Origin of the sequence: Phaeobacter gallaeciensis DSM 26640 (genome assembly GCF_000511385.1) — a bacterium.
GTDB classification, from domain to species: Bacteria; Pseudomonadota; Alphaproteobacteria; order Rhodobacterales; family Rhodobacteraceae; genus Phaeobacter; species Phaeobacter gallaeciensis.
The window spans coordinates 1,268,834-1,324,725 of the sequence record NC_023137.1; the positions used below are offsets into that span (position 1 = coordinate 1,268,834).

Here is a 55,892-nt window from a genome sequence, read left to right on the forward strand (position 1 = left end):
GACCCTGCTGCATACAGCAGGCCTGCTGGACACGCCCGATCGCGGCACCGTACGGATTGCGGGTCAGGATCTGACCGGCACGTCAGAGCGGCGGCGCACAGCGGTGCGGCGGCAGGATGTGGGATTTGTCTACCAGTTTCATCATTTGCTGGCAGAATTCACCGCGCTGGAAAACATCGTCCTGCCGCAGCTGGCCAATGGCATCAGCCAGACCAAGGCAGAGGCCCGCGCGCGGGATCTGCTGGCGCGGGTGGGGCTGTCGGAGCGTGCGGGGCATCGCCCTGCGGCCATGTCGGGCGGCGAGCAGCAGCGGGTGGCGTTTTGCCGGGCGCTGGCCAATGGGCCGCGTCTTTTGTTGGCGGATGAGCCGACGGGCAATCTGGATCCGGGCACGGCAGATCAGGTCTTTGCCGCGCTGATGGACCTTGTTGCCGCGACTGGCATGGCGGCCCTGATTGCCACCCATAATCTGGAGCTGGCAGAGCGCATGGACCGGGTGGTCCGGCTTGAGGGTGGGATGCTCCATACCGGGATGTGACGGGCGCCGCTCAGGCGCAGATACCGCGCAGTTCGGCCTCTTTCCACGGCAGGTAGACGTCGCTTTCGCGGCTTTGCGGCAGGTCGGACACTGGCATCGCTCCCTTCAGCATCTGGTGCAGCCGTTCTGTGCGCGCGCCGGTGGGGTCCAGCGCGCGGCAGCAGACATATTCCTCCACGATGGCGCCCTGCTGTTCGTAGCCAAAGTCGATGAAGCGATCATTGCCGGCCAGTTCAAACAGATAAGGGTCGTCGCTGGCGCGATGTTCGGCGGCGGCGCGCAAGGGGTGATACCCGGTCTTGGCGCGTTGCTGCCATTGCCAGACATGGGTGGCCTCATGCGCAAGCAGCATCGCCTCCACCAGATAAAGCCGGTCCGGGTAGGCGGGCATATAGTCGTCGATATACCAGTCCCGTACAAAGAAGATGCGGTTGAACAGCGCAAGGGCAGCCGGCGAGGAGGTGACGATCTCCTCCTTCACCGGGGGCAGAATACGTTCGCGGCAGGTGACACGCGGGCGTGGTTTGCGGCGGAATGTAACCTGGGAGAGCGGCGCGCCCTTGACGATGCGTAGACGGTCCATATCCAGTTCCGACCCGTGAATGCGGCTTAGAAACTGCTGCTCTCCCTCTGACAGCGGGCGCCCGCAGGACAGGAGAGCAAGACAGCCGACAAGGAGGCAGAGACGCGCGAACATGGTCCCACCCTAGAGCAAGTTATGTCAGGGTGGGAACCGGTTTTGCGGAGATCTGCGCGGGTCAGCTGGCAGCCGGGCGCAGGTCCACGAAGGTTTCGTTATAGCAGGCGCCATCCTCAGTGTCCGTGCGGATGTCTGCGGGGATCAGCGCATTCACAGTGAAGCCGGTGGCACTGCTGGCGCGCCATGTGCCCTTGGGGCTGTAGAGCACACCGGGGCGGGTGGCATCGCTGATCTTCAGTCGCAGGGTCACAACGGCCTGATCATTGAACAGCTCCAGCAGTTCACCGTCGCTGAGATTGCGGCTGGCGGCGTCCTCAGGGTGCATCTCAACCAGTTCGGCCCCGTCAGAGGGCGGCTGATCACCGAAGGTCGCATTGGTCCGCTTGGCGGAGGAGGGGGTGATCAGCACGAAGGGCGCGCTGCGCGGCACCGGGTCATAGCGCGGCACACCAAAGCCATAGCGGGCCTCGTAGTCTTCGCTGAACAGCTCAATCTTGCCCGATGCAGTGGCTGGCGCGATGGTGTCACACAGGATCGGCGCGGCCCGCTCAGGGGCGGTGATCTCCAGCGCCCGGTCCAGCGGGATCTCACTGGGGCGGTGGCCCTGGAGCTGGGGGTGATCACCGTCCAGCGCCTGATCCATCAGCTCGGCGTCGCTGGCCTGAAACAGCGGATCCTCATAGCCAAAGCGTGCGGCCAGACGGCGGAAAATCTCGGTATTGGGCAGGCTATCGCCCACCAGCGGGATCACCGGGGCGGCGCGCTGGATGTAGTTCTGGCCGTAGGCGCCATAGATGTCGTCATATTCGAAGTGGCTGGCGGCGGGCAGGATGACGTCAGACATCCGCATAGAATCGGTCATGGCCACATCGCTGCCCGCGATGAAGAGATCTTCCTGACTCAGCGCCTCAATCAGCCGCGCCTGATCGGGGTGAGTGGCGACCGGGTTGTGGTTGTAGATCATCACCGCCTTCACCGGGATGCGCATGTTCCGGTCCAGCAGTTTGCGCGCCACATCAACGATGTTGAAGACGCGTGTATCCGGGTCAATCAGGTGGCTCGCCTGCAGGCGGTCAGGCGTTTTTGGGGCGGCAAGGCCGGGTTTGGCGAGGACACCAGCCCCCAAGCGCCCATGGTGACCGGTCAGCGCCTGAAGCGCCATCGCAGCGCGCAGGCCGGACCCGCCGGAGCGGCCCCGTTCGATACCGTTGCCAAGGGAGGTGGACATGTTGCGCGCCGCTGCGATCCAATCGGCGAGCTGGTGGAACTGCGCCAGCGGGATGCCGCAGACCTCCGCCACCTGATCGGGGGTATAGCTGCGCGCGGCGTCTAGGTATTGCGCGGACCCTGTGGTCCATTGGGCGATAAACTCATGGTCCAGCGCGTCGCGCCGCTCCAGCTCGGCTGCAAGTGCCATGGCCAGCACCACGTCGGTACCGGGCACCGGTTGCAGATGCAGGTCGCAGTGTTCGGCAATCTTGGTGCGCTTGGGGTCGATCACCACCAGCCGCGCGCCCTTGGCCCGTGCCCGTTTCAGCAGCGGTGCCATATGCAGGTTGGAGACGGTGACATTGTTGCCCCAGACCAGTACCAGATCGGACTGCACCACCTGTTGCGGCGGCATGCCGGGGGCGGGACCAAAGAGGCTCTCATAGGCACCACCACGCACCCCGCCACAGAGCGGTCCTCGGTTCAGCCGGGTGGCGCCCATGCGGTAGAAAAACCGCCGGTCCATCGAGCCACCCGCCAGCTCCCCATGGGGGCCAGCGTAGTTGAAAGGCAGCACCGACTGAGGACCATGTGCGGTGATGGCGCGCATGATACCTGCGTGGATCAGATCCAGCGCGGTCTCCCAGCTGATCGGCTCATAGCTGTCGCTGCCGCGTGGGCCAGTGCGGCGCAGGGGCTGGGTCAGGCGGTTGGGGCCATGCACAAATCCGGCAAAACTGCGCACCACCTTGTTGCAGATCACCGCATCGGTCAGCGGGTTGGCGCGCGATCCGCGCACCGCAGTGATCTGATCCTCAGTCACGCTGACGCTCAGGCTACAGGTGTCTGGGCAATCCAGCGGGCAAACGCTGGGGTGCTGGGTGGTTGGGGTATCGGAGGATTTACTGTCGGACGGAGGATTGTCACGCATGGCTGGACTCGCAACTCTGAAAATGTCTGTTGCGCCTAGCCTAGCGGTCCATGTGACCTTGTATAAATGGCCAGATGAGGAGAATTTGATAAGGCCAAGACGTCTAACGCAGATCGACCACGGATTTACCCAAGCGGAACGGCGCGGCAAAGGCCACCATGCAGAGCGCAAGGATCTGCAAGATCAGAATATGCGCATTGGCCTGAAGATACTCCCATTCGCTTTTGAGCTGGCTGATCTGCTCAATCAGCGCATCATAGGCGCGCGCCAGGATCAGAAAATCGCCCGCAATGGTCGGCACCTTGCGGCGCAGGTTCTCAACAGCGGCCTCGGTCGGGGTATCCAGAGCAGTAAAGACGGTGAAGGCAGCGGGATCAAACGCGTCCGCCTTGGCGGCCATCTCCATCATCTCGCTGGTGTTTTCGGCGCGGCCAAAGATCAGCTGTAGACCCTGCAGCGGGGTGACCTGATCGGTGACGGCGATGAACAGGGGCAGTTCGGCATTGCCGGCGGTGGAGGCGGAGAGGAACTCGATCTTCTCGCACAGAACGGCGATATCGCTGTCATAGGCCGGATCGCAGAAGCGCAGGCGAAACCGCGCCGCGTCGCGGTCAAAGGCGGCGGTGGCGGCATAGGCAATGTCGATCTGGCGTTCCAGCCGCCCGGTGTCGGCCTTGTAAATGCCCGCCAGCACAGCGACCAGCGCGCCGATGCCGCCAAGGACCACCCAGCCCAGATCCGCCAGCCGCCAGACGCGGTGTCCGGCGGGATGGCGAAACAGCAGCGCGGTGCCGAGACTGCCGATGCCAAAACACATCAGGATCAGCAGCAGTTGATTGTCGGCAATGGTCATCATGGGTCGGCTCCGGCCTGTTGTACTGGCGCAACCCTAGAAACTGCGGGCGGAGGCGGCAATATGGCTCACAGAGGTGTCACCGGCGCGCCGGTTTGGCTAGGCGGGAGCGTCGGCTCTGTCCAGTGGCTGTCTTTCAGGGGCCAGTGCGCCAGCGGGCCAGTTTGATCGTGTGGCCGTGTCGTCGGCGCTGGGTGTCAGGCGACGACGCCTGTGTCCTGCATGTGTTTTGGAAAGTGACGGTTGCAGTTTATTCCCTGACCGGGTCGCTTGCGGCCCGGTCTGCGCCCGACCTCCCCGTCAAACCGTAGGTTTGCCTCCGGCAATGGGGAGGGCACAGACCTATTGGTGGATGCCTCTGGTGAGAGTATTTTACAATACTAAATGGGATCCAAGATCTTTGAAGTTAAGTGGGCTCGCGACTCTCTTTGGGGATGTTGTCAGAAACTACAAGTCGTGCGAGTAGTTTTGTAAGTTCGTTTTGTAGTTCACGTCGAGTGTTCCAGAATAATGTTCGGTCAACAGAAACATCAAACGGTGTTTTAGTGTTTCTGTGTGCAATCATCACAATTGGTTTTCCGAATGCGTTGGCTAATCCGAGCTCGTAGAAGACGTTTGGATTTCTTCCGTCTAGGTTTGCGACAATAAAATGTGCTCGGCATATCTTTTTAATAATGTGGCGTGTTATAGGGCCGTCGGTAAACTCTTCATCTCCGCGGGACAAGGAGAGCCCTATGTCACTCGCGGCTTCTTGCACTGATTCGTATGTTTTTTGAAATTCGTCATGGAATGGTGTTAGGTAGAAAACGGTGCCTGGCTCAACGGTTATTTCCCTTTCAGAAATGCCCATTTTTTGCAGGAAGTTAGTAGGCTTGATAGGTCGATTGAAGTCGTAAGATGTAATTTCCTGCTTTGTGTCTCTCAAGCTGGCAGCAGAGTCGAGTACTACGCGGTTTGCTTCGTTCCAGCGTTTATCAGAGCTAGTCATCTCATCTACTAGATCATAAATTCGCGATTCTTTACTTGAGCGCAGTGCATCAAGTCGCACCCGGCGCTCAGCATTCAGATACTGAACTTCCTTTATTTTCATGTAATTTGAAAACGCCACCCGGAGAACGAGTACTGCCATTCCGGTAAAGACGACAGCTTGAATAATGGCCTGAATTGCAGAGGTCTCCAGTAGGTATCTGAGGTCGTCGGATATCATCATGCCACCAGTAGTTTGACGCAAAAGAAATAAGAGAAAAGCGAAGGCAAAAAGCTGCAAGCAGCAAACAATTTGCACGAGCCTAGCTCATCATTGAGGAAAGCTTCATGTGACCTTTTGCTGGTAATGTATACCAGGGTTGTTATTAGAATTCCGATTAGAAGTGAGAGGAGTCCGAAGGCGTGATTGTTAATATCTTTGAGCGTGTATGCGACAAGAAAGCTTGCGGACAAAAATACAATCTCGACGGGGACTTCTAGGGCGCGTTCTATGAAGTCTGCCATTTTAAACCTTTTGTCGACTACATTCTTGTAGCCAAAGGCAATTAGAAGAAGGAGTGTCGGTAAAATGATTTCTAAGTATTCCATGTTACAATTCTCTAAACATCCAGCTCCTCCACGAACTTCGCGTTCTCCTGAATATACTGGAAGCGGAGCTCGGGTTTCTTGCCCATCAGGCGCTCGACCAGATCACCTGTCTCGCCGGGTTCGTCTTCGTCGATGGTGACGCGGATCAGCTTGCGGGTGGCGGGGTCCATTGTGGTCTCTTTCAGGTCCTTGGCGTCCATTTCGCCAAGACCCTTGAAGCGGCTCACATCAATCTTGCCCTTGCCGCCCAGACCCTTCTCCAGCCATGTGTCGCGCTCTGCCTCGTCCAGGCAGTAGACGCGTTTTGCGCCTTGGGTCAGGCGGAACAGCGGCGGGCAGGCCAGATACAGGTGGCCGCCGTCGATCAGCGGGCGCATCTGGGTGAAGAAGAAGGTCATCAGCAGCGAGGCGATATGGGCGCCATCGACGTCCGCATCGGTCATGATGATGATCTTGTCATAGCGCAGATCATCAAGGTTGAACTTGGTGCCAAGGCCAACCCCCAGCGCCTCGCAGAGGTCGTTGATTTCGGCGTTTGAGCCGAGCTTGTTGGAGGCCGCACCCAGCACGTTCAGGATCTTGCCCTTCAGCGGCAGCAGCGCCTGATTGACCCGGTTGCGCGCGCCCTTGCCGGAGCCGCCGGCCGAGTCGCCCTCGACGATGAACAGCTCGGTGCCCGCGCGGTTCTTGGCGGTGCAATCCGTGAGCTTGCCGGGCAGGCGCAGTTTCTTGGTGGCAGATTTGCGCTGGGTCTCTTTCTCCTGCTTGCGGCGCAGGCGTTCCTCGGCGCGCAGGATCAGGAAATCGAGGATGGCGCCCGCGGATTTGGTATCTGCCGCCAGCCAGTTGTCGAAATGGTCGCGGACCGAGTTTTCCACCATTTTGGAGGCGGCCTCAGTCGATAGGCGATCCTTGGTCTGGCCGACGAAGGCCGGGTCGGCGATGAAGCAGGAGACCAGCGCGCAGCCGCCGGTCATCAGGTCGTCGCGGGTGATCTGGCCTGCCTTCTTGTTGCCGACCAACTCGCCGTAGGCCTTGATCCCCTTGAGGATCGCAGACCAGAAGCCCGCAACATGGGTGCCGCCCTCCGGCGTCGGGACGGTGTTACAGTAGGACTGGGTGAAGCCGTCGCGGGATGGCGTCCAGTTGATCGCCCATTCGACATAGCCCGGCGCGTTGAATTTCTCGCGGAACTCGACCTTCCCGGCAAAGGGCGCATCGGCGTAGACGGAGGATTTGCCGAGCACCTCCGTCAGATAGTCCTTGAGGCCGCCGGGGAAGTGGAAGGTGGCCTCAGTCGGGGTTTCACCGTCGTCGATTTCCGATTTCCAGCGGATTTCAACGCCAGAGAACAGATAGGCCTTCGAGCGCACGAGGGTGAACAGGCGCTTGGGCTTGAAGCGGTGGGAGCCGAAAATCTGCTCATCCGCGTGGAAGGTGACGAAGGTGCCCCGCTTGTTCGGGGCGGCGCCGATTTTCTCAACCGGGCCCTGGGGCAAGCCACGGGAGAAGCGCTGCTCGAACAGTTCCTTGTTCTTGGCGACCTGGACCACCATGGAATCCGACAGCGCATTCACGACCGAGGAGCCAACCCCGTGCAGACCGCCTGAGGTCTGGTAGGCTTTGCCGGAGAATTTGCCGCCCGCGTGCAGGGTGCAGAGGATCACCTCCAACGCGGATTTGTCCGGGAACTTCGGGTGCGGATCAATCGGGATGCCGCGGCCGTTGTCGGAAATGGTAACGGCGTAGTCGGCGTGCAGCGTCACCTCGATCCGGTTGGCGTGGCCTGCGACCGCCTCGTCCATGGAGTTGTCGAGGATTTCCGCCACCATATGGTGCAGCGCGCGCTCATCGGTGCCGCCGATATACATGCCGGGGCGCTGGCGGACCGGTTCGAGCCCTTCCAGAACCTCAATGGAGGAAGCGTCATAGGTCTCGGCTGCGGGCGTGCTGAGGAGGTCGTCGGCCATGTGGTGGAGCTGCTCTTCCTTGGTGTTGATTGAAGAGCATTATGGCAGGTGTTGGGGCCGGGTGGAAGAGGCACGCAAGGGGCTGTGGATAAGGCGCGCGGGCGTTTGATTGCAGGGCGTGCAGTCATCAAACCATCGAAGCGCGCCTTCGGTCATCCGGGTGCGGCGATATTCTCCGTGCGATGTCGGGGCTTGCGGGTTACACCTCCTCCAGCGGCAGGCAGGAGGAGCGGGCAGTGGCTGAGAAGGGGATTAAGACGCAGGATTGGGCGGCGTTCCGGGCGCAGGCGCAGCGGATGCTGGACGCCGCATTGGATCAGATGCAGCAGGCGGCGGAGCGTCCCTGGCAGCCGGTGCCGGAGGATATTGATGCGCGCTATGCCATCAGGGCCGAGGCGCAGGGGCCGCAGGAGGCAGTGAACCGCATCATCGCGGATGTGCTGCCCTATCATGGCGGCAATATCCACCCCCGGTTCTGGGGCTGGGTGCAGGGTTCAGGACTGGCCTCTGATCTGATCAGTTCGGTTGCTGCTGCGGCGGTCAATGCCAATATGGGCGGGCGCGATCACGGTGCGAATTACATGGAACGCGCGGTTGTGGACTGGACCCGTCGTAAGATGGGTATGCCGGATGGGGCCAGCGGTATCCTGGTCACCGGCACCTCGCAAGCGACGGTGATTGCCTGTCAGGCAGCACGGTTGCGGGTGATGAAGGATCTGCGCAAGACCGGGCAGGGGGCGGTGCGGCTGACGGCCTATGCGGGCGAGGGAGTGCATAATGCGACCCTGAAGGCGGTGGAACTGCTGGGCATCGGCTCAAACAATCTGCGCAAGGTGCCTTTGGTTGACGGCCAGATGGACTGTGCCGCGTTGGTCCGGATGGTGGCAGAGGACAGGGCGGCGGGGGCGCTGCCGTTTCTGGTCGTGGGCACTGCCGGCTCGGTGGATTTGGGGCTTTTTGACGACTTGGATGGGCTGGCGGATGCGGCGGCGGCGCTGGGGCTGTGGCTGCATGTGGATGGGGCGTTTGGCGCCTGGACACGGATTGCGGATGAGCCGTACCGGTCGTTGTCCGATGGGATCGGGCGGGCTGACAGCATCGCGCTGGATTTTCACAAGTGGATGTATGTGGGCTATGACTGTGGCATGGCACTGTAGCGCAATGAGGATGAGCATCGGGCAGCCTTTGCCGCGCGGCCATCCTATCTGGAGGGGGCCGAGCGCGGGCTGGCAGGCGGCGAGCCGTGGTTCTGCGATTACGGCATTGATCTCAGCCGGGGCAATCGGGCGTTGAAGGTCTGGACGGCTCTGGAGACCTATGGCGAGGCGGCATTCAGCGAGGCGATTTCCGGCAATTGTGCGCTGGCCGCAGCGATGGCGGCAGGGGTGGAGGCGCAGCCGCTGATGGCGCTTGGCGCGCCGGTGGTGTCGAATGTCTGCGTGTTTACGGCGCGCAGTGATCTGGCGTCAGAGACGCAATCGCAGGTGAATGCGGAGATTGCCCAGACCCTGCAGGAAAGCGGCGAGGCGGTGTTCTCCACCACACGGATGGACGGTCGTGTGATGCTGCGCGCTGCCATCACCAACCACCGCAGCCGCCCGGCGGATGTGAAAGCCGCCATCGCCGCAGTCGCGCGGGAGGCCGCGCGGGTCTAGGGGCCGAGCCCAGAGACATCACCGAGAGGATCACTGGTTTTTCACTTCCATCGCGGAAGGCAACCGCTACTCTGCGCGGCGGACAAACAGGGAGAGCCACATGGCCTGGATCAAGACCATTCCATTTGACGCAGCAACCGGCAAGCTGAAGACGCTGTATGACCGGGTGACCGGACCCGGCGGTAATGTCGATAACATCATGATGATGCACAGCCTGCGCCCGCAGTCGATGGAAGGGCATATGGCGCTTTATAAGGCGGTGCTGCACCACAGCGGCAACAGCCTGCCAAAATGGTATCTGGAGGTGCTCGGCGTCTGGGTGTCGTCGCTGAATGACTGCGGCTATTGCGTTGAACATCACTTTGCCGGGTTGCAGCGTCTGCTGCGGGACGCGCCACGCGGTGAGGCCATTCGCGCCGCAATTGAGGCGCGAAACCCACAGTTGGCTCCTCTGGAGGCTGCGGAGCGGGCCGGTATGGTCTATGCGCGCAAACTAACTGAGGCGCCGGCTGCCGTGATTGAGGCGGATATCAACGCCCTGCGTGCGGCCGGATTGGATGATGGGCAGATCCTGGAGATCAATCAGGTCACCGCTTATTTTTCCTACGCCAATCGCACCGTGCTGGGGCTTGGTTGTTCGACAAAGGGTGATGTGCTGGGGTTGAGCCCCAACAACAGCGAGAACCCGGAGGATTGGGGTCACAGCTGAGCCTGTCTGGTTTGCTGGCCTAGGTCTGCGTCAGACCGGGCTAGGCCTCAACAGGATCGGCAAGGATCGGCTGCAGCAGTGTAAACAGCGGCGTCAGCACAAGGGCGGCGCTGCAGACTGCGGCCATGGGATCCGGCGGCGGCGCAAGCGCGACATCACGCCAGAGCGTCAGCGATTTGCGCCGGAGCAGATCGGCATGGGGATGGCTCTGCCCATGCGGTGCGGGCACGCGTTTCAACTCTGGTGCCTTGGGCTGAAACCCCTTGAGGGCGAGGATATCCATCAGCGCCGCCATCTCATCGGCAAAGCCACTGTCGCGGGGGTTGGGATGCCCCCCGACCTGCGCCAGCCCGGCGGTGGGATAGCTCCGTGTCAGGGGCAGCCCCGCAACCGCATCCCGCCAGCGACTGAGCGCGGTGCCTTTCAGGCCCATGATGCCGCCCCCGATGCGCAGGCCGCCGGGATCAATGCCAAAGAACACCCCACAACCGGGGATCTGCGGCAGCTGCCACAGCAGATGCAAATGGGTGTGATAAGGGGTCTTGTCCTTGGAAAAGCGCAGATCGCGCTGGAGGCGGAAGAGTTTGCCTCGAATGCCGGGATGACGCGGGTGCAGATAGTCCGCGACCTCTTGCAAAAGCGCCTCAGCCGGGTGGCGCAACTCTGCGTCGTAACGCGCCTTGTGGGACAGGAACCAATCCCGCGTGTTGGTCTCTGCCAGCTCTGCGAGAAAGGCCCGTGCGTCGGGGATCAGCTGGCGTGTGATATCGGACATATGAAGGCTCCTCGCGGTGGGCTGGCTTTGAGATAAGCCTAACACAGGTGCGACAGTGCGCAGACATGCGAAAACCATAATCCCGGAGCGGCTGAGAGCCGGAGGGAGCCGACAACCAGCGGTAAGATCAGGCTTGCCGTTATGTCGGTCGAGGCCTAAGGCTGGGGTATGACACAGAGAATACCCCCGCCCGCCCCCAATACCCTCCTTGGTCACAGCCGTGCGATTGCTGTGCTGGGGCTGCCTTTGATCGGCGGCCATGTGGCGCAGTTTGCCATCGGCCTGACCGATACGGTGATGCTTGGGTGGTACGGGGTTGAGGCGCTGGCGGCGGTGACGCTGGGCTCTACATACTTCTTCACGATCTTTCTGTTGGGGTCCGGTTTTGCCTTTGCCGTGATGCCGATGGTGGCCGCTGCTGCAGGCGCCGGTGAGGAGCGCCAGATCCGCCGGAGCACCCGCATGGCGCTGTGGCTGTCGCTGGCCTATGGGCTTCTGGTGATGCCGCTGTTGTGGTGGTCGGAGCCGATCCTTCTGCTGCTGGGGCAGGAGGCGGAGGTGGCCCGTGGCGCGGCTGATTATCTGCGGATCGCGGGCTGGGCGCTGTTTCCGGCGCTGCTTTATATGGTGTTGAAGAGCTACTTGGCCGCGCTGGAGCGGACGCAGATCGTGCTTTGGGTGTCGGTTCTGGCGGCGGCGCTCAATGCGCTCATCAACTATATGCTGATCTTTGGCCATTGGGGCGCGCCGGAACTGGGGGTGACCGGGGCGGCGCTGGCCTCGCTGGCGACCAATGTCTTTGCCTGTATCTTTGTGCTGTTCTACGCGTTGAAGGCGTTGCCCGAGCATGAGCTGTTGAAGAATTTCCAGCGTCCAGACTGGGAGATGCTGAGCCGGGTGCTGCGCCTGGGCCTGCCGATCGGTCTGACCAACCTCAGCGAAACCAGCCTGTTTGCCGCCTCGGCGATGATGATGGGCTGGCTTGGTACCGTGGCGCTGGGCGCACATGGTATCGCGCTGTCTCTGGGCGGGCTGGCGTTCATGATGCATCTGGGGCTGTCCAATGCGGCGACAATCCGGGCTGGCAATGCCTTCGGTCGTGGCGACCGGGACCATATGGCGCGCGGCGCGCGGGTGGTGATGGCGATGTCGCTGGGGCTGTCGGTGCTGGGGATGATCCTGTTTCTGGCGGTGCCTGAGGCGCTGATTTCGCTATTCCTGTCGCCGGATGATCCGGACCGGGCCGAAATCGTGCTGATCGGCAGCGTACTATTGGCGGCGGCAGCGCTGTTCCAGTTGATGGACGGGATGCAGGTGATCGCGTTGGGGCTGCTGCGCGGGGTGCAGGATACCGGCGTGCCGATGGTGATTGCGGCGCTCAGCTATTGGGCGGTCGGGATCCCGGCCTCTTATCTCCTTGGCTTTACCTTCGACATGGGCGGGCTTGGGGTCTGGCTGGGTCTGGTGTTGGGTCTGACGGCGGCGGGGCTGTTCCTGATGATCCGGTTCTGGCGCCGCTCGATCAAGCTGGTCGGGACGTCGACAGCCACCACTGCGCGATAGCGGTTGTGGCATCTGGCCAGTGTGCCCTGAAAGCCCGATTCTCCTTGGCAGTGGCGGGGCTGTTTCAAGCTGAGTTTCTTGAAGGCACCTTTGTGCCCCATGTGTGCTGAATGCCGAATATGCGCAATCACGCTTGGCTACAGCGCGCCCCGGTGCGGGCACAAAGTCGCCGATATAACCTCCAGCTTTGCCGCATCTGTTTCAGTCTGAAAATTCGGCTCATGCTCGTGCCCTCATGACAGTTTTTGTCATGATCTCAGAATATCACGAGGGCCAACAGATCGAAGGACCATAGATGCTCACTCTGATTACATTTCCGCCCAGTTTCAGCGAACCAAGCCACAGCCCGTTTTGCGCCAAGGCCATGATCCTCTTGCAGATGTCCGGTCAAACCTGGGAGCGTGAAGACCTGGCAAACCCGTCTGCAATGCCACACGGACGGCTGCCTGTCTTGCGGGCAAAGGGCCAACTGATCCCCGATAGCGAGTTCATTCAGGGTTGGCTGACCACGCAGGGTGCGGATTTCTTCCCTGATTGCACGGACGAGCAGAAGGCGATTGGCCATTCCGTTATCAAGATGGTCGAGGAGACTTTACGCAATGCGCTCATTCATGACCGTTGGCTGGATGACCAGAATTGGGCGTATATCGGGCCGCTGTTTTTCGACGACGTGCCGCGCCCAATTCGAAAGCTGATTGCTGGCATCGTTCGCCGATCTGTGAGGGCCGGGCTGAAAAGCAACGGCTTCGCGCGGATGTCTTTGGAACAACGTTTGCAGAAGGTAGAAAATGATCTGAACGCCCTCGGACAGATCAAGGGCGCAAGCCCCTTCATTTTGGGGGATGCTCCGACGGCTGTGGATGCCGCGGTCCTGCCGGTGTTAAGCATGATTGACAGGTTGCCCGTCGAGACCGCGTTAACGCGAGTTGTACGGAGCAAGGATTGGGTGGGGCCATATCTTCAGCGCGGACGCTCCACGCTCTATGACGGTCTTGCTTGATTGCGCAGTTGTTTCCCAACATCTATTCAGAGCGGAGCATCTGCCATTTTGGCTGCCCAGCTGCGGTTCTCCGCACAAGGACGCCGAATTGGTACTGAGACGGGAGGTCAAGGTCGGTTGAGAGGGACCGAGCCGACTTTCGATGCGACCGCACAAACGACCGCTATCAGAAACGAGCTACACTCAATTGTTCAAGCCTGGGTCCGGCACAAGTCCAGAAATTCGGTGACCAAATCCGGCGGCTTTACGGCCCGTGCCACGGCTAGGACGATCTCAAAGTGGCCAATCTCCTGCGCGAGCGGGCGCGTTACGACAGCATCGCCTTCGATTGTCAGATTCCGCCTTGGCTGGAAACCGACAAGGGTAAAACCCAATCCCTTTCCGACATAGGCTTGAACCATTTCGCGCGATTGCGACGTCAGCGGCACCTCAGGCTCAAGCCCGGCCGCGTGCAGCAAGTCGAGATAGCTGGGGCCGGGACCCGCGGGCGATGCGTTAATGTAAGGAATGCCGGACAGGCTTTCGAGGTCCACACTGTCTGCATTTGCCAACGGGTGTGACGCGGGCAACAGAACCAAAGGCGGCACCGTTTTCACAATTTCAACATCGAAGCGCGTGTCACCAAAGCCTTGATTAAAAACAACAAGCGCATCGACGTTTCCTGCATCAAGTGCTGCAACAAGGTTGCTGAAATCATCCTCCACAACTTCGATATCAACACGTGCATAGCTCTCACGGAACGTGAGAACCGCAGGCAGTACGATCTGCTGGGCGATGGCGTAATGGGTTCCGATCCGAATTGTGCCGGTTTCTCCTTTAGCCAACTCGGCGGCACGCCGCTGCAAGGCCTTCGCGCGTGTGAGCAGCACGTCAGCATCAGCCAGGAAATCAGCGCCCGCACTGGTCAGCCGCATGCCCCGTGCGGGAAATCTGTCGAACAATATCAAGCCAGTGACCGCTTCGAGTTTATCAAGCGCCGAAGATATCGCCGCCGCCGAGACGTTCAGATTTCGGGCCGCAGGCGCAATTCCGCCGCAACGGGCCACTTCCGACAGGAAGGTGAGCTGACGAAGGGAAAACTGAAACATCGATAAAATCTACCTTTTGAGGTGATTAATTCAGTTTTTCAGATCATAGGCAATAGTCTATCCCTCTCTCAAATCGTCAGGAGAGACCCAATGGACATCAAACCTTTGACAGGCGGATTAGGGGCAGAGATTTTCGGAGCCGACGTCACAGACGGTGCGCAGTTCGCGGAAATCGAGGCGGCTTTTGCCAAGTACTCCGTCATTGTTCTCAGAGGGCAGGACATTGCCCCAGAAGACCATCTGAACTTCGCGCGCCGCTTTGGTCCGATCAACGTGAACCGCTTTTTCAAACCCGTTGACGGGCATCCGGAAATCGCAACCGTCCTGAAGGAAAAAGACCAGAAGGAAGCGGTCGGGGAAGGCTGGCACACCGATCATTCCTACGATCAGATTCCCGCTCTGGGGTCGATCCTGCACGCCATCGAAATGCCGCCCTACGGCGGAGATACCCTTTTTGTGTCAATGGCCGCCGCGTGTGAGGCGCTGTCGGACAAGATGCGCGTGTTTCTGGATGGGCTGACCGCTGTGCATTCGTCCCGTCATGTCTTTGGCGCGGCGACGCAGGATAGCGAAGCGGCCAAGAGCGGTCGGTTGGCGAATGCCTCAGCCGCGACCCAGGATGCGCGCCATCCTGTCGTGATCACGCATCCGCTGAGCAAGCGCCGAGGGCTGTTCGTGAACCCTGTTTTCACCACACATATTGAAGGGCTGACGCCCGATGAATCCGCCGCCATCCTTGATATGCTCTATGAACATTGCAGGCAGCCCGAATTTCAGGCCCGTGTCCGCTGGCAAGAAGGCGACATTACCATGTGGGACAATCGTGCCACCTGGCACAAGGCAATCAACGACTATCACGGCTTCCGGCGTCTTATGCACCGGATCACCGTGGATGGCGTGGGCTTGTCGGGGTAAAAAATCCGATGTTGGCCGGAACAGAGCGCCTGCGCGCAGCGGCCGTTCATGCCTCTCGCACCACTTGAAGCTTTGGGCTCAGAGCGATCAATACGCTCTGAGCGAAGTGGTCTTTTCTTAACATCCACCCCTTGGAGTGCGCGTCTTTGGCACCCATTTTGCCTGGTAACTGTTCGTTCCGACCTTTGGCGGCAGCTGCGATGGCGTCAGTTGCTGATCGGTGAAAGCAGGTCTGGATTGGTCACCAGATTGCGGACGCCGTGGGCGTGGGTCTCGTCGAAATGATTGTGTTCCAGCCAGGCGCCGACGCTGTGGATATTCACGCGGATCACCTTGGGTCGGACGCTCCAGGTGACCTGAAACGGCGACCCCTTGGTGTTGTAGCCCGGCCCGGTGGTGGAGCCTGCATAGCGCACCGGGGTGCCGGTGTTGCTGGGGATGTTCTGTGCCTGATAGAGGTTGTTACGGACGGTCAGGCGGGTCAGCTCCTCGAAATCGGCGGCGCTGGGATCATTGACCAACACATAGACCTGTGCCTCCACCCGCAGCTGCGGATTGCCGATGGCCTCACTCAGGCAGGCACCAAGAGTCGGGCCGGGGGTCACCTGCGCGGTGGTGTGGACATAGTGCACCTCGATGGTGTCGCCCGGCTGCAGGTCGCCGTGGCCGCCCTCCGCCCCAATCGGGCTGTCCAGTGGAGCCAATTCGGCCTCGGTCAGCGTGCCATCGTACTTGTAGCCACTGCCATAGCCCTGTCCATCACCATTGCCTGCGTAGGTGGTGAAGTCACCACCGCGATGTTCGGCATTCTCGTGAAAGTGGATATTGCAGAGGTTCATTTGCGATGCAGGTGGAGCAGCTGAGAAAGAGCGGAGATTTTGCCCTTCGGCGGCGTCGATATCGCGGGGCGATTGCGGGCCAAAGCCTGCGCCAAAGGTGGACATGGCAAGCGCGGCGCGCTGCCTGTCAATCTCGCCGTCTTTCACGGGCTCCGGCGTATCTGCGGCTATGGCTGCGCCATGTACAAGGGTCAGGGCGGCAACGGTGGTAGCGATCAAACGAAATGACTGCATCATGAATCCTGTTTTGACTGAGGTCACTGGTAACGGTGGCGGCCATATCGGATGGGCGCGAGACCAAGCAGTGGCGAGGTAGTCACGTCACGATCTGCATTGCCGCCTTTAGTTCCTTAACTTGAGTGTGTGATGATAGGATTAATCGACCTAAGGTTGCAAGTTGATGCTCTGCCAGCGGGCTGTGACCAAGGGCGCTTCGTCACAGACGTAAGATACTGTGCAAGATCTCGGATCTGGTGGGACCAGATCAGGAGGCGTCGCTGTCCTTGGTGGATTTCAGCAGCCGGTCAGCCTTCTTGCGCACCAGAACCGAGCGTAAATCATGCATCGCCAGCAGCATCTGGTCGGTGATCTCGTCCAGCTGTGCGTCGCTGGCCTTGCTTTGGGCCCAATGGGCCGTAAGGTTTAGGTGGTCAATGGTGCGGTGGATGTCATCCATATCCCGCGCAGCCAAGGTGCGGCTGCGTTGTTCCATCCAGTCACGGATGGCGCTCAGGTCTTCGGGGCTGAGGTTGCGGTCACCATGTGGTCGGATCTCGCCATTGCGCAGCTTCACCACCGCGATTTGGTCCATGTCCAGCCGCCGCTGCCGGTTTTCGCTGTCGACACGGAACACGAAGGCGCCGTTGTCGCGCACGCGAAAGTAATAGTCTGGCAGGGCGGTGGGCATGTGTGGTCTCCGGTCAGCGCAACGCGGCGCAGAAGGCCTGAATGCGGCGGCAGGCCTCGGTCAGGGTTTCATCCGCAGCGGCGTAGCTGATGCGGAAGTTTGGTGACAACCCAAAGGCCGCGCCATGCACCACCGCGACATCGGCCTCTTCCAAGAGCGCCTTGGCAAAGGCCTCGTCATCGGTGATCGCAACACCCCCGGCTGAGGTCCGCCCGATCAACCCGGCAATCGACGGGTAGACATAGAAGGCGCCATCCGGCACCGGGCAGGCGACACCTTCGATCTGGCTCAGCATTGAGATCACCAGATCACGGCGGCGACGGAAGACGGCGGTGTTGGGGAGGATATAATTCTGGGTGCCGTTCAGGGCCTCAACCGCGGCCCATTGGCTGATGGTGCAGGGGTTGGAGGTGGACTGTGACTGGATCTTGCGCATGGCGTCAATCAGCGGCTTTGGCCCCGCCGCATAGCCGATGCGCCAGCCGGTCATCGCATAGGCCTTGGAGACGCCATTACAGGTGAGTGTGCGATCATACAGCTGCGGCTCAACCTGTGCCGGGGTGCAAAAGGTGAAATCGTCAAACACCAGATGCTCATACATGTCATCGGTCATCACCCAGACATGAGGGTGGCGCAGCAGGACATCCGTGAGCGCCTTCAGCTCGTCTGGCTGGTAGCCGGCCCCTGTGGGATTGGAGGGGGAATTGAAGATGAACCATTTGGTTTTAGGCGTGATCGCCGCTTCCAGCTGGTCTGCGGTGATCTTGAACCCGGTTTCCAGCGAGGATTCGACACAGACCGGAGTGCCACCCGCCAGCCGCACCATATCGGGGTAGGATACCCAGTAGGGGGCGGGGATCACCACCTCGTCACCGGGGTTCAGCGTCGCCATCAGCGCATTATAGAGGATCTGTTTGCCGCCGGTGCCGACTGAAACCTGCGCAGGGGTATAGTCCAACCCATTGTCGCGGGCGAATTTATCGCAGACCGCCTGCTTCAGCTCGGGGATGCCGTCGGGGGCAGTGTATTTAGTCTTGCCTGCCTGAATAGCCCGGATTGCCGCTTCCTTGATATTGTCGGGGGTGTCGAAATCTGGCTCCCCGGCGCTCAACCCGATCACATCGCGGCCCGCAGCGCGCAATTCCCCGGCCAGTGTGGTGATCGCGATGGAGGGGGACGGTTTGACGCGGGCGAGGCTATCGGACAGGAATTGCATGGAAAGACCTCTGTTTGAATGTCGTGTAGAACTGTCATAGGGTGCCGCTAACTGTCGATCAAGCGCGATCAAAGGGCAGGCAAACCGATAGGCCAACAGGAGCGGGCAAATGAGCAACGACGACATGAATTGGTATGGTCCGGAGGCCGCAACCTTTGGTGACCGTGTGGCAGCTGCGCGGGATGCTGCGGGCATGACACAAGCACAGCTGGCGCGCCGACTGGGCATAAAAAAGGCGACGCTGGCAGGCTGGGAGCAGGATCTGTCGGAGCCGCGCGCTAACAAGCTGTCGATGATGGCCGGGCTGTTGAATGTATCCATGCGCTGGCTTCTGACCGGTGAAGGCGAGGGCATGGAAGCCCCGGCTGGGGAACAGGTGCCGCAGGATCTGGCTGCGGTCATGACTGAATTGCGCCAGCTGCGCGAAGAGCTGCGTGGCAATGCTGACCGGGCGGCACGGCTGGAGAAACGTCTGCGTCTGGTGATGGAAGGCAGCGCCCAATGAGTGAGCTGCCTGCCCATCGTTTGAAACGGCTGCAGATGCGCTCCATGCGCCGGGGGATCAAGGAGATGGACATTCTCCTGTCGGCCTATGCCGAACGGAACCTCGCTGAGATGGGCCCGGCTGAGCTGGATCTCTATGATCGGCTGTTGCAGGAAAACGATCAAGATCTCTACCAGTGGGTGACGGGGCAGGTGGCCGCCCCGACGCAGTTCGCTGCGCTGGTTGGCGACATATCGCAAACCCATCAAAAAGAATAAAATTTCAGCTTAACGGATTTTTCGGGAATTTTCCGCATTGTGGCTCGCAGACACCATCGAGTCGGAGATGCGGATGAGTATGGAAATGCCAATCGGCCAGCAGGACACCAAGGGGTTCATGACTGGCTATCTTGAGGCGCTTGCAATGGTTGAGCGTCTTCACCGTCTGCTGCTGGACGTGATTAAGGACGAGTTTGAGCGCGTTGGCGTGCTGGAGATCAATGCGGTCCAGGCACTGTTGCTGTTCAATATCGGCAATAACGAAGTCACGGCAGGCGAACTGAAATCACGCGGCTATTATCAGGGCAGCAACGTCAGCTACAACCTGAAGAAACTGGTCGAAATGGGCTATATGCACCACCAGCGTTGCGAGATTGATCGCCGTTCGGTCCGGGTGCGCCTGACAGAACGCGGTCGCGAGATTCGCGATATCGTTGCGGCCCTGTTCTCGCGCCACGCCGAGGGCCTGGAAGGCAAAGGTGTGATCAGCGGTGAAGGTATCGCGGATATCACGGCCTCGCTGAAACGGGTGGAACGTTACTGGTCTGACCAGATCCGTTACATCTACTAAGTCTTTGTTTTGCAGACTTGAATGGTTTGCACCTTAACGGTCGCAACGCATATCTCGTACCGGCAGAATGCCGTATCTCTGCGATATGCCTGACCCATTTGATTTGCTGCCGGGCAGCTGATCTGACCAAGCCACCCCCGATGCCCACCGCGCAGAATGCCGGATGTGTGATCGGATCTGGGACCAGAAGGCCCGTCAGGCTTGGCATATGTTTCGAGTGATCACAGCGTAGCTGAAACACCACCGGGGCAACCGGCTGGTGCGTTTTGGCGTGGAATGATGTGCGCTTGCTGAGTGTCGGTGATGTGCCGACTGATATCTGGCCCTAGCGGCGCATTTTAGGATCTGAGAGCGCGATGGCAGACATATTCGGATCGTCAGGATCTGCGCAGGTATCCGGCCTGATGAGCTGGCGCGCCTGTGGCCCATCGCAGCCGTGACAGCGCGGTGCCCCATACCACAGGGCAGGTCAAAAGCGCGTTCCGCCCTGTGGTTTCAGTGATCAGCAGCTCTAGGCTGACCAGCAGTCAGGCTTACCAACTGCCACGCCTGCCAACTGCCAAGCTTACCAGCTGCCGGTGTTTTCCATGCTGGTCCAGGGTTCAGCCGGATCCAGCGAGTCGCCGTTTTGCAGCAGCTCGATCGAGATATTGTCGGGAGAGCGGACAAAGGCCATGTGCCCATCGCGCGGGGGGCGATTGATGGTCACACCATTATCCATCAGATGCTGGCAGGTGGCATAGATATCATCAACACCATAGGCCAGATGGCCGAAATGACGGCTGTCGCTGGGCAGCGCATCGTCGCCATCCCAGTTGTAGGTCAGCTCTATCGGAGTGTCTTCCTGGCCTTCCGCAGCCATGAAGATCAGCGAGAAACGGCCCTTTTCGCTATCATAGCGTTTGGTCTCCTTAAGGCCGAGCAATTCGTAAAAGGCCATGGATTTTTCCAGATCTTTGACGCGAACCATGGTGTGAAGATATTTCAGCGGCATCGGTGTCTTCCTCTTGTCAGGACGACTGGCTCAAGCGGCGCGGCGTCCGTGTCGTATATCTCAGACCCCTGACCATAATGCGTCCGCTGGCGGTGACCAGAGCGATTGCGCGGTCTGATTGGCTATTAGGGTTTAAAACTTGGACTGGATGCCGAGGGAGAGAGACAATTCGCGAGACTGGAAGCGGCTGTGATTGCTTTCTTTTTTACCAGCGCGCAGGCGCAATGTCGGGGCAAAGCCTGCATAGTCATATTCCTCAAAGAACAGGTTCACATCGGCATAGAGCGATGTGTCCTCGCGCCCGTCCGGCAGGTAGCGGGCGGGAAAGCCCGCAATAAACTGCGGATAATCAGAGCGCCCCAGGATCAACCCGGTGCTGATTTTGGCAGGCCCCAGTGGTTTGGCAAATTGATATCCCAACCGCAGCGTCGCGGTGCGATTGGAGGTGTTCACATGGCCCGAACGGGTGTCGCGCAGCGCGACGCTCAGGTTGATCTGATCGCCGTTCAGCAGTTTGCGGTTGACCCGCGCGCCAAGGCCGAACACCTCACCATCCTGAGACGGGCCGCGCGCATCCAGTCGCTGCTCTGCCATGCCATCCAGCGTCACGCCGGTGCGCGCCGAGAGCTGCCAGCTGCGCCGGGCGGTCAGTTTCACCAGATCGTAACTCTTTTCGCCGCCATACCAGGCGGTGCCAAAGCTGAGGCCAAGCGCGGCTGAGCCTTGACGCTCCGGCGGGCCAACGGCAAAGGCATGGGTCAGGGAAATCTCGCCATAGGTGGAGCCAAACTCGCTGTTGCGCGGCACTGTGGTACCGGATTGCTGGGCGAGGGTGGCGGCCTTGGCCTTGGCATCTGAGGACAGCGCCACCCGCTGCACATAGGTGCGGGCGCTCAGCGTGGTGAGGCTCGTACTGCTTTGCTGCAGGCGGCGGCTGATCGACATGTCGAGCACACCGACAGTGCCCTCCAATGCAACCGAGCGCGGCCCAAAGCGTCCAAGCGTGGGTACCCCGTCGATCACCTCCAGCGTACTGTCGGCGCCATTGTTGACGTTGTTGGAGGGCTTCAGCTCCCCGCGCAGCTGGAATGACCAGGGGTTGATGCGCCGCAGCACCTTATAGTCGGCAGCGATGCGTTTTTCGCTGATTTCATCGGGGGCATGGACGGCGGTACGGCGGAGCCAGACCTGAGCGAGCGTGGGGCGGGCGTCCTGCACGGCCAGCCGCGCTGCAAGCTGAGCCGCGCGAAATTTACCAGCGTTGTCCGGGGCGAAGCGATAGGCGCGCGCGGCGGAACGCCGCCCCGCGCCGGGCGATTTCAGCTGTGCCTGAGCGGCAGCGCGTAGATACCAGGCAAGATGGTCTTGCCGATCCGCCCGCAAGAGGGCGCGGGTCAGATCCAGCGTCAGTTCCGGCTTGCCGGTGCCAAGGGAGTGCGCAGCCAGCAGGCGACCCTGCTCAAGGCTCAGATACTGTTCGGGTGCTGGCTCTGCCGCAGCGACTGGCGCTGCAGCAAGCAGCGCCAGTGTAAGGGCCGCGGCCAAGGGGCGCCGCATGGGATCACGGAACCGGCTGGTCGCAGACGGCTGAGCTGTCGGCGGTACCACATTGGCCGAGCACGAAAATCCCGTATTCCTCAATACCGTCGATGTCTTCCACATGGTTTTCGGCGAACACCGACCCGGCAACGGAGGTGGCATCGGTCCCGGCAAAAATGCCGCCATAGGTTCCGACATTGGTGCGGGTGCCGTTAACGACCTGCGATGCGGTGCCGGTAAAGGTGCCATTGGCGGTGATATCTGTGGGTGCCAGATCAAGGGTTACCAGCGTCTGCGGCACGGTGCCTGCGCTGGTTGGTTCAATCTGACGGTTGTAGATGGTGCCATTGACGATGTTGTCGCCGAAATCCGCGTTGACGAAAGCATCGCCGGTGACCTCAGCTGTCTGGGCCGGGCGGATATCGCTGGGGGTGCCGGGGGTGACAGGCAGCAGATCGCCGCCGTCCCCTGCGATATTCAGCAGGCCCACATAGGTCCCGGCATAGCTGACCACACCGCCGGAGGCCACGTCACCGGTTGGGGCGGAATAACCGCCGCGACGGCCATAGCTGGTACCGGCAAAGTAGTAGGAGAACTGACCGCCGGTAGCGACTGCAACGGCAAAGGCGCCGTCTTCGATTTCGCGAACATAGGCGGTGACGTGACGGTCAAGCGAGCTGTCCTGCGCGGTATAGGCCTCATAGCCCTGCCGGTCGAGCGCCGGGCGGCGGCGGTAGCTGGCGGAAAATGGGGTGTCATCCAGGCTAAGCCCGGTGATCACCAGCGTGCCGGCCGCGGCGTCATAGGCGACGCTGTCGACATCGGAGGCCAACACTTCGGGTACAATCGGATCGGTGGTGGTGTCCCCATCGGTGCTGTCATCGGTGTCAAAGGGGTTTGTCCCCCCACCACAGGCTGACAGAAGGGTGGCTGCCGCAAGTCCTAGCATTGCCCGCTTCATTTGAACTGACCTCAATATTTCTTTGTTTGCGCCAGTGTCTTGTCATGGTTGCGGAAAGTCAATTGAATTGCCGCGACGGTCGCGTCGTTACAGGGGAGCGTGGCGGTTCGGTGACCTTTTTTCACAGGCGCGCTGGCGGGTACAGGCGGGCTGGGTTCCAGTGATGCGGCGGGGCGTTAAGACGCCGTGATCCGACCTGACAGCCCTTGAGATTAGAGGTGCGAGCAGGCTAGACAGGGGGGACCTTGCGGGGGCCGTCAGCATCCCGCGCGAAGACGATCACGAGGGGGCGGTCACCATGCGCCAGTACCATGAGGCATTGCAGTATATTCTGGACCACGGCGAGGCGAGCAGCGACCGGACCGGCACAGGCACCATATCCTGTTTCGGGATGCAGACCCGCTATCCGCTCGCGGATGGGTTTCCGCTGGTAACCACCAAGAAGCTGCATCTGCGCTCCATCATCCACGAACTCTTGTGGTTCCTGTCCGGCGATACCAATATCGGCTACCTCAAGGACAATGGCGTGTCGATCTGGGACGAATGGGCGGATGAGAATGGCGATCTTGGTCCGGTCTATGGCCATCAGTGGCGGCATTTCCCGCGGCTGGAGCTGGCAGAGGGTACGACCGGGGAGGAGCCGCTCTATCGCGCGGGCACAGTGGATCAAATCGCCAATCTGGTTGATATGATCCGAAACAGCCCGGACAGTCGCCGCCTGATCGTGACGGCTTGGAACCCTGCGGATGTGCCTGATATGGCGCTGCCGCCCTGCCATTCGCTCTGGCAGGTGCGGGTGCAGGGGCGGCGGATGCATCTTCAGCTTTATCAGCGGTCTGCGGATATGTTTCTGGGGGTGCCTTTCAACATCGCCTCTTATGCACTGCTGTTGAAAATGCTGGCGCATGTGACCGGGTATGAGGCGGGGGATTTCATTCACACCATCGGTGACGCGCATATCTATTCCAACCATATGGATCAGGTAGCTTTGCAATTGTCACGGAGACCGCAGCCGCTGCCTGAGTTACGCATCAACCGCGATGTGCCTTCGATTTTTGAGTTTAAATATGAAGATTTCGACGTGCTGAATTACACCCCGGACCCGGGCATCAAGGCCCCGGTCGCGGTTTGAGAAAGGACTGAGATGATCACGCTTATTGTTGCTCGCGACCAGAATGGCGCCATTGGCAAGGACAACACGATCCCCTGGCATGCGCCGGAGGATCTGAAGTCTTTTCAGCGCGAGACGCTGGGCGGGGCATTGATCATGGGGCGCAATACCTGGGATAGCCTGCCGGTGAAGCCATTGAAAAACAGGCTTAATTTGGTGGTGTCCTCGGATCCTGAGGCCGCCGACCTGGTCTATCCAAGCATTGAGGCGGCGCTGGCGGAGGCGCGTGCACAGGGCTATCACCGAATTTATGGCATTGGCGGCGCTGGTATTTACAAGGGCATGATGGATATGGCCGACCGGATGCTGATCACCGAGGTCGAGACTGAGGTCGAGGGCGCTGATACGCATTTCCCCGAGTTCCGGGCTGGTGAGTGGGGCATTGCCAGCCAGACTCAGATTCGCAGTGAGGCTCCCGCCTGTGTCGTAGTGGAATATCTGCGCCGCTAAGGGCAGGGCGTTGAGGCCGCTCGGATAGCGCGGCCTCTGATCAACTTGGTGTGGGCGAGCTTCGACAACCGTTGGGTGGTTGTTAGATCACGGGCAGCTCGGCGGGGGCGCGGGTGCTGAGCAGGCGGCCCCCTTCTGGTGTCACCACGATGTTTTCCTCATGTACCATCATCAGCCCGTCGCCATAGGACAGTGACGGTTCCAACGTCAGTACCATGTTTTCTTGCAGCTCGGTTGTGTCAAAGGCTGCGTGGGAAGGCTGTTCGGTCAGCTGCAACCCCAGCCCGTGGCCCAGGCGGCCAATGTCGCCGCCGCTGTTGTCCATCTCTGCAATTACGGCCGACATGGCCTGAAACAGATCGCGGCAGCTGTTGCCGGGGCGGGCGGCGTCTAGCCCAGCTTCGGTTGCACGCCACAAGACATCATAGGCGCGCCGGGCGGTGTCATCGGCCCGTCCAATGGCCCAGTTGCGATCAAAATCGCAGTAATAGCCATCCAGTACCATGCCGCTGTCCAGCATCAGGATATCGCCTGCCGCCAGCGGTGTCGCATCCGGTGGCGAAATCACATCTGCATAGCCGCCCGGTGCGCTGGCCCCAACCACATAGGGCGCACCGTCAGCGCCCTGTGCCAGCGCCTCACGGCGAAAGGCGCGGAACACCTCGTCCAGCGGCACACCTTCGCGGGCGAAGTCCGGTACGGTGGCAAAGGTGGCAGAGCCGATGGCGCAGATCCGGGCGAGTTTATCGATCTCAGCCGGGGATTTCACCATTCGAAGGCCTTGCACCAGATGCGTGGCATCGTGGATCTGCAGATCGGGCAGCGTAGCCATCAACCGCTCCCAATCGTCGAGCGGCATCCTCAGATGGGTTTCATGGCCCTTCATAACGCCAAGCCTGCGAAGCGGAGACAGTGCCTCGGTGAGCAGGCTGATGCCATCATCCTGAGGGGCGGGCGCAGACCAGGTGCGGATATCATCAATCCAGCTACGGCGCATCAGGCTGGCGCCGATTTCTGGAATGATGGCAATGGGTTTGCCTGCAGCCGGGATCAGCACGAACCAGGGGCGGGTCGGGCTTTGCCAGAACAGGGTCTGAAAACCGGTGAAATACTGCACCTCCGGTTCGCTCATCACCAAAATCGCGTCCAACCCGGCCTCGGCCATGCGGGTCTGGGCAAGCTGCGTGCGGGCGGCGTATTCGGCCTCGGGAAATCCGCGCAGGGCAGGGGCTGGTGTCATGGGGGCCTCTTTGGTGATGCGATGGTGGTGCGATTGCCTGTCGGGGCGCTGTGCCCGCAAGAGGGGCCAGCGTGAAGGGGAGAAAAGCGGGCTAGAGTGTCGGCGTCAGCGCCCGGCCCGGATGGTTGAACAGCTGGCCAAAGCCATTGAGGTGATCCGTGATCCCAGCCCGGCGCAGGCAGGACCACATCAGTGCCTGATTGGAGGTGATCACCGGTTTGCCTGCGGCCTGTTCGATCTCCTCCACCACTTCAAGCGTGCGCGTCCCGCTACAAGAGAGGAAAATCGCATCCGCGTCCGGCTGATCGATTTCCAGCGCGAAGTCCTTCCAATAGGCGGGTTCCACCTGACCAAATTCCACACCGGTTTCCAGCTGCAGCCCCTGAATGTCGAGGATATCAAACCTCGCCGCCAGCAGATACTCGGCCTCGGCGGTGTTGACATCATCAAGGTAGGGCGTGCCCACCACGATCTGTTTTGCACCCACTTCACGCAGAGCGTCCATCACACCGGTCACGATGCTCATGGGCTGGGTATAGGGCGCGCCTTTGCGGATCTCACGAAAGACGTTCTCTTCCCGGCAGACGATGGACCCGGAGGTGCAGCAATAGGCAATCACCGCAGGCTTCATGTCAGGTTGCAGCCGCCCGGCCGCATCGGCCATGTGATCGATATGGCGCGCCAGCGTTTCATTGGTGGTGTAGTCATCCGTCCTAAGCCGGGTGATATGCACGCCGACGCCGTCCGGGGCCATGGCGAAGAGATCCGCCTCGCAGGCGAGATCGGTCGACATCAGAATAAAGCCAAGACTGGCGCGATGGGCCGTGCCCTTGCCCATCAGCGGTGTGCGGGGTTTGGACTGAATGGTTTGACCGGATCTGAACATCAGCGGAGTACGCTCCTGCGTTGGGGTGGATGATTGCCCGGCGATTGTGGCTCAGGGCTGCTCATGTTGATCGAGAACCGCCTTGGCCGCACGGAAACATTCAAGACCCTGCGGCACGCCGCAATAGATGGCAACCGCATGGATGATGGCGCGGATTTCCTCGCGGCTGACGCCATTGTTCAAGGCACCCCGGCAATGCAGTTCCCATTCGTGCATCTTGCCAAGGGCGCCGATCATGGCAAGGTTCATCATCGAGCGGGTCTTGGCATCAATGGTCTCATCGCCCCAGCCAAACCCCCAGCACCAGGCAGTCATCGCTTCCTGAAAGGGGCGAGTAAAGTCATCGGCAGCGGCGAGGTTACGCTCAACATACTCGGCGCCAAGGGTCGCCTTGCGCTGTTCCAGACCTTTCAGGAACAGATCTTCGTCAAAGCTGCTGGTTTGCTGCGCGGCGTCAGATGGGGGGTTGCTCATTCGGGTGGTCCTTCATGGCTCTAACCCTTCGACGATAGCGATCTGCGCGGTGCAGGCGGCCTGTCTGTGGGCGCGGGCGGATTGATATTCGGGAGAGTGGTAGCAGGCGAGGGCGGTTGCCTTGCTGTCGAATTCGATGACGACATGACGCTGATAGGCCGTGCCCTCCAGTGTCTCAGCCGTGCCACCCCGGGCCAGGAACCGCGCGCCATATTTGGCAAAGGCTGCAGGCGCCTGCTGTTGATAGCCGGCATAGCGATCAGGATCGGTGACCGTGACAAAGGCGATCCAATATCCTTTAGCCATCGTGCGTCTCTCCGGTTGTCGGCGCGGGGTCTTTCAGGAATCGCTGCGCAGTTTGGGCCGCGTCGGCAATATGGGCCTCAACCGCCTTGCGCGCCCTGTCCGGGTCTCGGCTGAGAATGGCATCATGGATCGCGGTCATATGGCTCATCCCGGAGGTTTCGCGGTCTTTTGCGGCGATGGTTAAGGCCCGCAACCGACTGATCCGCCCATTCAGGCGCTGCACAATGTCCCAGGCAATGCTGTGGCCCGCCTCCATAAAGATTAGCTGATAAAAATCGGTGGTAGCACGCAATAGGTTCCCCCATTCGGTGTCTGTCATCGATGCCTCAACTTCGGCAAGCGCCCGGCTGAGTGAACCGGCAAATTCGGGACCTTGGGCAGCGGCGCAGACTGCTGCGGCTGAGCTTTCCAATTGGCGGCGCACATCATAGATCTGCTGTGCCTGACCCCAGGACAGCCGCGCGACCACCGGTCCGCGATTGGGGATGATCTCGACCAGCCCCTCGGCCTCCAGATAACGGATGGTTTCGCGCACAACGGTGCGGCTGACGCCCAGTTGGTCGCAGAGGGGACGTTCCACCAGTCGTTCACCGGGCGCAAAATGTCCGTCAATAATGGCTTCGCGCATTCTCTCCTGCACAATATCACGCAGGGTTTGCGGCGCCTTGTCGATTTTGCGGAGCGTGGTCTGAGTGCTGTCCATGGGGTCTGCATAGCAATCGGCTGTGGCTGCGGCAAGTATGATTGACATATCGTATAATGGTATACCATGATACCACAACGCTGCCGATCAGGAGAGTCCCATGCCCGCCGTCATTCGAAAAACGCTGCTTCATGTCGAGAACACGTTGATAGAAGGGGGCAAGGAAGCCGCCAGCCCGCTCACCATGATTGCTGCGATGGCTGTTATTCAGAACCCTTGGGCCGGTCAGGGTTTTGTTGAGGATCTCGGCCCTCAGATCCGGGACTGCGCACCGGGCCTTGGCACGCTGCTGACCGAGATGATCCTGGAGGCGGCAGGTGGCGGCGACCGGGTCGAGGGCTATGGGAAATCCGCGATTGTCGGTCTCAATGGCGAGGTGGAACATGCCTCCGCCCTGATCCACACGCTGCAATTTGGCAATCATTACCGCAACGCGGTGGGGGCGAAATCCTACCTGTCCTTCTGCAACACACGTGGGCCGGCCAATGCGCCGTTGATGATCCCGCTGATGGACAAAAACGATGGCGGCAGGCGGTCGCATTATCTGACCATCCAGACGTCTGTTGCGGATGCGCCCGCCGCGGATGAGATCCTGATTGCGCTTGGCGCCTCCATCGGGGGGCGCCCGCACCACCGGATCGGCGACCGCTATCAGGATTTGAAAGAGCTTGGTCATGACGTTGACAACCCTGCAGCTGTCTGAGGCTGGACGCACGGTCACCCTGCATGATGGCGGGGCGGGTGCGCCGCTGGTTCTGCTGCATGGGGTTGGTATGCAATCCGCAGCCTGGGCACCGCAGATCGAGGATCTGAGCCGCAGCCATAGGGTCATCGCGCTTGATCTGCCGGGGCATGGCGGCAGCGACCCACTGCCTGTGGGGAGTGACTTGCCGGATTTCGTCGCATGGCTGCAAGATGTAGTGCGGGCGCTGGATCTCGGTCCGGTCAACCTAGCGGGTCATTCCATGGGGGCGCTGATTGCGGCGGGTTTTGCGGCCAGCCACCCGGCGTTGACACAGCGCGTGGCGCTGCTGAACGGTGTTTTCTGCCGCACGGCTGAGGCGCGCGCGGCTGTGCTTGCCCGTGCTGCCGAAATCGATGCGGGCCCTGTTGATCTGGCAACGCCGCTGGCCCGCTGGTTCGGCGACAGCGCGACAGATCTTCTCGCCCGGGATCAGGTTGCAGACTGGTTGCGGGCTGTTGATCCGGCAGGCTATGCCACCGCTTATGGGGCCTTTGCGCGGGGCGATGCAACCTATGCCGATCAGCTTGTGGACATCGCCTGTCCGTTTCTCGCCATCACCGGTGATGGTGATCCCAATTCCACTCCGGCCATGGCGCAGGCGATGGCCGCACGGGTGCAGATGGGGCGCGCCATCGTCATCCCCGGCCACCGACATATGGTCAACCTGACCGCGCCGGATGTGGTCGCCGCCCATCTGCGCGACTGGCTGGCCACCCCATTTGAGGAGGGTCCGTCATGACGTCTCTTGATCCGCGCGCCTTACGCCAGGCCTTTGGCAGTTTCATGACCGGTGTAACGGTTGTGACCTCCCATGACCAAAACGGTGCGCCGATTGGCTTTACTGCCAACTCTTTTACGTCTGTCTCGCTTGATCCGCCTCTGGTGCTGGTCTGCCTTGCCAACAGCTCGCGCAACTATGCGGCGCTGGTCAAGGGCGACGGCTTTGCGGTCAACGTATTGGCAGAAACTCAGATCGAGATTTCCAATATATTCGCCCGCCCGGTGGAGGACCGCTTTGCCGGTCTCAATTGGCGGCCCGGCCCCGCTGGATCGCCTCTGATTGATGGCGTTTCGGCATGGTTTGACTGTGCGATGCACAAGACGGTTGAGGCCGGTGATCACGTGATCCTGATCGGAGAGGTCAAAGCCTTTGACGCCAGCACCCATCCGGGGCTTGGCTATGCACGCGGGGCTTATGTCACGGCTGCGACCACTGCAGAACCTGCCGGAACCGGGCCTGATCTCGTGGTCTCCGCCCTGATCGAACGCAACGGAGAGGTGCTGCTGGTCGATGATGGCCAGGGCGGTGCGACCCTACCGGAGGCGCTGGCTGGTCCGGATGGGGCCTCTGCCACGGTGCGCCAGTTGATCGCCGAGACCGGGCTCACGGCAGAGCCGGGCTTTGTCTATTCGGTGTTTGAGGATGTCGCGCGCAAACGCCAGCATATCGCGTTTCTCTGTCAGGCAGGGGCAGGCGTGCCGACGCGCGGAACCTTTGTGCCGCTGGCGCAAGACGGGGTGGCTGAAGCAGGTCTTGAGGACATCAGCGACCCCGCGATCCTGACCATGCTGGAGCGGTTCGCCCGCGAGGCAGCATTAGGGGACTTCGGGATTTATTCCGGCAATCAACGCAGCGGCGAAATCCGCCAGATCGCATAACGGCAGGTGACACATGCGCTTTTCTCTTTTTGTCCATATGGAACGCACCGCGGCGGAACAGGATCAACAAACCCTCTATGACGAGTTCGTCGCGCTGGCCAAGATCGCCGATGAGGGCGGTATGCACGCGGTCTGGACCGGAGAGCATCACGGGATGGATTTCACCATCGCGCCGAACCCGTTTCTGAACCTTGTCGATCTGGCCCGCCAGACCCGAAATGTGCGGTTGGGCACCGGCACGATTATCGCGCCGTTCTGGCACCCGATCCGGCTCGCGGGGGAGGCGGCGATGACCGACCTCATCACCGAGGGGCGGTTGGAGCTTGGTATTGCGCGCGGCGCCTATAATTACGAATACGAACGGATGGTGCCCGGCATGGATGCCTGGGATGCAGGCCAGCGGATGCGGGAGCTGATCCCGGCGATCCAGGGGTTGTGGCGGGGCGACTACGCGCAGGAGGGCACCTATCATTCCTTCCCTGCCACCACGGCCTTGCCCAAGCCGCGACAGGAAAACGGCCCGCCCATCTGGGTCGCTGCACGTGATCCCAACAGCCATGAATTCGCGGTCGCCAATGGCTGCCATGTACAGGTGACCCCGCTGTGGCAGGGGGATGAGGAAATCTCCCGGCTGATGGAGACCTTCAATGCAGCTTGCGCCAAATTTCCGGATGCCCCCCGCCCGGAGATCATGCTGTTGAACCATACCTATATTGCCGCAGATGCCGAAGATGCGCAGCAGGCGTCGGAGGAGATCAACCGGTTTTATTGCTATTTCGGCGCCTGGTTCAAAAACGAGCGCCCGGTGTCGCAGGGGCTGATCGCACCGTTGAGCGAGGCGGAGATCGCTGCCCATCCGTTCTATTCGCCAGAGGCCATGCTGCGTGACAATGTGATCGCCACGGCTGAGAATGCGATTGCCCGGATCCGGAGCTATGAGGCGCTGGGATATGATGAATATAGTTTCTGGATCGACAGTGGGATGAGCTTTGAGCGCAAGAAAGCTTCGCTTGAGCGGTTCATCCGCGATGTCATGCCAGCCTTTGCCTGAGGGGAAAACCATGCAGCAGTTCCAGCAGTATATCGGTGGTGAGTTCTCGGACGGTTCCGCCCGTTTTGAGAGCCGCGATCCTGCAACCGGCACGCCCTGGGCGATGATGCCGGAGGCCCGCGCCGCAGATGTGGAGGCCGCCGTCGCTGCCGCCCGCGCCGCCTTTCTGGCCCCAGAGTGGGCTGGGATGACCGCTTCCGCTCGCGGGCGGCTGCTGGCGCGTCTGGCGGATCTGATCGCCGAGAATGCCGATACGCTGGCGCGGCTTGAGACGCGCGACACTGGCAAGATCATCCGCGAAACCTCCGCCCAGATCGCCTATGTGGCTGAGTATTATCGTTATTACGCTGGCCTTGCGGACAAGATCGAAGGCGCCCATCTGCCGATTGATAAACCCGATATGGAGGTCTGGCTGCGCCGTGAACCGCTTGGGGTGGTGGCAGCTGTGGTGCCGTGGAATTCGCAGCTGTTTCTGGCGGCAGTGAAAGTCGGCCCGGCACTGGCAGCAGGCTGTACGGTGGTGCTGAAGGCGTCTGAGGACGGTCCCGCACCGCTCTTGGAATTTGCCCGGATCTTTGATCAGGCCGGGTTTCCACCGGGGGTTTTGAACGTCCTAACCGGATTTGGTCCCGATTGCGGCGCGGTGCTGACCTCTCATCCCGGGATTGATCACGTGGCCTTTACCGGTGGGCCGGAAACGGCGCGCCATGTGGTGCGCAATTCCGCCGAAAACCTCGCGTCCACCTCTCTGGAGCTGGGCGGGAAATCCCCCTTCATCGTGTTTGAAGACGCAGATATCGACAGCGCCGTCAACGCGCAGGTTTCCGGGATTTTCGCCGCGACAGGACAAAGCTGCGTGGCCGGGTCACGGCTGATCATTTCGAACGAGATCAAGGATGCCTTCCTGCAACGTCTCACAGAGAAAGCCAAAAGCGCTCGGATCGGTGCGCCGGATCTGCCAGAGACCGAGATTGGCCCGCTGTGCACCCGCGCGCAGCTCAGCCGGGCCGAGGATCTGATTGCGGCCTCCCTGTCTGCCGGGGCGCAGCTTGTCACAGGCGGTCAGCAGCTGGAGCGGGAGGGATATTTCTTCCCGCCGACCATCCTTGATTGCTCCGACGCAGCGGAGGCGCCTTGTTTGCGGGAGGAATTCTTTGGTCCGGTTCTGTCGGTGCGCGGGTTCGATACCGAGGCCGAGGCGCTGGCACTGGCCAATGACACTGCCCATGGTCTGGCCTCCGGCGTCTTCACCCGAGATCTCACCCGCGCGCATCGAATGATCCGGGGCATTCGGGCGGGGATTGTCTGGGTCAATACCTATCGTGCTGTCAGCCCGATTGCGCCCTTCGGCGGGCAGGGGCTGTCCGGGCATGGGCGTGAGGGGGGGCTTCAGGCTGCGCTGGACTATACAAGGGTCAAAACGGTCTGGCTGCGCACCAGCGATGATCCGATCCCGGATCCTTTTGTGATGCGGTGATCGCCAGAAGACTAACCATCAGGCGCGCGCTGACAGGGCCATTTGGTGGTACGGCAGGCTGCGCCCGAGGGTCAACCTCGGCGCAGCCGTATCGCGATCATTGGGGGCGAATGTCGCTGGCCATCTGGCGGCCGTCGCGCCCTTCGGTCATCTCGAAATCAACTTTTTGATTATCCGCCAGGCCGGTCAGCCCTGACCGTTCAACCTGTGAGATGTGCACAAACACATCTTTGCCGCCGCCTTCCGGCTCGATAAAGCCATAGCCCTTGGTTGTATTGAACCATTTCACGGTGCCACTCGCCATGTTCCCGTGTCTCCTTCCTTCTAGTGAGCTGCCATGAACACACGATAATTTCATGTTTCAGGGCAACATGATCGGTTCCGCCGCAGTGTGCAGACAGAACAGGTCGGGGGAATTGTCCTGACCCGGTTTTAACTTTTGCACGGACCATGTAAAAATCAAGCAAAACAGCGTGGCTCTACCATAAATTGTGCTGAGCCACCCCCTCGGGAAAGGAAAAAACGTGCAACTCTATGGATTGAAGACCTGTGACACCTGCCGCAAGGCGCTGAAACAGCTGCCGGAGGCGCAGCTGGTCGATGTGCGCGCCGATGGTGTGCCGGACGCGGTTCTCACAGAGGCGCTGGCGCAGTTTGGCGATCGTCTGGTCAATAGCCGCTCCACCACATGGCGCGGGTTGAGCGAGGCGGAACGCGCGACGGATCCCCTGGAGTTGCTCAAGGCCCATCCGGCGCTGATGAAGCGCCCGCTGATCCAGTCCGGTCCTGATCTGAACAGCGATCTGCACCTCGGCTGGGATGCAAAAACCAAGGCCGCCCTTGGCGTTGAGGGCTAGCATCCCCATGTCAGTCCTGCACTGACGGAGGAGAGCAGGAATGCGCAATGCAGCGCTGGTACTGGGCATCGTGGCCGGTTTGATTGGTATGGTGGTGGGGTTTGCAGGCTATGGCTACACCGCCGCAGTAGAGTATTTTGGCGAGGTCGACGGGATTGCCCAGCAGGTCGAGAATGTTGATCAGCTGCGGCTCTTGGCGGTGATCTCGCCGATACTGGCACTGGCGGGCGGCGCGATGGCGATCTCCCGCGCGCTGTGGGGCGGGGTGCTGCTGCTTGCGTCGGCTGCAGGGCTATATGCCGGGTTCGGGTTGAATGTCTTTACCATCTTCCCGATCTCACTGGCGCTTCTGGGCGGGTTACTGGCGTTGGCGGCGGGAAAACCGGATGAGCCGAAAGCGCATTTCTGAACCGACGTGAATAAAGGTCATGAAAAAGGCGCCGCTGCGGATGCAGGGCGCCTTTTTTGGATTCGAAAGCGGACCAGATCAGGCAGTGGCAGGCGCCGTGGCGCGCCGCGCCAGCGCATCCAGTGACAGCGGGCCTGCGCCTTTGAAGACCAGAACCAGCAGCAGGAATGTCCACATAACCCGCTGATCCACCAGACCAATGGCATTGTCAAAAAGACTGCCCAGTTTGACGCCATGGCCGGTCACATCGACGATGGTCTGCACCCAAATAAAGCCAATGGTGCCAAGGGCGGCCAGCCGGGTGAGCAACCCGACCAGGATCAGTGCAGGCAGAACATATTCTGCCACCGTCCCGGCAAAGATCACCAGTCGCTGAAAGATATTGAGCTGGGAGACATCATAGAGCACGGCCTCAGCCGCATGGGGGAAGATCTGGCCGAAGGCCCCGGCGGAGGGCGAGAAGATCGACCCATCCGTCTTCAGCCCGGCGGAGTTCCAGTAGTAAACCAACAGGACCGCCGCAAAAACCAGCCGCGCCAGGGTTGGGACGATGAACGCCGACAATCTGTCGGCCCTGCCGGTGAGAGAGGTGTAGGAGGAAACAAGCGCGTGCATCGGTTATCCTTTGCGATCTAGGTCAATGATTGCACCGCCTTGCAGCAACAGGGCGAGCGGGTGTGAGAGGTCGAAATCCGGGTGGTCGGCCTGAACCTCGGTCAGGGCCTCTTCCAGTGTGGCCCCGTGGGTAAGGGCGGTGATCCAGTCCGCGCCGCCTGCTGGCAGTTCGTGCAGAACGGGATCGAATTCCGGCCGCGTGATCAACACATCCTGCGCCATATGCCGGGGCTTGGGCGCGCCCTCTTCGGTGTTGAATCGCCAGATGTCATAGATCGGCCAGGGCGAGCGCAGCAGGGCCACGGCGGGGGCCAGCGTCAGCCCGGTGGCCATCAGTTGCTCAGGAGCAAGCGCGCCCAGACGCGCCGGGTCAACCGCTGTGGCGTCCGCCGCGTGATACGCCCGGCGCAGGGCGAGGTCGAGCCGCGCGGCATCCGGCAGATAGCCGAGATGTTTCAACTGCTCCATCCCGGCGAGAAACTCCGGGAATTCCGCCCCGTAGTGCATCATCAACGGCGAGGAGGGCGGATGGGCACGCAGGTACAGACCCGCCAGCCCGTCGAGGTTCTGCTTGCCCAGAAGCTTTGCGATCAGGGGAAAGGCGCTGTGCATTGCCTCCGTCAGGGAAACGGCGATATTGTTGCGATAGACGCTGAAGCGGCGCCCGGCAGGCCCGCCGGTCGCATCCAGCAGCCCCTCCGGCACCGGCTGCGCCGCGTCCATCATGGCGCGTGTGAATTCTGTCTGGCTCACGCTCATACCGGGACGCGCTCCAACGCGGTTGTGGCGCGGGTGGCCTCGGCGGCCAGCACGGGCCAGTCGGGCACATCGGTGTCCCATTCAACCAGCACAGGTTTGGGGCCGGATTTGGCCAGCGTATAATCCAGCAGCGCCCATACCGGATCGACAACTTCCGCGCCGTGGCTGTCGATCAACAGCGGTTTGCCGTGGTCGTCCTCATCCTCATCATGGCCGCCAAGGTGGATTTCCCCCACCTGATCGAGCGCGAAGGCATCGATATAGCCCTGAGGCGAGAAGTCGAGATTGGTGGCGGAGACAAAGACATTGTTCACATCCAGCAGCAGCCCGCAGCCGCTGCGGCGGGTGATCTCGGCCAGAAACTCTGGTTCTGACCATGTGCTTTCGGCAAAGGCCAGATAGCTGGAGGGGTTTTCCAAGAGCATCCGTCGACCGATGGTGTCCTGCACCTGATTGATATGATCACAGACCCGTGCCAGCGTCACATCCGTATAGGGCAGCGGCAACAGGTCGTTGTAGAAATGGCTGTCATGGGTGGACCAGGCGAGATGTTCGGAGAAACTCGCCGGGTTGAGCCAGCCTACCAGATGTTTCAGCCGCGCCAGATGGTCGGCGTCCAATGGCCCTTCGCCGCCGATGGAAAGGCCGACGCCATGAACGGAGATGGCAAACTGTTCGCAGAGGTGGCGCAGCTGCGCCAGCGGGCGACCACCGTCACCCATGTAGTTTTCGGCGTGGATTTCCAGCCATTTGACCGGGCCGGCATCCGCAAGGATATCGGCAAAATGTTGCGGCTTGTAGCCAACACCGGCTGCGGCGGGCAGGGAAGGGGCGGCGTCCAGCATGGCGGGTCCTCTGATCCGGTTACAAAAAGGGCGGGAGACTCCCCCCGCCCTCAGCCTTAAGTCTTTGCTTATGCAGGCAGGTCGCGCTCCAGCGGCTCCAGCGAACCTTTGCGGTCGCTGCCATCGGCCATTGCGGGCAGGTCCATGCCCTCGCAGCTGCCGGCATCCACGAGGGTCCAGGCATTGCCCTGATAGTCGACGGTCGAGGTGCCTGCGCAGGTGGTGCCGGGACCGGCAGCGCAGTCGTTTTGACCGGCGAGGGAGACGCCATAGCATTTCTCTTTGGACTGGGCAGCAGCCGGGGTGACCACGGCAGAGGTCAGCGCAGCAGCAACAGCACCAGCGACGGCGAGGGATTTTGCAGTGTTGGACATTGGTGTCTTCCTTCTTTGGGATTTGATTGCGTGGGCGGTGTTACAAGTCAGACATTAGCTCAGGCAGCGAAGCCTTTGAATTCACGAGCCTGTGTCTCACGCGGGCGTCAGCAGCTGTGACCGTATATTACAACCTTCTGGCTGCCGAACCCTTAAAACCATGCGCAAAAAGAAACCGGCCCCGCAAGTGGGGGCCGGTAAATCGGTAAAGATCAGCGAAACACTGCAGAAATGTTACAGAAGATCCGGCGGCGTTGCCTCAACCGCCAGGGCTTTTGTTACAGCGTCCAGCGCTTCGACTTTGGTCTGTTTCTCGCCCAGACGCCGGACAGAGACAGTGCGCTCTTCAACTTCGCGGTGACCAACAGCCAGAATGACCGGCACCTTGCCCACGGAATGCTCGCGGACCTTGTAGTTGATCTTCTCGTTGCGGATATCCGCCTCGGCCCGCACGCCGGCGGCGCGCAGGGTCTCAACCACTTCGTTCACATAGTCATCCGCGTCCGATGTGATGGAGGCGACAACCACCTGACGCGGCGCCAGCCAGAACGGCAGCTTGCCTGCGTGTTCTTCGATCAGAATGCCGATGAAGCGTTCGAAACTGCCAAGGGTGGCGCGGTGCAGCATGAACGGGCGGTGCTTGCTGCCGTCCTGACCAATGAAATTCGCATCCAGACGTTCCGGCAGGTTAGGATCCACCTGCAGGGTGCCGCACTGCCAGTTCCGCCCGATCGCGTCGGTCAGGGTGAACTCCAGCTTGGGACCGTAGAAGGCACCTTCGCCCTCCAGCAGCTCATACTCATAGCCCGCCGCCTTGCAGGCATCGCCAAGCGCCTTCTCCACCAAATCCCAGCTTTCATCCGAACCGATCCGCTTTTCCGGGCGGGTCGAGAGTTTGATGGTCCAGTCATGGAAGCCAAGATCGGCATAGACCTTGGACAGGAAGGCGATGAACTTGGCGGTTTCAGATTCGATCTGGTCTTCGGCGCAGAAGATATGGCCATCGTCCTGAGTGAACCCACGCACCCGCATGATGCCATGCAGCGCGCCCGAGGGCTCATAGCGCGCGCAGGAGCCGAATTCGGCCATGCGCAGCGGCAGATCGCGGTAGGATTTCAGACCCTGATTGAACACCTGAACATGACAGGGGCAGTTCATCGGCTTCAGCGCGTTCACGGCCTTTTCACGGGCGTGATCCTCGTCCACTTCAACGATGAACATGTTCTCTTGGTATTTGTCCCAGTGACCTGAGGCCTCCCACAGTTTGCGGTCCACCACCTGTGGGGTGTTCACCTCAACATAGCCGTCACGGTCCTGCATGCGGCGCATGTAGTCCTGAAGTGTGGTGTAGATTTTCCAGCCATTGGGGTGCCAGAAGATCTGGCCGGGGGCTTCTTCCTGCATGTGGAAGAGGTTCATCTCACGGCCCAGCTTGCGGTGGTCACGCTTGGCGGCCTCTTCCAGCATGTGGAGATGGGCTTTCAGCTTCTCCTTGCCAGTGAAGGCAACGCCATAGATCCGCTGCAGCATGGCGCGGTCGCTGTCGCCGCGCCAATAGGCGCCCGCGATGGACATCAGCTTGAAGGCATCGCCCGGCAGCTGGCCAGTGTGCTGCAGGTGCGGGCCACGGCAAAGGTCCTGCCAGTCGCCATGCCAGTACATCCGCAGCGGTTCATCGCCGGGGATGCTTTCAATCAGCTCGACCTTATAGGGTTCGTTGTTATCGGTGTAATGCTGGATCGCACGGTCGCGTTCCCAGACCTCGGTCCGGACCGCATCCCGTTTGTTGATGATCTCTTTCATCTTCTTTTCGATGGTGCCGAGATCTTCCGGGGTGAAGGGCTCCGCGCGATCAAAGTCGTAATACCAGCCGTTGTCGATCACCGGGCCGATGGTGACCTTGGTGTCGGGCCAGATCTCCTGCACCGCACGCGCCATCACATGGGCCAGATCGTGACGGATCAGCTCGTTGGCCTGCTCTTCGTCCTTCATGGTGTGAAGCGCGATGGAGGCGTCGGTGTCAATCGGCCACTGCAGATCCCAATGCGCACCGTTCACGGTGGCGGAGATCGCTTTTTTGCCAAGCGAGGTGGAAATGGAGGCTGCGACCTCAGCAGGGGTGATGCCTGCGTCATAGGATCGTGCATTGCCATCGGGGAAGGTGAGAGAGATTTGGGCCATTGTCTGGCTGCTCCTCGTCGGTTTGGCGCCCACAGAACGCCCGGTTGCGGGTTATGGTGTTTTGTCCCTTTGGCAGGCGCGCGTGAGGCTGTCAAGCGGGCGAGGGGCCAGCCCCTCGCGCTCCCCGGGATATTTTGTGCCAGAAGATGCAAAAGCCGGATCAAAGGCCAAGATCAACGGCCAGGGTCAAAGGCCAGGATCACGGGTCGGACTTAGGGGGCGGGGACTGGCACGCCTTCGCGGATCAGGGCTGAATAGTCTGGCGTGATGCCCTGGGCCTGCGCCTTGGCGGTGATACTGCCGCGTTTGCGCAGCTCCTCGGTGCTGTAGCCTGTCGCCAGAACCCCCTGATCATGGGCGTATTCGGGCAGGTAGCCATTGGCCAGCACCCGCCAGTCCAGCGGCACGTCCTCAACGATGGTGCGGATCATCGTCATCACCACGGTGGTGCAGTTTGAGGTCAGCGAATTATACCATTGCGGCTGCGCGGCCAGCCTGTTGGCGGCCTCGACATATTGCATCAGCAGCGCGCGGGCGGTGTCCGGATCAGTGTCGATGCGAAACAGCTGCACATCCTCACTGCGGGCATTGGTGCGGGTGCCGACCACGTCGCGTTCGTCTGCGGCGATCAGCACCAGCGTATTCGTCTTGAACAGATCCGCGATGGGGGAGAAGCCACCACCAACCTGACGCCGCACCTCCACCGACCAGGCGATATGCGCGCCATCTTCAAAGCCGAAGCTGACAATCATATGTGCCATTTCTGGCCCGGCCCAATAGGACATGAACAGATCGACGCTGTTCAGCTGGCTCAGATCATAGCTGCGACTGTCCCAGCGGGGGATGAATTCGGTCGGGGTGGTCCAGTCGAAATTGCGCACATCTGTCAGCGTCAGGATATCTCCATCGCGGGTGCCGGTGACTTGCCGCGCGACATCCGGCGACCAGTTGGCCTCTGCCGGAGGTGTGAGGCTCGCCCACCACCAGATCAGCGCCGCAAGCGCGAGACAGAAGGTCGAAAGCCCCCGCAGCGCGCGGCCCCGAATAATCGCCCAGAGGGTCGCGAGACCCAGACCTGCAAAGCCGGAGGCCGCAGCAGTGCGCCAGAGGCTGTCGACGGGCAGCCGGTACCACAGCGCCATGGCCCCCCAGACGGTGGTCAGAAGGATCAGCAGACAGAGGAGGCCGAGACAGAAAAGGCGAAGGGCACGGGGCAAGGGCTGGCTCCTGATCGTGGGGCAAAGAAGAATATCGCGCGGACCCTAGGCAGGGCGGCGATGGGTCGCAAGGCTCTTACACGGGACAAAAGTTGCCAAGCCCGAAGGCGTTGCCTGACTGCATCTTTGCCGACCGGCGTCGGGCGCGCGCTGGACCGCGGTCAAACACGCCATTGCCGTGGCACCATTGCCGTGGCAGATCTGAGGTATGTGATTTGGCATAATATCAACGCGGGGGAGACTATGACCGCAACCCAATTTCTGGACACTGATACCGGTCGCCGCCTGGCCTATCATCTGACCCCCGCAAGCGGCGATGCAACGGCGCCGGTGGTGGTGTTTCTGGGCGGGCTGAAATCCGACATGGAGGGCACCAAGGCGATACATCTGGAAGCCTGGGCGCAGGCGCGGGGATTAGGCTTTCTGCGGTTTGACTATTCCGGCCACGGTGAAAGCTCCGGCACCTTTGAAGAGGGCTGCATTGGTGACTGGCATCAGGACACACTGGCAGCGGTTCAGGCGCTGACCACGGGCAAAATTATTCCCGTCGGCTCCTCCATGGGGGGCTGGCAGGCGCTCTTGCTGGCGCGGACCCTGCCGGAGCGGGTGGCGGGTCTGGTCACCATCGCCGCCGCTCCGGATTTTACCGAGGATGGCTATTGGGCCAATTTCACCGATGCCCAGAAGGCGGAGCTAGAGACGCGCGGGCAGGTCGAACTGCCCAGCGACTACATGGAGCCATATGTGATCACCAAGCGCATGATTGAGGATGGCCGCGACCATCTGGTGTTGCGCGATCCGCTTACGCTGCCGATGCCGGTGCGGTGTCTGCAGGGGACCGCCGACACCGCCGTCAGCACGGAAACCGCCCTGCGGCTGCTGGATCATGCCAGCTGCGCAGATATGCGTTTGCAACTGGTCAAAGATGCTGATCACCGGTTTTCAGATCCCGCCTGCCTAGCCCTGATCGAAACGGCTGTTGCAGAGGTTCTGGGGCTATCTGGCACTGATGGGATCAGCTAAGCTATAGGAAAGCCACGTTGCAGGTTGCAATCTAACCTGCAGCAACATCGGTAAATAGTATGAGGCCTCCCTCATCTGGGGTGCTACGAGCAGGAGAGGACGCGATGGAGCAACGCATCAGCCTTATCACCCTCGGGGTGCCGGATATGGAGCAGGCGGCGGCCTTCTACGAGGCGCTTGGCTGGCAGCGGGCGGAGAGCCCCGATGGGGTCATTGCTTTTGACCTGATCTCGCAGACCTTGGGGCTTTATCCTCTGGCGTCACTGGCTGAGGATATGGGGCTGTCGGTTGAGGAACTGGGCACCGGGGCGATGACGCTCAGCCATAACACGCGCAGTGCCGAGGAGGTCACCACCCTGATGGCCAAGGCCGAGGCGGCGGGCGCCACGCTCCTGCGCCCAGCCGGGGAGGTGTTCTGGGGAGGAACCATCGGCTATTTCCGTGCTCCCGACAGCCATATCTGGGAAATCGCGCATAACCCGTTCTCGACGCTGTCTGATGGAGGCGCGTTTCGCTGGAACGGCTACGGGACAGAGACAGAAGGATAGGCGCAGGTGGCAGATCAGCAGGGCGGAACAGGGCAGACCAACAGGGCGCGCACAGCTGAGCATGCAGCTGACCAGGGCATTGCTCCCTTGGTGATGCTGCCGGGCCTAATGGGCACGGCGGAAGTCTTCGTGCCGCAGCTGCGGGCACTCTCCGGCGTGATACCAACCATGGTGGCGCCGCTGCTGGGGGGGGATCGGATTGAGACCATCGCCGATCATCTGCTGGCACAGTTGCCAGCGCGGTTTTCGCTGGCCGGACTGTCGATGGGCGGCATCGTTGCGATGGAAATCCTGCGCCGCGCGCCGGAGCGGGTGAGCAGACTTTGCCTGATATCGACCAGCCCCTTGCCTGATACGCCGGCGCAGGCCGCCGAGTGGGAGCCGTTGATTATCGCAGCTCGCAGCGGTCGGCTGGAGGATGTTCTGCGCGGCTGTCTGCCGGTGGACTGTCTGGCGCCGTCGCCGCAGCGGCTTGATATCCTCAACGCCATTTACGAGCAAGGCTGCACCCTGGGAACGGAACTGTTCGTGGCGCAGGCGCGGGCCCTGCAGCGGCGGACTGATCAGCAGGCGGCGCTGCGTCGTTTCAAGGGGCCGGCCCTGATCCTCTGCGGTGCGCAGGACCCGTTGACGCCGCTGAAACGACATGAATTCATGGCGGCCCTGATGCCCAACGCACGCCTCTGCGTGATTGGGGAGGCAGGCCATCTGCCAACGCTGGAACAACCGGATCAGGTGACCGGTGCCATGGCTGAGTGGCTGGCGGAGGTTGCTCCGGATCAGGACGAGAGACCGGACACGTCGCGGGATATCGCAACTATCGCTGCGGGCGCGGCCCAACCGGCAGCGCCTTCACTACCGCCACTGACCCTGACAAACCCGCTAAAGATCAGCTGAATCAGTAATTCATACGGGGGTTAGCGGAGCAGGGCTGTGCGCTCTTCCTTGCTGATCACCTCTGGCTTTGACACCGGCTCACCGCTCTCTGTGTCGAAAAACGGTGTCTCCTTCCACCGGCCTGACAGCCGCGCCGAGATCATTCGGCTCAACAGCGACATGACCATCCGTGCGGCACCTTCGGTGCGGGGCTGTTTGCCCTGTTTTGGAACAAAGGCCCGCGCGCGGATCTTCCCAAGCGCATTTTTATCGGTAAATCGATCCGACCGCAGCCCGGCAAAGGGCAGTGTGGGTTTGGCCAGCGTATTGGCCATTGGTGTGCCACAGCAGCCCGCGTACCAGCGAAACAAGCCCTTGGGGCTGAGCCGCATGAGCCGCAGCAGATCCTCACCTTGATGAAATGTCAGCCCATCGGGATTGACCTGAAACAGATCAACCGGGCCGGGGGCCGGGTCAGGCTGGTTGTGATAGATCTCATTGGCGCGGCAATCGGCGCAGAAGCAGACGATGCGGGTCCCCGCCTTGCGCGCCTCTTGCGACAGCTCGCCACGGATTTTGCCGCACTCACATGCGAAACTCAGCAGATCGGCCATTCTGGGCGCTCCTTTATGTCATCGTCCGGCCGGTTCAGACCCCGGTTCAGCCGGGCCCAGCTGTTGGCGGTGCGTCAGGCGGTTGCCTTGGCACGTTTCGCGGCCGGTTTCTTTGCCTTGCGGGCATTGGCGTTCATGAATTCGATCACCAGCGGGCGGATATTGTCACGCCAGCTGCGCCCGGCAAAGATGCCATAATGTCCCGCCCCCGGTTCCACATGGCTGGCCTTCTTCGCCTCCGGCAGGCCGGTGCAAAGATCCAGCGCGGCGATGCACTGACCCGGTGCAGAAATGTCGTCATTGGCGCCTTCGACGGTTTTGACCGCCACATCGGTAATCTTGCCGATATCCACCTTGTGCCCGGCGACGACAAACTCGTTGCGCGCGATTTCGCCCCCTTTGAAGACACGTTCCACGGTCGACAGATAGAACTCCGCCGTCATGTCCATCACCGCGAGATATTCGTCATAGAACCGGTTGTGGGCGTCGTGGTCAGAGGCTTCGCCACGGCTGACGCGCTGGATCTGGTCCATGAAGGCTTTGGAGTGACGCTCGCCGTTCATCGACATAAAGGAGCTGAGCTGCAACAGGCCCGGATAGACCTTGCGGCCCACACCCTTATATTTGAAACCGACGCGTTGGATCATCGTCTCTTCCAGCTGCCCCATGGTTACCCGGCGGCCAAAGTCGGTCACATCGGTGGGGGTGGCATCGGGATCCACCGGCCCCCCGATCAGCGTTAGCGAGGAGGGCTGCGCCCCGGGGTCCTGTTCCGCCAGATAGGCGGTGGCGGCCAGTGTCAGCGGGGCCGGCTGACAGACCGCGATCACATGGGTGTCAGGTCCCAGTTCACGCATAAAATCAACGAGATATAGCGTGTAGTCTTCAATATCGAACTTACCGGCAGAGACTGGAATGTCGCGCGCATTATGCCAGTCGGTGACATATACTTCGCAGTTTTCAATCAGGCTTTTGACGGTGGAACGCAGCAGCGTTGCGTAGTGGCCTGACATCGGCGCCACCAGCAGCACCTTGCGCGGCTGTTCGGCGCGGCCCGCCACGCGGAAATGGATCAGATCGCCAAAGGGGCGTTCCACAACCGTGTCGATCTCCACCACGTGATCGCGGCCATCGGCGCAGGTCTGGGTGTAAATGCCCCAGTCAGGTTTGGTCACCATGCGCTGGAAACTGCGCTCCGTGACCTCGCCCCAGGCGGCCATCCAGCTGAGTGCCGGATTGGGGATCGCGGCAAAAGCGGGGTTCGACGCCATCGACAGGGCCGTTGCGCCAAGCCACTGGTTGGTGTTGCGCATGGTTTCCATCAGATCGTACGACATCATGTAACGCATGTTATATCTCCATTGCGTTGGCCGCTTGGATCCGATCTGAATCCACGTGCGGTTGTGTCACAACCCATCGGACGTTTCACTGCTTTGTCGTATGATGGGCGGACAGTATTCTGCATAGCAGAAAGATTACGGGGGATTTGTTAAGATGACAACAAGCGAGAGTACGGATCCGGCAGTCTCGCCGGAACATATTGAACGAATTAAAAAAAATATGGAGCGGGTTGAGCAACTTTCAAAACGCCTGATGGATGTTCTGGCTCAGAAAAAAACTCACCCCGCTTCTCTGGATGGTCCGAATCAAGAGCTGTTTGCACGCGCAGCAACGGCTTATTGGTCGGAAATGGCGAAAAACCCAGCAAAACTGCTCGAAAAACAAGTGTCGTATTGGGGGCAGGCGGTGGTGAATTTCGCCGAAGCTCAGTCGCTTTTGGCCAAATCCTTGGAAGGTGACAGCTCGGATGACGCAGCGTCTGGCTCCCCCGCCGACCGCCGCTTTGCCAATCCGATGTGGCAATCAAACCCTTATTTCCACTTTATCAAGCAGCAGTATCTGACCAATGCCGAGGCCATCCGCAACGCCGTGGCCGAGGTCGAGGATATTGACGACATCGACAAACGGCGGCTCGGCTATTTTGCCGACCAGATCGTGCAGATGATGGCGCCCACAAATTTTCTGGCGACGAACCCCGACGCGCTGGAGAAGGCCGTGGAGACCGAAGGTCAGTCGCTGATCAAGGGTCTGGAGAATCTGGTTGCGGATCTGGAGGCCAATGACGGTGAGCTGGTGGTGCGGCTGGCGGATGAGAGCGCTTTTGAAATCGGCCGCAATATCGCGACCACTCCTGGCGAAGTTGTGTTGCGCAACGAGATGATGGAGCTGATCCAGTATCGTCCCACTACGGAAACCGTGCATGAGACCCCCATCGTGCTATTCCCGCCTTGGATCAACAAATTCTACATCCTCGACCTCAAGGCGCAGAACAGCCTGATCAAATGGGTGACGGAGCAGGGCTATACGCTGTTTGTGGTGTCCTGGCTCAATCCCGGCGCGGAGCACGCCGATCTGGGGCTGGAGGACTATATCGAGAAGGGCTATCTGAGCGCGATCGAGACCGCCAAGTCGATCTGCAAGGTCAAGCAGGTCAATGCTGTCGGCTACTGTATTGCCGGCACCACTCTCAGCCTGACCCTGTCGCTGTTGAAACAGCGGGGCGATACCTCGATCAAATCGGCGACGTTTTTCACCGCGCTGACAGATTTCTCTGATCAGGGGGAGTTCACGCCCTTCCTGCAAAACGACTTCATCGATGGGATCGAGGAGGAGATAACCAACAACGGTTTGCTGCGCTCCTATATTATGGCGCGGACATTTTCCTTCTTGCGCTCCAACGATCTGGTCTACGGCCCGGCCATCCGCAGCTATATGATGGGGGAAACGCCCCCAGCCTTTGATCTGCTGTATTGGAATGGCGATGGCGCCAACCTGCCGGGACGGATGGCGATGCAGTATCTGCGCGGCCTGTGCCAGCGCAATGAATTCGTGCGCGACGGGCTTGAACTGATGGGCCACACGCTGCATGTGCGCGACGTGACCGTGCCGGTGATGGCGATCACCTGTGAGACCGATCATATCGCCCGCTGGAAAGACTGCTATCGCGGCGTGCAGCAGATGGGATCGCGCTCAAAAACATTTGTGGTGGCCCAGTCAGGCCATATCGCGGGCATTGTTAATCCGCCGACCCGCAACAAATACGGCCATTACACCAATACCGATCTGAAGGTCGATGCCGACAGCTGGCGGGAGGGCGCCACCTTCAACGAAGGGTCCTGGTGGCCACGTTGGGAAAGCTGGCTCAAGAAGCGTTCCGGCAAACAGGTCCCGGCCCGTGATCCCGGCGATTCCCAGCATCCGCCGCTGACGCCAGCGCCGGGGGACTATGTACGGGTGAAAGCCCGCCGTCAGTCAAGCGATTGATTTTAGGTCGTTCTCAAAAATATTCTGCATTGCAGCAATAAAAATCTTGAAATGCTGCGATGCAGAAACAATATTGGGGTCATGCGAAGGCGGCAGAACGATCTGGCCGCGTAACCAAGAGGAACCAGTACAATGGCTAAGACCCAAGATTTTACCGCGATGATGAAAGACATGATGGGTGCGTTTCCGGTTGACACAACCGCGATGGAAGATGCGTTCAAAACCACCGCAGCCCTGAACGAAAAACTGTCTGGTGTTGCCCTGCAGGCCGCTGAGAAATCCGCCGAGATTTCCAATGCCTGGGCCAAAGAAACCCTGACCAAGCTGAGCGACGTCTCCAAAGCACAGGCCGAGCCTGCGGATTACGCCAAAGCAGCAACCGATTTCGCTTCCGCTTCCGCTGAAGTGGCTGCCGAGAACATGGCCGCCTTCGCTGAAGTTGCGAAAAAGGTTCAGATGGACACCGTTGAGCTGCTGATGTCCGCTGGCAAGGACATGTCCGAAGAGGCATCCGCCGCTGTGAAGAAGGCCACCAACGACGTGACCTCCGCTGCGAAAAAAGCCGCCGCTAAGTAAGCGCCGCGCGCATTTGCAAAGGGGTTTTATACTCCTCCCAACGAAATCTCTTTGCACAGAAGGGGGCAGGTCATCGGACCTGCCCTTTTTCGTTTGCTCATTTCGGTTGCCCCTTCAGGGCTTGGGAGGGGGCAGCAGTCCAGTTCCGGGAGCGGGGTGGGCTGGGTATTGGATCCGAGGATCAATTGTTGCGCTATTTAGCGTAACGCTTCCCTTTTGTTCTGCGCTCGCATAGGCTTTGCTGCAATGCATCATGTCTGGGGAGAAGTGACATGTCGGATCAGGATAAACCCTTGTTGATCAAACGATATGCCAGCCGACGGCTCTATAACACACAGACCAGCGACTACGTGACGCTGGAGGATATCGCCGGCTTCATCCGCGAGGGGCGTGAGGTTCAGATTGTCGACCTCAAGACCGGTGACGACCTGACACGCCAGTATCTCCTGCAGATCATTGCCGAACACGAAAGCCGGGGCGAAAACATCCTGCCGGTGAATGTGCTCAACGATTTGGTGCGCAGCTATATGGTGCCTGGTGGCGGTGTGATGCCGCAATTCCTGCAAAGCTCCTTTGAGATGCTGCGCGAGAACCAGAGCAAGATGGTTGAGAATATGAATGCGATGAACCCGATGGCGCAGATGCCGGGGTTTGAGGCGATCAAGGCGCAGCAGGAAGCCTTTCTGAAGGCGATGGCCGGTGGATTCTCCGGCGGCTGGCCTGCGGCGGGCACATCATCCGGCGATGCAGAGAGTGCTGAGGACGGCGACGGGCTGGATGATATCAAGCGCCAGCTGGCCGAGTTGCAGGACAAACTGTCCAAGCTGAAGTGATCCGACGCACACCCTGCGCACCTTCCTGCGACCAAAGTCGCAAGGGTGCGCGCGTGTTTTTGATCCCGTTGGCTGCGCTCCGGCGCTAGACTAAACCCGTCAGGTCACGGCCCGTTCGGTCTATCGTCGGCTTTGCCCGTCCTGTCTGCGGTGGGCCTTGTCCGGTCATTGACCACCACGCGGCGATCGCCCCAACCCAGAGGTTTCAGATGCCAGCACCCGAATTGCAGCGCTTTGATAACGTCCCCGAAACGGCGCTCGACTGGCACCAGGCGGGGAAGGAAGCCGGCAAGGGCGCGGCACTGGCCACGGTGGTGGAGACATGGGGGTCTGCCCCACGCCGGACTGGGTCCCAACTGGCGGTGGCCAGCGATGGCCGGATTGAAGGCTCCGTTTCAGGCGGCTGTGTCGAAGGCGCGGTAATCCTTGCGGCGCAGGAGGCGATTGCCTCAGGCCGTCATCAGGTCCTTGAATTTGGCGTCAGCGACGAAGATGCCTTTGCCGTCGGATTGGCCTGTGGCGGTACCATCCGCATTCTGGTTGAACCCATCGGTGGTACGCTGGCTGAGGACACATTGGCGGCTCTGGTTGCCGCTCGCGCCGAGCGACGCGCGGTGTCTTATGTGGTAGACCTCGACAGTGGCGCGGGGCATCTGGATGTGGATGGTCATACCGACCGCAAGCGTCTGGACAAATCGGGGGTTGAGGCGGACGGTAAGACCTTTGTTGCGGTCCATAATCCGCCCCTACGGCTGATCGTGGTGGGCGCGGTGCATATCGCGCAGGCGCTGGTACCGATGGCGCGCATTGCGGGTTATGACCCCGTGATTATCGACCCGCGTGCGGCCTTTGCCTCCGCTGAACGCTTCCCGGGGGAGACCTTGGTGGAGGATTGGCCGGACGAGGCGATCGCTGCCCTCGGCCTTGATGGCCGCACCGCCGTTGTACTGCTCACCCATGACCCGAAAATCGACGACCCGGCACTGGAGGCCGCCTTGCGTTCTGAGTGCTTTTACATCGGGGCGCTGGGATCAACCCGCACCCACGCCAAACGGATCACCCGCATGCAGGAGGCCGGCTTCACTGAGGACACCCTTCAGCGCATCCATGGCCCCATCGGGCTTGATATCGGTGCGGCTGGGCCAGCTGAAATCGCGGTCTCCATCATTGCCGAGATGACGGCTGTGCTGCGCGGACGCAGGTCATGATATTCGGTGAATTGCCCCTGAATGAGGCGTCGGGCTGCTATTTGGCGCATTCCCTGCAGGGCGCGGAGCATCGTATCGCCAAGGGCACCAGATTGGCGGCGCAGGATCTGGCCGATCTTGCCGCCGCTGGGCATCGTCAGTTGACCGTGGCGCAGTTGGAACCCGGTGATATCCACGAGGACCGCGCTGCGGAGATGATTGCCGCGGCGCTGCTGCCCGACCCGGAGGCGTTGGGTCTGCGGATTTCCGGTGCCGGGGCAGGGCGGGTCAATCTGCATGCGCTTGGTCCGGGTCTGATCCGGGTTGATGCCGAGCGGATCAACGCGCTGAATGCGATTGATCCGATGATCACGCTGGCGACTGTACCCGATTATCACCGTGCAGATGCGGGCGGCATGGTGGCCACGGCCAAGATCATCTCCTATGCGGTGGAGGAGGCAGCGCTTGCAGCCGCCACCCGTGATGTGGCCGGGGCGATCCGTCTGATCCCGCCGCAGTTGCGCCGCGCCACTTTGATCGAAACCCGCACCAGCGCGGAGACCCCGCCAGACAAGGGGCGCGCCGCGATGATCGGTCGTCTCGACCGTTTTGAGACGGCGATGGCCCCCCGGCAGGTGGTGCCGCACCGCGAGGCAGAGTTGACGGCGGCTTTGCAAGCGGTTGGTGCAGACAGTGATCTGATCCTGATCCTCACGGGGTCGGCCACCTCCGACCCGCTGGATGTGGCGCCCGCCTCAGTGCGTGCTGCAGGCGGAGAGGTCACGCGCTTTGGCATGCCGGTGGATCCGGGCAACCTGCTGTTTCTGGGCCATCTGGCGGGGCGTCCAGTGCTGGGCTTGCCGGGCTGTGCGCGCTCGCCTGCTCTGAACGGGGCGGATTGGGTGCTGGAACGGCTGGTCTGCGGGCTCACGGTGAGTAGCGTTGATATCGCCACTATGGGTGTTGGCGGCCTGCTGAAAGAAATCCCCACACGCCCCCGCCCACGTCGCAGCGATGCCTGAGGGGGGCTTGGCAGTGCCCCGAGATTTTTAGGTGTGATACAGAGATTAGTGCTTCGCGCCAGCAACCCACCCGTGCTTAACTTCTACCAGCGAGTTTATGCGAGCCAAGGGAGGAGTTGATGGTGAAAGTCACAATGACCGTAAATGGTCGGACTGCCAGCGGAGAGGTCGAAGGGCGCACGCTGCTGTCCGGCTTCCTGCGCGAGGAACTGGGCCTGACCGGCACCCATGTCGGTTGCGACACCAGCCAATGCGGCGCCTGTGTCGTCCATGTCGATGGCAAAGCGGTGAAAGCCTGCACTATGCTGGCAGCCGAAGCCGAGGGCGCAGATGTTGCCACCATCGAAGGGCAGGCCGCCCCGGATGGCACGCTCAACGCCATTCAGCAGGCCTTTCAGGATCACCACGGGCTGCAATGCGGCTTCTGCACACCGGGTATGGTGATGTCTGCGGCGGCGCTGCTGAAGGACAATCCAAAGCCCAGCGAGCAGGAAATCCGCGAATACCTTGAGGGCAATCTCTGCCGCTGCACCGGCTACCACAATATCGTGAAGGCGATCATGGCGGCCTCGGGTCAGGACGTGTCCGCCGTCGCGGCGGAATAACACCAGCACCTGCATATCCTGCCCCAAAGGGAGGCCGCAGACCTGTGGCCGGGAAGGCGGGCGGGCACGGTGGTCGCACAGGCTGCCCAGTTCAGAACCAAAGCATGACCAAGAGGTCTGCCTCGCGCAGACCGTCCAGGGAGGAGATTTGGACAATGCCAAAGGATACCGGCATCGGCGCCAGCCCAAAACGGCGCGAAGACGTAAGGTTCCTGACCGGAACCGGCAATTATACAGATGACATCAACCTCAATGGTCAGGCCTATGTGCATTTCCTGCGCTCGGATGTGGCCCATGGCCGGCTGACCTCAGTGGACACCGCTGATGCTGCGGCCATGCCCGGCGTGGTGCGGATCTTTACTGGCGCGGATTTCGATGGCGTTGGCGGGCTGCCCTGTGGCTGGCAGGTGACCGACCGTCATGGTGAGGTGATGCAGGAGCCGGCTCACCCGGTTTTGGCCCAGGGGAAAGTGCGCCATGTGGGCGACCCCATTGCTGCCGTTGTGGCGGAGACACCGGAACAGGCCCGCGACGCCGCGGAGGCCATCGGAGTTGAGATTGAGGACCTACCCGCCGTCATCAATATGAAAGAGGCGGTCAAGGATGGCGCCACAAAGGTGCATGATGATCTGACCTCAAACCTTTGTTATGACTGGGGTTTTGTTGAAGAAAACCGCGACGCGGTGGACAAGGCCATCAAAGAGGCAGCCCATGTCACCACGCTGGAACTGGTCAACAACCGTCTGGTCGCAAACCCGATGGAGCCGCGCGTGGCGGTGGGGGATTTCAACCGCGCCACTGGCGACAGCACGCTTTATACCACCTCGCAGAACCCGCATGTGATCCGTCTGTTGATGGGCGCCTTTGTGCTGGGCATCCCCGAGCACAAACTGCGCGTTGTGGCCCCGGATGTTGGCGGCGGTTTTGGCTCCAAGATCTTCCACTACGCCGAAGAGGCCTTCTGCACCTTTGCCGCCAAGGCCCTCAATCGCGCGGTGAAATGGACATCGTCTCGGTCGGAGGCGTTTATGTCGGACGCCCATGGCCGCGATCATGTGACCAAGATCGAACTGGCACTGGACGCAGATAACAATTTCACGGCGTTGCGCACGGAAACTTACGCCAATATGGGCGCGTATCTCTCGACCTTTGCGCCCTCGGTTCCGACCTGGCTGCATGGCACGCTGATGGCCGGCAACTACAAAACGCCACTGATCTATGTGAATGTGAAAGCGGTGTTCACCAATACCGTTGCAGTTGACGCCTATCGCGGTGCGGGGCGGCCCGAAGCGACGTTCCAGCTGGAGCGGGTCATTGACAAAGCCGCGCGGGAGCTGGGTGTGGATCCGATTGCGCTGCGCCGCCAGAACTTCATCACCGAATTCCCCTATGCCACGCCGGTTGCGGTGGAATATGACACCGGTGACTATGTGGCGACCATGGATAAGCTGGAAGAGATTGCCGATCTCAGCGGCTTTGCCGCGCGCCGTGCCGCCAGCGAGGCCAAGGGCAGGCTGCGCGGTCTTGGCGTCAACTGCTACATTGAGGCCTGCGGCATTGCGCCGTCGAACCTTGTGGGGCAACTCGGGGCTCGTGCGGGTCTTTATGAAAGTGCGACGGTGCGGGTGAATGCCACGGGCGGCATTGTGGTCATGACCGGCAGCCACAGCCACGGGCAGGGACATGAGACGTCCTTCCCACAGGTGATCGCCGATATGATCGGCATCCCGGAGGATATGGTCGAAATCGAACATGGCGATACCGACAAGGCACCAATGGGCATGGGCACGTATGGCTCACGTTCGCTGGCGGTGGGCGGCTCTGCCATGGTGCGCGCCACCGAGAAGATCATCGCCAAGGCCAAGAAGATCGCTGCCCATATCCTGGAGGCCTCGGATGCCGATATCGAGCTGAAGGATGGCCAGTTCACCGTCGCAGGCACCGATAAGTCGCTGGCTTGGGGCGATGTGACCCTGGCGGCCTATGTGCCGCATAATTACCCGCTGGAGGATATCGAACCGGGGCTGGAGGAGACCGCGTTTTATGACCCGGCGAATTTCACCTACCCGTCAGGCGCCTATGCCTGCGAGGTGGAGGTGGACCCCGACACCGGCAAGGTCACCATCGAGAGCTTTGCCGCGGCGGATGACTTTGGCAATATCGTCAATCCGATGATTGTCGACGGCCAGGTTCATGGCGGCATCGGGCAGGGCATCGGTCAGGCGCTCCTGGAGGGCTGTGTCTATGACGAGGACGGACAGCTGCTGTCGGCGTCCTTCATGGATTACGCCATGCCGCGCGCCGATGATCTGCCGTTCTACACCGTCGATCATTCCTGCCAGACGCCCTGCACGCATAACCCATTGGGCGTGAAGGGCTGCGGCGAGGCAGGCGCCATCGGCACCCCGCCTGCGGTGGTCAATGCGGTGGTGGATGCGCTGCAATCAGCGGGCAAGGATGTCACCCATATCGATATGCCCCTGAGCCCCGCACGGGTCTGGGCAGCGATGAATGGCTAAGAGCGAATAGACAAGGGCTCATGGGGGCGCTGCCTCCATACCCCCGGAGTATTTTCGGAAAGATGACTGCCGGCCAGCCGGTTTTCGGAAAGGATACGACATGTATGAATTCGAGTTCGAGAAGCCCTCGACCATCGCCGATGCGGTTAAAGCATTGGGCGAAGAGGACGCCCAAGCGCTTGGTGGGGGGCAGACCCTGATCCCGACGTTGAAGCAGCGCCTGGCGATGCCCAGCACATTGGTGAGCCTCAGCGGTATTGCAGAAATGCGCGGCGTCTGCCCGGATGGCGACGGGCTGGCCATCGGCGGCGCCACCACCCACGGCGAGGTCGAAGCCGCCACTGCTGACAGCTACCCCGCCTTGTCGGCGCTGGCGGGGCAGATCGGTGACCCGGCGGTGCGCAACCGGGGCACCATTGGCGGTTCGCTGGCCAATAACGACCCGTCGGCCTGCTACCCGGCGGCGGCATTGGCCAGCGGCGCCACCATTGTGACCAACGCCCGCGAAATTACGGCGGATGACTATTTTCAGGGGTTGTTCACCACCGCGCTGGAGGAGGGGGAGATCATCACCAATATCCGACTGCCAGTGCCACAGGCCGCCCATTATGAGAAATTTGTGCAGCCGGCCTCGCGCTTTGCCCTTGTGGGGGTGTTTGTCGCGCGCTTTGCTGATGGTGTGCGTGTTGCGGTCACTGGCGCCTCTGAGGAGGGGGTGTTCCGCTGGAGCGACGCAGAGGCGGCGCTATCGGCGAATTTCTCGCCCGATGCGATTGATGGGCTGAGTGTGGATCCGGACGGGATGATCGGCGATCTGCATGGCAGCAAGGCCTACCGCGCACATCTGGTTGGGGTGATTACAAAACGGGCGGTGGCTGCTGCGGCATAAGCCCGCCATTCTGGAATAAGAACCAGCCCCGGGGCAGCGCCGGGGCTGGTTCTTTTATCTGGAGGGGTCAGGCGCGCAGATAGCCTGACATCGTGTCGAGCAGCGTCTGCGTGCGCCCCGAGAGGTTGCGGATTTCCGACGCGATGACTGCAAACCCCTTGCCCTGATCGCCAATGCGCGCCGCCTCGATTGAGGCGTTGAAGGCGATCAGCTGAATATGACGGCCCACGGTTTCTGCATTCTCGATCGCATCACGCATCCCCTCGTCGCGGGCACTGTCGCGGGACTTCTGTGCCTCAAACATATTCTTGGTCATGTCGATCAGGAATTGCGAGACAATTGGCTCGACCTTGTAAAGCGCCTGCGCGGTGAGCGACGGCATCTCGCGCACGCGCTCCAGGATCTGGCCATCCGATTGCGTGCTCAGCACCTCGGCGAAAGGGGCCAGCGCATCAATGGATTTCTTGCGCTGGGCGCCAAGGTCAGCCGGCAATTCATATTCACTTTCCGCCAGCAATTTATCGAGCCCGGCAGTCAGCATCTCACAAGCGGCCCTGATCCTGCGTACCGATTGCTCCAGCAGCTCCTTCATGGTGTCTGGGGCGTGCTGGCTGTCTTCATTGGCCAGAACCACCAGCGCCAGAGAGGCGGCGCGGCAGGGGGCGATGGCCATGAAGGCGCTGTTTTGGACGTCGCTGAGAGGCTTCAAGGGAGGCTCCATATTTACGGTTGTTTTTGTCGGAAGCGACCGAACTCCCTTCAGGAGCTAAGGGGGGAGCGTAAAGAAAACGTGAGTATTGAATGCACCAAACCCAATTCCAGGGAAAATCTCCCCACGATCGATGCAGGCAAGAAAAAAACCCCGCACCGGATGGGGCGGGGTTTCGAATAACAGATGCTGTGGCAGAGAATTATTTCTGCGGCAGCGGGCCGATCATCATGATCATCTGACGGCCTTCCATCTTGGGCATGTTTTCGACTTTGCCCAGTTCCTTGATATCCTCTGCAACACGCAGCAGCAGCTCACGGCCCAGGTTCTGGTGGGCCATTTCGCGGCCACGGAACCGCAGGGTGATCTTCACCTTGTCGCCGTTTTCCAGGAACTTGTACACGTTGCGCATTTTCACTTCGTAGTCATGGGTGTCCGTGTTGGGACGGAACTTGACCTCTTTGACCTCGATGATCTT

General features: G+C 60.7%; 57 protein-coding genes and 1 pseudogene (2 of these 58 running past the window's edge). 29 read left to right on the forward strand and 29 right to left on the reverse strand.

Features of this window, described 5'->3' with window-relative positions; translation table 11 throughout:
- Nucleotides 1–538 carry the 3' portion of an ABC transporter ATP-binding protein gene (locus GAL_RS06140; protein WP_024096720.1) on the forward strand. The gene continues 176 nt to the left of window position 1, outside the view, so 538 of the gene's 714 nt are visible here — the last part of the coding sequence; its start codon lies beyond the left edge, outside the window; its stop codon occupies nt 536–538.
- Between the two features lie 10 nt (nt 539–548).
- Here the strand turns inward: GAL_RS06140 and GAL_RS06145 are convergent, their stop codons facing one another.
- The 5 genes from GAL_RS06145 to parE form a co-directional block, all read right to left on the reverse strand.
- The gene (locus tag GAL_RS06145; RefSeq protein ID WP_024096721.1) at nt 549–1,235 is read right to left on the reverse strand and encodes a hypothetical protein; all 687 of its coding nucleotides are present in this window, start codon (nt 1,233–1,235) and stop codon (nt 549–551) included.
- Nucleotides 1,236–1,296: 61 nt separating this feature from the next.
- Nucleotides 1,297–3,378, reverse strand: coding sequence for a molybdopterin-containing oxidoreductase family protein (locus GAL_RS06150; protein ID WP_024096722.1), 2,082 nt, complete (start codon nt 3,376–3,378; stop codon nt 1,297–1,299).
- A 103-nt stretch (nt 3,379–3,481) separates the two neighbouring features.
- Nucleotides 3,482–4,234, reverse strand: coding sequence for a hypothetical protein (locus GAL_RS06155; protein WP_024096723.1), 753 nt, complete (start codon nt 4,232–4,234; stop codon nt 3,482–3,484).
- Between the two features lie 403 nt (nt 4,235–4,637).
- Nucleotides 4,638–5,516 (reverse strand): TIR domain-containing protein, encoded by an 879-nt coding sequence (locus GAL_RS06160; protein WP_145957937.1) that lies wholly within the window; start codon nt 5,514–5,516, stop codon nt 4,638–4,640.
- A gap of 301 nt (nt 5,517–5,817) precedes the next feature.
- The gene (gene parE, locus GAL_RS06170) at nt 5,818–7,776 is read right to left on the reverse strand and encodes a DNA topoisomerase IV subunit B (protein WP_024096726.1); all 1,959 of its coding nucleotides are present in this window, start codon (nt 7,774–7,776) and stop codon (nt 5,818–5,820) included.
- Nucleotides 7,777–8,357: 581 nt separating this feature from the next.
- Between parE and GAL_RS06175 the strand changes: the two are divergent.
- Together GAL_RS06175 and GAL_RS06180 are read left to right on the forward strand one after the other, a co-directional pair.
- A pseudogene (locus GAL_RS06175) lies at nt 8,358–9,431 on the forward strand (pyridoxal phosphate-dependent decarboxylase family protein).
- Nucleotides 9,432–9,531: 100 nt separating this feature from the next.
- Nucleotides 9,532–10,140 carry a peroxidase-related enzyme gene (locus tag GAL_RS06180; RefSeq protein ID WP_024096727.1) on the forward strand — a complete coding sequence of 203 codons (609 nt, stop codon included), beginning with the start codon at nt 9,532–9,534 and terminating at the stop codon, nt 10,138–10,140.
- Between the two features lie 40 nt (nt 10,141–10,180).
- On the opposite strand, the gene GAL_RS06185 is transcribed toward GAL_RS06180, so the two are convergent.
- Nucleotides 10,181–10,915 carry a DUF2461 domain-containing protein gene (locus tag GAL_RS06185; RefSeq protein ID WP_024096728.1) on the reverse strand — a complete coding sequence of 245 codons (735 nt, stop codon included), beginning with the start codon at nt 10,913–10,915 and terminating at the stop codon, nt 10,181–10,183.
- Nucleotides 10,916–11,083: 168 nt separating this feature from the next.
- Here GAL_RS06185 and GAL_RS06190 point away from each other — a divergent pair, with 168 nt between their 5' ends.
- A complete protein-coding gene (locus tag GAL_RS06190; protein ID WP_024096729.1) occupies nt 11,084–12,478 on the forward strand; it encodes an MATE family efflux transporter in 1,395 nt (464 codons plus the stop codon).
- A gap of 295 nt (nt 12,479–12,773) precedes the next feature.
- The gene (locus GAL_RS06195; protein WP_024096730.1) at nt 12,774–13,478 is read left to right on the forward strand and encodes a glutathione S-transferase family protein; all 705 of its coding nucleotides are present in this window, start codon (nt 12,774–12,776) and stop codon (nt 13,476–13,478) included.
- A gap of 191 nt (nt 13,479–13,669) precedes the next feature.
- Here GAL_RS06195 and GAL_RS06200 read toward each other — a convergent pair whose 3' ends face one another.
- Nucleotides 13,670–14,566, reverse strand: coding sequence for a LysR family transcriptional regulator (locus tag GAL_RS06200; RefSeq protein WP_024096731.1), 897 nt, complete (start codon nt 14,564–14,566; stop codon nt 13,670–13,672).
- 90 nt (nt 14,567–14,656) lie between these two features.
- Between GAL_RS06200 and GAL_RS06205 the strand changes: the two genes are divergently transcribed.
- Nucleotides 14,657–15,481: a TauD/TfdA dioxygenase family protein gene (locus tag GAL_RS06205; RefSeq protein WP_024096732.1), complete on the forward strand. Its 825-nt coding sequence runs from the start codon at nt 14,657–14,659 to the stop codon at nt 15,479–15,481.
- Between the two features lie 206 nt (nt 15,482–15,687).
- On the opposite strand, the gene GAL_RS06210 is transcribed toward GAL_RS06205, so the two are convergent.
- The 3 genes from GAL_RS06210 to GAL_RS06220 form a co-directional block, all read right to left on the reverse strand.
- Nucleotides 15,688–16,554, reverse strand: a complete 867-nt coding sequence (locus GAL_RS06210) for a delta-class carbonic anhydrase (protein ID WP_024096733.1) — start codon at nt 16,552–16,554, stop codon at nt 15,688–15,690.
- Nucleotides 16,555–16,804: 250 nt separating this feature from the next.
- Complete coding sequence (locus GAL_RS06215; protein WP_024096734.1) at nt 16,805–17,227, reverse strand: NUDIX hydrolase; 423 nt, start codon at nt 17,225–17,227, stop codon at nt 16,805–16,807.
- Nucleotides 17,228–17,240: 13 nt separating this feature from the next.
- The gene (locus GAL_RS06220) at nt 17,241–18,443 is read right to left on the reverse strand and encodes a pyridoxal phosphate-dependent aminotransferase (protein WP_024096735.1); all 1,203 of its coding nucleotides are present in this window, start codon (nt 18,441–18,443) and stop codon (nt 17,241–17,243) included.
- 109 nt (nt 18,444–18,552) lie between these two features.
- On the opposite strand from GAL_RS06220, the gene GAL_RS06225 reads away from it, so the two are divergent.
- From GAL_RS06225 to GAL_RS06235, 3 genes are all read left to right on the forward strand, one after another.
- Nucleotides 18,553–18,948 carry a helix-turn-helix domain-containing protein gene (locus GAL_RS06225; protein ID WP_024096736.1) on the forward strand — a complete coding sequence of 132 codons (396 nt, stop codon included), beginning with the start codon at nt 18,553–18,555 and terminating at the stop codon, nt 18,946–18,948.
- On the forward strand, nt 18,945–19,205 hold the full coding sequence (locus GAL_RS06230) for a succinate dehydrogenase assembly factor 2 (protein ID WP_024096737.1): 261 nt from the start codon (nt 18,945–18,947) through the stop codon (nt 19,203–19,205). The genes GAL_RS06225 and GAL_RS06230 overlap by 4 nt, the downstream gene beginning before the upstream one ends.
- Nucleotides 19,206–19,278: 73 nt before the next feature.
- Nucleotides 19,279–19,776 (forward strand): MarR family winged helix-turn-helix transcriptional regulator, encoded by a 498-nt coding sequence (locus tag GAL_RS06235; protein ID WP_024096738.1) that lies wholly within the window; start codon nt 19,279–19,281, stop codon nt 19,774–19,776.
- A 565-nt stretch (nt 19,777–20,341) separates the two neighbouring features.
- Here the strand turns inward: GAL_RS06235 and GAL_RS06240 are convergent.
- The 3 genes from GAL_RS06240 to GAL_RS06250 form a co-directional block, all read right to left on the reverse strand.
- Nucleotides 20,342–20,770, reverse strand: a complete 429-nt coding sequence (locus tag GAL_RS06240; protein WP_024096739.1) for a VOC family protein — start codon at nt 20,768–20,770, stop codon at nt 20,342–20,344.
- A gap of 132 nt (nt 20,771–20,902) precedes the next feature.
- The gene (locus GAL_RS06245; RefSeq protein WP_024096740.1) at nt 20,903–22,327 is read right to left on the reverse strand and encodes a hypothetical protein; all 1,425 of its coding nucleotides are present in this window, start codon (nt 22,325–22,327) and stop codon (nt 20,903–20,905) included.
- A 4-nt stretch (nt 22,328–22,331) separates the two neighbouring features.
- A complete protein-coding gene (locus GAL_RS06250) occupies nt 22,332–23,270 on the reverse strand; it encodes a hypothetical protein (protein WP_024096741.1) in 939 nt (312 codons plus the stop codon).
- Nucleotides 23,271–23,568: 298 nt separating this feature from the next.
- On the opposite strand from GAL_RS06250, the gene GAL_RS06255 reads away from it, so the two are divergent.
- A complete protein-coding gene (locus tag GAL_RS06255; protein ID WP_024096742.1) occupies nt 23,569–24,402 on the forward strand; it encodes a thymidylate synthase in 834 nt (277 codons plus the stop codon).
- 12 nt (nt 24,403–24,414) lie between these two features.
- The gene (locus GAL_RS06260) at nt 24,415–24,891 is read left to right on the forward strand and encodes a dihydrofolate reductase (RefSeq protein WP_024096743.1); all 477 of its coding nucleotides are present in this window, start codon (nt 24,415–24,417) and stop codon (nt 24,889–24,891) included.
- Nucleotides 24,892–24,973: 82 nt separating this feature from the next.
- Here GAL_RS06260 and GAL_RS06265 read toward each other — a convergent pair whose 3' ends face one another.
- From GAL_RS06265 to GAL_RS06285, 5 genes are all read right to left on the reverse strand, one after another.
- Nucleotides 24,974–26,131: a M24 family metallopeptidase gene (locus GAL_RS06265; protein WP_024096744.1), complete on the reverse strand. Its 1,158-nt coding sequence runs from the start codon at nt 26,129–26,131 to the stop codon at nt 24,974–24,976.
- A gap of 91 nt (nt 26,132–26,222) precedes the next feature.
- Nucleotides 26,223–27,017 (reverse strand): maleate cis-trans isomerase family protein, encoded by a 795-nt coding sequence (locus GAL_RS06270; RefSeq protein WP_024096745.1) that lies wholly within the window; start codon nt 27,015–27,017, stop codon nt 26,223–26,225.
- Between the two features lie 51 nt (nt 27,018–27,068).
- A complete protein-coding gene (locus GAL_RS06275) occupies nt 27,069–27,491 on the reverse strand; it encodes a carboxymuconolactone decarboxylase family protein (RefSeq protein WP_024096746.1) in 423 nt (140 codons plus the stop codon).
- 12 nt (nt 27,492–27,503) lie between these two features.
- On the reverse strand, nt 27,504–27,797 hold the full coding sequence (locus GAL_RS06280; protein WP_024096747.1) for a DUF1330 domain-containing protein: 294 nt from the start codon (nt 27,795–27,797) through the stop codon (nt 27,504–27,506).
- Complete coding sequence (locus GAL_RS06285; RefSeq protein WP_024096748.1) at nt 27,790–28,500, reverse strand: GntR family transcriptional regulator; 711 nt, start codon at nt 28,498–28,500, stop codon at nt 27,790–27,792. Before GAL_RS06285 ends, GAL_RS06280 begins: the two co-directional genes overlap by 8 nt.
- 100 nt (nt 28,501–28,600) lie before the next feature.
- Between GAL_RS06285 and GAL_RS06290 the strand changes: the two genes are divergently transcribed.
- From GAL_RS06290 to GAL_RS06310, 5 genes are read left to right on the forward strand one after another with little or no spacing between them, the layout of a single operon-like run.
- A complete protein-coding gene (locus GAL_RS06290) occupies nt 28,601–29,203 on the forward strand; it encodes an amino acid synthesis family protein (RefSeq protein ID WP_024096749.1) in 603 nt (200 codons plus the stop codon).
- The gene (locus tag GAL_RS06295; protein WP_024096750.1) at nt 29,175–29,984 is read left to right on the forward strand and encodes an alpha/beta fold hydrolase; all 810 of its coding nucleotides are present in this window, start codon (nt 29,175–29,177) and stop codon (nt 29,982–29,984) included. The genes GAL_RS06290 and GAL_RS06295 overlap by 29 nt, the downstream gene beginning before the upstream one ends.
- On the forward strand, nt 29,981–30,904 hold the full coding sequence (locus GAL_RS06300; RefSeq protein WP_024096751.1) for a flavin reductase: 924 nt from the start codon (nt 29,981–29,983) through the stop codon (nt 30,902–30,904). The genes GAL_RS06295 and GAL_RS06300 overlap by 4 nt, the downstream gene beginning before the upstream one ends.
- 13 nt (nt 30,905–30,917) lie before the next feature.
- Nucleotides 30,918–31,955, forward strand: a complete 1,038-nt coding sequence (locus GAL_RS06305; protein WP_024096752.1) for an LLM class flavin-dependent oxidoreductase — start codon at nt 30,918–30,920, stop codon at nt 31,953–31,955.
- Between the two features lie 10 nt (nt 31,956–31,965).
- Nucleotides 31,966–33,432 (forward strand): aldehyde dehydrogenase, encoded by a 1,467-nt coding sequence (locus GAL_RS06310; RefSeq protein ID WP_024096753.1) that lies wholly within the window; start codon nt 31,966–31,968, stop codon nt 33,430–33,432.
- Between the two features lie 97 nt (nt 33,433–33,529).
- Here the strand turns inward: GAL_RS06310 and GAL_RS06315 are convergent, their stop codons facing one another.
- Nucleotides 33,530–33,736 (reverse strand): cold-shock protein, encoded by a 207-nt coding sequence (locus tag GAL_RS06315; protein ID WP_014875099.1) that lies wholly within the window; start codon nt 33,734–33,736, stop codon nt 33,530–33,532.
- 220 nt (nt 33,737–33,956) lie between these two features.
- On the opposite strand from GAL_RS06315, the gene GAL_RS06320 reads away from it, so the two are divergent.
- On the forward strand, nt 33,957–34,289 hold the full coding sequence (locus GAL_RS06320; protein ID WP_024096754.1) for an arsenate reductase family protein: 333 nt from the start codon (nt 33,957–33,959) through the stop codon (nt 34,287–34,289).
- A 40-nt stretch (nt 34,290–34,329) separates the two neighbouring features.
- On the forward strand, nt 34,330–34,698 hold the full coding sequence (locus GAL_RS06325) for a hypothetical protein (RefSeq protein WP_024096755.1): 369 nt from the start codon (nt 34,330–34,332) through the stop codon (nt 34,696–34,698).
- Between the two features lie 78 nt (nt 34,699–34,776).
- On the opposite strand, the gene GAL_RS06330 is transcribed toward GAL_RS06325, so the two are convergent.
- The 6 genes from GAL_RS06330 to GAL_RS06355 form a co-directional block, all read right to left on the reverse strand.
- Nucleotides 34,777–35,313, reverse strand: a complete 537-nt coding sequence (locus tag GAL_RS06330) for a DoxX family protein (protein ID WP_024096756.1) — start codon at nt 35,311–35,313, stop codon at nt 34,777–34,779.
- A 3-nt stretch (nt 35,314–35,316) separates the two neighbouring features.
- Entirely contained in the window at nt 35,317–36,072 is a 756-nt protein-coding gene (locus tag GAL_RS06335) for an HvfC/BufC N-terminal domain-containing protein (protein WP_024096757.1), read from the reverse strand.
- On the reverse strand, nt 36,069–36,917 hold the full coding sequence (gene bufB / locus GAL_RS06340; RefSeq protein ID WP_024096758.1) for an MNIO family bufferin maturase: 849 nt from the start codon (nt 36,915–36,917) through the stop codon (nt 36,069–36,071). The genes GAL_RS06335 and bufB overlap by 4 nt, the downstream gene beginning before the upstream one ends.
- Nucleotides 36,918–36,985: 68 nt before the next feature.
- Nucleotides 36,986–37,291 (reverse strand): BufA1 family periplasmic bufferin-type metallophore, encoded by a 306-nt coding sequence (locus tag GAL_RS06345; RefSeq protein ID WP_024096759.1) that lies wholly within the window; start codon nt 37,289–37,291, stop codon nt 36,986–36,988.
- Nucleotides 37,292–37,525: 234 nt separating this feature from the next.
- The gene (gene thrS / locus GAL_RS06350; protein ID WP_024096760.1) at nt 37,526–39,472 is read right to left on the reverse strand and encodes a threonine--tRNA ligase; all 1,947 of its coding nucleotides are present in this window, start codon (nt 39,470–39,472) and stop codon (nt 37,526–37,528) included.
- A 212-nt stretch (nt 39,473–39,684) separates the two neighbouring features.
- Nucleotides 39,685–40,689, reverse strand: coding sequence for an Lnb N-terminal periplasmic domain-containing protein (locus GAL_RS06355; protein ID WP_024096761.1), 1,005 nt, complete (start codon nt 40,687–40,689; stop codon nt 39,685–39,687).
- Nucleotides 40,690–40,932: 243 nt separating this feature from the next.
- On the opposite strand from GAL_RS06355, the gene GAL_RS06360 reads away from it, so the two are divergent.
- The 3 genes from GAL_RS06360 (at nt 40,933) to GAL_RS06370 (ending at nt 43,157) form a co-directional block, all read left to right on the forward strand.
- The gene (locus tag GAL_RS06360) at nt 40,933–41,712 is read left to right on the forward strand and encodes an alpha/beta hydrolase (protein ID WP_024096762.1); all 780 of its coding nucleotides are present in this window, start codon (nt 40,933–40,935) and stop codon (nt 41,710–41,712) included.
- A 104-nt stretch (nt 41,713–41,816) separates the two neighbouring features.
- Complete coding sequence (locus GAL_RS06365) at nt 41,817–42,260, forward strand: VOC family protein (RefSeq protein WP_024096763.1); 444 nt, start codon at nt 41,817–41,819, stop codon at nt 42,258–42,260.
- A 6-nt stretch (nt 42,261–42,266) separates the two neighbouring features.
- Nucleotides 42,267–43,157 carry an alpha/beta fold hydrolase gene (locus tag GAL_RS06370; RefSeq protein ID WP_024096764.1) on the forward strand — a complete coding sequence of 297 codons (891 nt, stop codon included), beginning with the start codon at nt 42,267–42,269 and terminating at the stop codon, nt 43,155–43,157.
- Nucleotides 43,158–43,177: 20 nt separating this feature from the next.
- On the opposite strand, the gene GAL_RS06375 is transcribed toward GAL_RS06370, so the two are convergent.
- Both GAL_RS06375 and phaZ read right to left on the reverse strand, forming a co-directional pair.
- The gene (locus tag GAL_RS06375; RefSeq protein WP_024096765.1) at nt 43,178–43,750 is read right to left on the reverse strand and encodes a DUF6151 family protein; all 573 of its coding nucleotides are present in this window, start codon (nt 43,748–43,750) and stop codon (nt 43,178–43,180) included.
- Between the two features lie 74 nt (nt 43,751–43,824).
- Nucleotides 43,825–45,099, reverse strand: a complete 1,275-nt coding sequence (gene phaZ / locus GAL_RS06380; protein WP_024096766.1) for a polyhydroxyalkanoate depolymerase — start codon at nt 45,097–45,099, stop codon at nt 43,825–43,827.
- Between the two features lie 145 nt (nt 45,100–45,244).
- Here phaZ and phaC point away from each other — a divergent pair, with 145 nt between their 5' ends.
- From phaC to GAL_RS06420, 8 genes are all read left to right on the forward strand, one after another.
- The gene (gene phaC / locus GAL_RS06385; RefSeq protein ID WP_024096767.1) at nt 45,245–47,074 is read left to right on the forward strand and encodes a class I poly(R)-hydroxyalkanoic acid synthase; all 1,830 of its coding nucleotides are present in this window, start codon (nt 45,245–45,247) and stop codon (nt 47,072–47,074) included.
- Between the two features lie 132 nt (nt 47,075–47,206).
- Nucleotides 47,207–47,650, forward strand: coding sequence for a hypothetical protein (locus GAL_RS06390; protein WP_024096768.1), 444 nt, complete (start codon nt 47,207–47,209; stop codon nt 47,648–47,650).
- 272 nt (nt 47,651–47,922) lie between these two features.
- Nucleotides 47,923–48,483 carry a polyhydroxyalkanoate synthesis repressor PhaR gene (gene phaR / locus GAL_RS06395; RefSeq protein ID WP_024096769.1) on the forward strand — a complete coding sequence of 187 codons (561 nt, stop codon included), beginning with the start codon at nt 47,923–47,925 and terminating at the stop codon, nt 48,481–48,483.
- A 209-nt stretch (nt 48,484–48,692) separates the two neighbouring features.
- A complete protein-coding gene (locus GAL_RS06400; protein WP_024096770.1) occupies nt 48,693–49,691 on the forward strand; it encodes an XdhC family protein in 999 nt (332 codons plus the stop codon).
- Nucleotides 49,688–50,692, forward strand: a complete 1,005-nt coding sequence (locus GAL_RS06405) for a molybdopterin-binding protein (protein ID WP_024096771.1) — start codon at nt 49,688–49,690, stop codon at nt 50,690–50,692. The genes GAL_RS06400 and GAL_RS06405 overlap by 4 nt, the downstream gene beginning before the upstream one ends.
- Before the next feature lie 119 nt (nt 50,693–50,811).
- Complete coding sequence (locus GAL_RS06410; protein ID WP_024096772.1) at nt 50,812–51,297, forward strand: (2Fe-2S)-binding protein; 486 nt, start codon at nt 50,812–50,814, stop codon at nt 51,295–51,297.
- A 155-nt stretch (nt 51,298–51,452) separates the two neighbouring features.
- Entirely contained in the window at nt 51,453–53,816 is a 2,364-nt protein-coding gene (locus GAL_RS06415; RefSeq protein ID WP_024096773.1) for a xanthine dehydrogenase family protein molybdopterin-binding subunit, read from the forward strand.
- Nucleotides 53,817–53,916: 100 nt separating this feature from the next.
- Nucleotides 53,917–54,705, forward strand: coding sequence for an FAD binding domain-containing protein (locus GAL_RS06420; protein WP_024096774.1), 789 nt, complete (start codon nt 53,917–53,919; stop codon nt 54,703–54,705).
- Between the two features lie 67 nt (nt 54,706–54,772).
- On the opposite strand, the gene GAL_RS06425 is transcribed toward GAL_RS06420, so the two are convergent.
- Nucleotides 54,773–55,414 carry a methyl-accepting chemotaxis protein gene (locus GAL_RS06425; RefSeq protein ID WP_024096775.1) on the reverse strand — a complete coding sequence of 214 codons (642 nt, stop codon included), beginning with the start codon at nt 55,412–55,414 and terminating at the stop codon, nt 54,773–54,775.
- 202 nt (nt 55,415–55,616) lie between these two features.
- Nucleotides 55,617–55,892, reverse strand: the final stretch of a protein-coding gene (gene infC, locus GAL_RS06430; protein WP_014875076.1) for a translation initiation factor IF-3. Its footprint extends 378 nt past the window's final position; the window shows 276 of its 654 coding nt (coding positions 379–654); the start codon falls outside the window, past its right edge; the stop codon is at nt 55,617–55,619.

Bases quoted from the DNA above. Each gene is read 5' to 3' on its own strand.
- GAL_RS06145 (WP_024096721.1), bottom strand. From the start codon at position 1,235: ATGTTCGCGCGTCTCTGCCTCCTTGTCGGCTGTCTTGCTCTCCTGTCC.
- GAL_RS06150 (WP_024096722.1), bottom strand. From the start codon at position 3,378: ATGCGTGACAATCCTCCGTCCGACAGTAAATCCTCCGATACCCCAACC.
- GAL_RS06155 (WP_024096723.1), bottom strand. From the start codon at position 4,234: ATGATGACCATTGCCGACAATCAACTGCTGCTGATCCTGATGTGTTTT.
- parE (WP_024096726.1), bottom strand. From the start codon at position 7,776: ATGGCCGACGACCTCCTCAGCACGCCCGCAGCCGAGACCTATGACGCT.
- GAL_RS06180 (WP_024096727.1), top strand. From the start codon at position 9,532: ATGGCCTGGATCAAGACCATTCCATTTGACGCAGCAACCGGCAAGCTG.
- GAL_RS06185 (WP_024096728.1), bottom strand. From the start codon at position 10,915: ATGTCCGATATCACACGCCAGCTGATCCCCGACGCACGGGCCTTTCTC.
- GAL_RS06190 (WP_024096729.1), top strand. From the start codon at position 11,084: ATGACACAGAGAATACCCCCGCCCGCCCCCAATACCCTCCTTGGTCAC.
- GAL_RS06195 (WP_024096730.1), top strand. From the start codon at position 12,774: ATGCTCACTCTGATTACATTTCCGCCCAGTTTCAGCGAACCAAGCCAC.
- GAL_RS06200 (WP_024096731.1), bottom strand. From the start codon at position 14,566: ATGTTTCAGTTTTCCCTTCGTCAGCTCACCTTCCTGTCGGAAGTGGCC.
- GAL_RS06205 (WP_024096732.1), top strand. From the start codon at position 14,657: ATGGACATCAAACCTTTGACAGGCGGATTAGGGGCAGAGATTTTCGGA.
- GAL_RS06210 (WP_024096733.1), bottom strand. From the start codon at position 16,554: ATGCAGTCATTTCGTTTGATCGCTACCACCGTTGCCGCCCTGACCCTT.
- GAL_RS06215 (WP_024096734.1), bottom strand. From the start codon at position 17,227: ATGCCCACCGCCCTGCCAGACTATTACTTTCGCGTGCGCGACAACGGC.
- GAL_RS06220 (WP_024096735.1), bottom strand. From the start codon at position 18,443: ATGCAATTCCTGTCCGATAGCCTCGCCCGCGTCAAACCGTCCCCCTCC.
- GAL_RS06225 (WP_024096736.1), top strand. From the start codon at position 18,553: ATGAGCAACGACGACATGAATTGGTATGGTCCGGAGGCCGCAACCTTT.
- GAL_RS06230 (WP_024096737.1), top strand. From the start codon at position 18,945: ATGAGTGAGCTGCCTGCCCATCGTTTGAAACGGCTGCAGATGCGCTCC.
- GAL_RS06235 (WP_024096738.1), top strand. From the start codon at position 19,279: ATGAGTATGGAAATGCCAATCGGCCAGCAGGACACCAAGGGGTTCATG.
- GAL_RS06240 (WP_024096739.1), bottom strand. From the start codon at position 20,770: ATGCCGCTGAAATATCTTCACACCATGGTTCGCGTCAAAGATCTGGAA.
- GAL_RS06245 (WP_024096740.1), bottom strand. From the start codon at position 22,327: ATGCGGCGCCCCTTGGCCGCGGCCCTTACACTGGCGCTGCTTGCTGCA.
- GAL_RS06250 (WP_024096741.1), bottom strand. From the start codon at position 23,270: ATGAAGCGGGCAATGCTAGGACTTGCGGCAGCCACCCTTCTGTCAGCC.
- GAL_RS06255 (WP_024096742.1), top strand. From the start codon at position 23,569: ATGCGCCAGTACCATGAGGCATTGCAGTATATTCTGGACCACGGCGAG.
- GAL_RS06260 (WP_024096743.1), top strand. From the start codon at position 24,415: ATGATCACGCTTATTGTTGCTCGCGACCAGAATGGCGCCATTGGCAAG.
- GAL_RS06265 (WP_024096744.1), bottom strand. From the start codon at position 26,131: ATGACACCAGCCCCTGCCCTGCGCGGATTTCCCGAGGCCGAATACGCC.
- GAL_RS06270 (WP_024096745.1), bottom strand. From the start codon at position 27,017: ATGTTCAGATCCGGTCAAACCATTCAGTCCAAACCCCGCACACCGCTG.
- GAL_RS06275 (WP_024096746.1), bottom strand. From the start codon at position 27,491: ATGAGCAACCCCCCATCTGACGCCGCGCAGCAAACCAGCAGCTTTGAC.
- GAL_RS06280 (WP_024096747.1), bottom strand. From the start codon at position 27,797: ATGGCTAAAGGATATTGGATCGCCTTTGTCACGGTCACCGATCCTGAT.
- GAL_RS06285 (WP_024096748.1), bottom strand. From the start codon at position 28,500: ATGGACAGCACTCAGACCACGCTCCGCAAAATCGACAAGGCGCCGCAA.
- GAL_RS06290 (WP_024096749.1), top strand. From the start codon at position 28,601: ATGCCCGCCGTCATTCGAAAAACGCTGCTTCATGTCGAGAACACGTTG.
- GAL_RS06295 (WP_024096750.1), top strand. From the start codon at position 29,175: ATGACGTTGACAACCCTGCAGCTGTCTGAGGCTGGACGCACGGTCACC.
- GAL_RS06300 (WP_024096751.1), top strand. From the start codon at position 29,981: ATGACGTCTCTTGATCCGCGCGCCTTACGCCAGGCCTTTGGCAGTTTC.
- GAL_RS06305 (WP_024096752.1), top strand. From the start codon at position 30,918: ATGCGCTTTTCTCTTTTTGTCCATATGGAACGCACCGCGGCGGAACAG.
- GAL_RS06310 (WP_024096753.1), top strand. From the start codon at position 31,966: ATGCAGCAGTTCCAGCAGTATATCGGTGGTGAGTTCTCGGACGGTTCC.
- GAL_RS06315 (WP_014875099.1), bottom strand. From the start codon at position 33,736: ATGGCGAGTGGCACCGTGAAATGGTTCAATACAACCAAGGGCTATGGC.
- GAL_RS06325 (WP_024096755.1), top strand. From the start codon at position 34,330: ATGCGCAATGCAGCGCTGGTACTGGGCATCGTGGCCGGTTTGATTGGT.
- GAL_RS06330 (WP_024096756.1), bottom strand. From the start codon at position 35,313: ATGCACGCGCTTGTTTCCTCCTACACCTCTCTCACCGGCAGGGCCGAC.
- GAL_RS06335 (WP_024096757.1), bottom strand. From the start codon at position 36,072: ATGAGCGTGAGCCAGACAGAATTCACACGCGCCATGATGGACGCGGCG.
- bufB (WP_024096758.1), bottom strand. From the start codon at position 36,917: ATGCTGGACGCCGCCCCTTCCCTGCCCGCCGCAGCCGGTGTTGGCTAC.
- GAL_RS06345 (WP_024096759.1), bottom strand. From the start codon at position 37,291: ATGTCCAACACTGCAAAATCCCTCGCCGTCGCTGGTGCTGTTGCTGCT.
- thrS (WP_024096760.1), bottom strand. From the start codon at position 39,472: ATGGCCCAAATCTCTCTCACCTTCCCCGATGGCAATGCACGATCCTAT.
- GAL_RS06360 (WP_024096762.1), top strand. From the start codon at position 40,933: ATGACCGCAACCCAATTTCTGGACACTGATACCGGTCGCCGCCTGGCC.
- GAL_RS06365 (WP_024096763.1), top strand. From the start codon at position 41,817: ATGGAGCAACGCATCAGCCTTATCACCCTCGGGGTGCCGGATATGGAG.
- GAL_RS06375 (WP_024096765.1), bottom strand. From the start codon at position 43,750: ATGGCCGATCTGCTGAGTTTCGCATGTGAGTGCGGCAAAATCCGTGGC.
- phaZ (WP_024096766.1), bottom strand. From the start codon at position 45,099: ATGCGTTACATGATGTCGTACGATCTGATGGAAACCATGCGCAACACC.
- phaC (WP_024096767.1), top strand. From the start codon at position 45,245: ATGACAACAAGCGAGAGTACGGATCCGGCAGTCTCGCCGGAACATATT.
- GAL_RS06390 (WP_024096768.1), top strand. From the start codon at position 47,207: ATGGCTAAGACCCAAGATTTTACCGCGATGATGAAAGACATGATGGGT.
- phaR (WP_024096769.1), top strand. From the start codon at position 47,923: ATGTCGGATCAGGATAAACCCTTGTTGATCAAACGATATGCCAGCCGA.
- GAL_RS06400 (WP_024096770.1), top strand. From the start codon at position 48,693: ATGCCAGCACCCGAATTGCAGCGCTTTGATAACGTCCCCGAAACGGCG.
- GAL_RS06405 (WP_024096771.1), top strand. From the start codon at position 49,688: ATGATATTCGGTGAATTGCCCCTGAATGAGGCGTCGGGCTGCTATTTG.
- GAL_RS06410 (WP_024096772.1), top strand. From the start codon at position 50,812: ATGGTGAAAGTCACAATGACCGTAAATGGTCGGACTGCCAGCGGAGAG.
- GAL_RS06415 (WP_024096773.1), top strand. From the start codon at position 51,453: ATGCCAAAGGATACCGGCATCGGCGCCAGCCCAAAACGGCGCGAAGAC.
- GAL_RS06420 (WP_024096774.1), top strand. From the start codon at position 53,917: ATGTATGAATTCGAGTTCGAGAAGCCCTCGACCATCGCCGATGCGGTT.